This is a genomic window from Natrialba swarupiae (assembly GCF_008245225.1).
In the GTDB taxonomy this organism is placed as follows: Archaea; Halobacteriota; Halobacteria; order Halobacteriales; family Natrialbaceae; genus Natrarchaeobius; species Natrarchaeobius swarupiae.
Map to the genome: position 1 here is coordinate 112,465 of NZ_VTAW01000001.1, position 56,515 is coordinate 168,979.

Consider the following 56,515-nt stretch of genomic DNA (forward strand, 5'->3'; position numbering starts at 1 on the left):
TCCCGCAGGTGGCCGTCGTCTCCCAGCTGCGAGCACGCCCGTCGTATGACCCGTGGAACGACCACGGAGTCTCGACTGAATCCGGAAACAATTGCCACGACCTCGGTACCCAGGGGAGACGTGCCGGGAACAGTGGGTTATCGGTGCTCCGAGGCGTCGATACGACCGATGGACGAATCCGTCGTCGTCTCACCAGACTGGCTGGCATCGCGACTCGAGGAGCCGACCGTCCGCCCCGTCGACGTCCGCGACCCGTGGGAGTACGACGGGATCGGCCACATCCCTGGGGCGGTCAACGTCCCCTTCGACAGCTACCGCGACGAGTCGGACGTCGACCGCGGGACGCTTCCCGGCCCCGATGCGTTCGCCGATCTGCTCTCGGACGCCGGGATCGAACCGACGGACACGATCGTCGCCTACGACGACACCCACGGCGTCTTCGCCGCCCGGTTCGTGCTCACCGCTCTCGAGTACGGCCACGACGACGTTCGTCTCCTCGACGGCGACTACAGCGCCTGGAACCGCGAGTACGAGACGACGACCGCGGAACCGGAGTTCGAACCGACGAGCTACGAGACCGATCCGCTCTCTCGGGAGGAGAGCCCACTCGTCGGCCTCGAGGCCGTCGAAGACGCACTCGAGTGCGACGCGCTGTTCGTCGACACGCGCGAGGCTCACGAGTTCGAGGAGGCCCGCCTGCCCGGTGCCGTCCGCTTCGACTGGCGCGAGGTCGTCGACGACGAGACGCGACGGCTGCAATCTGAAGACGACCTCGAGGATCTGCTCGCGGAGTACGGGATCACGCCCGACCGCGAGATCGTCCTCTACTGTAACACGGCTCGCCGGATCAGTCACACCTACGTCGTACTCAGGGCGCTCGGCTACGAGGACGTCGCCTTCTACGAGGGAAGTCTGACGGAGTGGCTGGCGAACGACGGCGAGGTAGCGACGGGTGCTGTCGACTCCTGATACGGTTTACTGTCGATCAGTTCCGGTGAGACCGCGACCCGGACGGCGGTCTCACCGGTCCATCGCGACAGTAATCAGTATGACGAGCGCATCTCTTTCCACCAGTCGAGGAACCCGGTGAAACCTGCAATCTCGGGTAGGCGGGTCGCTCTCGAGTCGGTCCGAAAACCTGTCTGTGTCGCGACCGGAAGAACCATTCCAGAGTATCGACAAGGTCGGATTCATGCCTCGAGACTCGTTCCCTCGAATCGGCCTCGGGACGTACTCCGACGACGACCGCGAGCAGTGGACCGACAACGTCAGGACCGCCCTCGAGGTCGGCTACCGACATATCGACACGGCGCAGGTGTACGAAAACGAGGAGTACGTCGGCCAGGGACTACACTCGAGCGACGTCGACCGCGAGGACGTTTTCCTCTCGACGAAGACCGTCCACCACGACGTCCCGCCCGACCCGGAGCAGGTTCCCGAAGCGATCGACGGCTGCCTCGAGCGACTGGGCGTCGACGCCGTCGACCTCTGTTACGTCCACTGGCCGACGGGGATCTACGATCACGAGACGATTCTGTCGGCGTTCGACGACGCCTACGAGGCCGGCAAGATCCGCAACGTCGGCCTCTCGAATTTCACGCCTGAACTGCTCGAGGAGGCCCGCGAGATCCTCGATGCGCCGATCTTCGCTCACCAGGTCGAGATGCATCCGCTGCTCCCCCAGGAGGAGCTGGTCGCCTACGCCCGGAAGCACGATCACTGGCTCGTCGCCTACTCGCCGCTGGCCCGGGGAGAGGTGTTCGATATCCCCGAAATCCGGCAGGTCGCCGAGAAACACGACGCCTCGCCGGCACAGATCTCGCTCGCGTGGCTGCTCTCGCACGATCCCGTCGCCGTCATCCCGAAAGCCAGCAGCCGCGAGCACGCAGCACAGAACCTCGCGGCCCGCGAGATCGATCTCGACGACGACGATCTCGAGCTACTCGACTCGATCGATCGCCGCCGCCGGCTGATCGATCCCGACTACGGTCCGTGGAACCGGTAGCGATCCGACGACGCCGCGTCTCTGTCCGCTTCACGCACTCGAGGTGTCCGCGTCTCACTCGCCTTCGTCGACCACGACGACGAGCGTCGGCTCCGACCGGGTCACGTCGCAGTCGTCGACGGTGTCGTCGCGTTCGAGCGAAAGCGTCGTCTCGTCGACGTCGTCGTCGAGGAGAACGCGTGCCGTGAGTTCGGCGCTGTGTTCGGCGTTGCCGCCGATCGCGTCCGGATGTCGATAGCTCGAGGGCTCGTATCTAATGGGGACTTCGTCCCCGAGGACGTCGTCCGTTCCGGCCACGCAGCCGTAGATCGCTGGGTGCTCGAGCGGGCGCGTGAAGACGAACCCGTTGGTGGCGGTGGCCGTCCCGACGGAGACCTCCACAGGGGTTCCGTCCCGGTCCGTCGAGACGTCCTCGGGGGCAGTTACGGTGACGGACTCCTCGAGGCTGGTTTCGTAGGTGACGCCGCCGCCGAGGACGTCAGCGCCGACGAGGACGAGACTGAGACAGCACAACGCGATGACGACGATGCCGGCGGTGCGGAGGCTGATCGCGACCTCCCGTTCACGGACGGCGTAGCCCAGTCCGACGAACAGCGCCGCCGAGACGGCGAGTGCGAGGAAGATCCCGGTCTCGCCGAACTCGTACCGGCTTACAGTGTACCAGACGAACACCGCGTAGCTGATCGACGCGAGCGCGAAAGACACCACGCCGAGGCCACCCCGGTCGATGGCGACGCCGCCGACGAAGAAGCCGACGAACAGGGCAAATAGCAGGACGGTTCGTACCGTAATCGAGAGCCCGAACACCACGTCCTGGACGAAATACAGGAGCGCGACGAGCGCGAAGACGACGCCCAGGGCGTACAACAACTTACCGCCGTCGAGGTCGAAATTCATGGAGGGACATCTAGACGTCTAATAGATTCCAATTAAACATTTTGTACTGGTGAGTATCGATTGTATTCGACGTCACTCCCGTGGATCGGCGGCCTCTGAATCGGATTCGCTGTCCCGGACGTTCCAGTGCAGACCGATACTGACGGTGTCGTCGACGAACGGAATCACCGTCTTCCGTCGGTCGGTGTCGATCCGATCCGGCGGGGAGAGCCGCACGGACTCCCCATCGACGACGACTTCGACGTCGGTTGCCGTTGGGAGGCGCTCGCGAAGGTCGTCGATCGCCCGGATTGGATCGGCGGGTTCGCCGCTGGTCGTCGGTTCCGCACCGTCTTCCTCGAGCGGGATGCCGCCCAGGACGGGGCGGATCGAGACGTCCTCGCTTCGGTTCGAGAGCACGGCGTTGACGGCTGCGCCAACGAGGATGAGAAGTCCGCTGACGTACAACCACGTCATCAAGACGATGATCCCGGCGAGCAGGCTGTTCTGGGCGCTCGCCGAACTGTACTGGACGTACAGTTGAAACAGCGACTCCGCGGCGACGAGTCCGACGGCGGTGATGGCGACGCCCGGAAGCGCCTCGATGAGCGCCATATCCTCCTCGTCGGGAAACAGGTAGTACATCGGGACCAGCGCGACGCCGACGGCGACGACGAGGAAGAGTCGCTGTCCGAGCCAGCCCACGGGGCCACCGGAGCGGCCGAACCCACCGGGTGCGACGGATTCGATGGCGACGACGGCGGCGACGACCGCAGTCACCGAGACCAACACGACGACCGCATCGTGTACCTGATTGAGCAACGTGTTCCGCGCCTGAGACTCGTAGATGTCCGAGAAGGCCATGTCGAGACTTCTGAATATCCGCAACGCTCCCCAGACGAGAGCGACGATGCCCAGCGTCGAGGCGGCGGGCGGCGTCGTCTGGAGTTCCGCGACGAGTACGTCCGCCGCACCGGGAGTCAACGCCGCTCGAGTGATCGAGACCAGTCCATCCTCGAGACTCTGGTTCCCGACGGAGCCGATGACCGCGAGCAACAATAGGAGGAGCGGTAACAGCGAGAGAAAGGCGTTGTAGGCGATGCTCCCGGCCATGAAGGTGACTCGCTCGACTCTGAGTTCGTGGACGATCGCCCGCAACACGGTTTCGACGCGATCACGCTGGACAGTCATGGTTGCTGTGTGTCTCAAGGCGGTATAACCACTCTGGTGGCTGACTGATACGGTCTGCTGTACGTTTTTTCCGGCGCGACTGCTATCCGGGTCGCGGTTTCGCCGGGACATCGGGACAGCAAACCGTCCGAACGGACGGCAGATCGATCGAACCGGTTCGTTGCCAGAACGGCTCTTAGAGCCAGTCGTCGCCCGGATCGTCGTCGGTCGCTTCCAGGTAGGATTCGACTGCCGCGGCGAGATTCGAAAGCGCCTCTTCCGGCGTCTGGCCCTGGCTCGAGACGCCCGTCTCCTCGTCGTCGGCGATGTGGAGTCCGTGATCGTTCCGGCGCATCGTAACCTCGGCGTCGGCGAGCGCGTCGTACGCGTCGGGATCGGCGTCCGCGTTGGAGTCTGCGGTCATACGACTTCTTTCTCGTCGCCGGGATGAATATCCACCGACAGCGGCCCCGCCGGCGTGGGAGCCGACCGAACGCGAGCACCATCCGTCAGCGCCCCGCCCGAGAAAAAGCCTTTAACGACGTCGCCTCCTACGGGTAGCAAATGGTACTCGACGATCTCGGAAGCTCTCTGCGGGGCACCCTCGACAAACTCCGCGGGAAGTCACGACTGAGCGAGGAGGACATCGAGGAGATCGTCAAGGAGATCCAGCGCTCCTTGCTGTCGGCCGACGTCGACGTCTCGCTCGTGATGGAGCTCTCGGACAACATCGAAGCGCGGTCGCTCGAGGAGGAACCGCCCGCCGGAACGCCGGCGCGGGATTTCGTCCTGCGCATCGTCTACGAGGAACTGGTCGACCTCATCGGCGAGTCGACGGAGTTGCCACTCGAAGAGCAGACGATCCTCCTTGCAGGCCTCCAGGGATCCGGGAAGACGACCTCCGCCGCGAAGATGGCTTGGTGGTTCTCGACCAAGGGCCTTCGTCCGGCGGTCATCCAGACCGACACGTTCCGTCCCGGTGCCTACGAGCAGGCCCAAGAGATGGCTGGCCGCGCTGAGGTCGACTACTACGGCAACCCGGACAGCGAAGATCCCGTCGAAATCGCCCGGAAGGGACTCGAGGAGACCAGCGAGGCCGACGTCCACATCGTGGACACGGCCGGCCGTCACGCGCTGGAAGACGACTTGATCGACGAGATCGAACAGATCGAAGGCGTCGCCGACCCCGACACCTCCCTGCTCGTACTCGACGCCGCGATCGGACAGGGTGCAAAGGAGCAGGCCCAGCAGTTCGACGAGTCGATCGGCATCGACGGCGTCGTCATCACGAAGTTAGACGGGACGGCGAAAGGTGGTGGTGCGCTGACGGCCGTCGACCAGACCGACTCCTCGATCGCGTTCCTCGGGACCGGCGAGGAGGTCCAGGACGTCGAGCGCTTCGAACCTGACGGCTTCATCTCCCGGCTGCTCGGTATGGGCGACCTCGGTCAACTCGCCGAACGCGTCGAGCGTGCGATGGCCGAGACCGACATCGAAGAGGAAGACTGGGACCCCGAGGACATGCTCCAGGGCCAGTTCAGCTTAAACGACATGCAAAAACAGATGGAGGCGATGAACAACATGGGGCCGCTGGATCAGGTGATGGACATGATCCCCGGTTTCGGCGGCGGGATCAAAGACCAGCTTCCCGACGACGCGATGGACGTCACCCAGGAGCGGATGCACACGTTCAGCGTCATCATGGACTCGATGACCGACGCCGAAAAGGAGTACCCCAAGGCCATCGGTGCGAGCCAGATCGAACGCATCGCCCGCGGATCGGGCACCAGCGAGGACGAGGTCCGGGAACTCCTCCAGCAGTACAAGATGATGGAACGAACCATCAAGCAGTTCCAGGGGATGGGCTCGGACCAGGAGATGCAGCGGATGATGCAACAGATGCAACAGCAAGGCGGCGGTGGCGGCGGTATGGGCGGCATGGGCCCGTTCTGACCGTCGGGCCAGTTTTCTCTCGACGGTCACGTCTCGTTGTCCCGACCTGCCGGCGCACCCGCCCCAGGGTCGTGCGTGTGTCGGACCTGGCGGGCAGTGAACCGTCTCAGGTGGCTCCGGACGACGCCTCCTCGAGCCTGCGTTATCCGGCGATCGGTAACTCGACGACGAAAACCGAACCGTCGGGGTCGTTGTCTTCGATCCGAACCGTGCCACCGTAGCGGTCCACCAGCGTCTGCACGAGGTACAATCCGATTCCGCTCCCGGCGCTTGCAAGCCCTTTCTCGCCCCTCCCGAAAATCGCCGACTTCTGGGAGTCCGGTACCCCTGGTCCGTTGTCCGCGATCCGGACCGCCACTCGATCCTCGAGCGTTTCCGCACGCACGGTCACGTTCGGCGTGTCCGTATCGTTGTGCTGGATCGCATTCTGCAAGAGGTTCCGAAACACGGCCTCCAGCAACTCGTCGGCACTGACCTGTACCGCCGGAAGCTCTCCTTCGATCGTCACGTCCGCGTCCGGATATCCCGAACGAGTCTCCGCTACTTGCTGGACGACCGTTCGTGCGAGGGGGACGCGTTGATCGTCGACCTCGGTTTGGAGCATCACCCTTGCCAGATCACGCGCAGTCGTCGTGAGGTCGACCGCGTGTCCGGTCTTTTCCTGTATCGTCGTCAGATCCGGATTCGACTCGTCGCCGAGCTGTTCCCGAAGCGACTCCGCGGCACCGCTGATAACCGCGAGGTCGTTTCGAATGTCGTGACGGAGGACTTCGTTGAGCAGTTCGAGATCGTCCCGTTGTCGTTCCAACTCCTCCTCGTAGCGCTTGCGTTCGGTGATGTCTCGAGCGATACTCAAGATACGCGTCTCACCGTGGTAGGAGACGAGACTCGAGCTAATTTCGACGGGGATTTTCGTCCCGTCGTTGGCTTCGTGGACGGTCTCGAACACCTGGAGCCCGTCAGTGGGCATGTTCTCGATGAGTTCTGTGATCTCGTCTGGTTCCAGTCCGTCGTCGATCTCGTGAATCTGCATCGAGAGTAACGTCTCTCGTGAGTATCCGAGCGTCTGGACGGCCGACTCGTTTACGGCTTCGATTCGTCCATCGGGAGCGAGAACCCACGCCGTGTCGTTCATCGCGTCGATCAGGTCCTGATACTCGCCGTGGGCTCGCTGCCGATCAGAATCCCGCCCGTCGCCGCTCATATGTTTGGATCTCTCCCCGTCGAACAAAAGCTGTCGGCCGCTCTCCTCGGTACCGGACCGCGGTCATGGTACCGAATCACGACAGACCGTACGACACGGTGTAATCGACGAAACCGGTGCTTTCACCCTTCGAGCGGGCGTCCGTCCTCGGTCGGTGGCGCGACGTGGTCGACGTACTCCTCGAGTGTCGGCTCCTCGACGCGGACGCGAACGCTGATCTCGCCGAGTTCGTCGGGTTCGCCGACCGAGAAGTTGACGCGGTCCTCGAAGGCCGCCTGTTTTTTCAACGCGAACGAGAAGACGTTCCCATCGCGATTCGAGAAGAACTCACCGCGGGCGGTGTCGAGGATCTCCTGGCGGTGGAGCAGATCGGAGAAGTGATCCATCGAGTGGGTTTCTGCCCTGATCTCGCCGAAGCTCTCCTCGAGTTCGGCGTTCGGGAAGATATTCGTGATCGCGTCGGCGACGCGGCTGGTGACCTCCGTGTCGTAGACGGGCGCGGTGATCTCGACGTCGACGCGGTAGACGTCCGTCACGGCCGGCGCACCTCCGTGGGTTCCTCGGCGTCGCTCGTCTCCCCTTCGCGAATGATCGACCGAATCCGCTCGTGAAACGCCTCGAGCGTGTCGGTGTTCTCGACGACGACGTCCGCGCGATCCATCGCGTCGTCCATCCCGAAGCCACGCTCGCGCTCGTCGCGGGCGGCTAGTCCCTCGCCGCCGTCGGCTTCACCGGCGTCCCGCCCCCGTGTATCGATACGCTCTCGGCGAACGTCGAAGGGGGCCTCGATGCTGACGAGCGTGAAGGCCTCCTCGAAGCGCTCCTCGAAGGCGTCGACTTCGACGTCCGAGCGAATGCCGTCGACTAGGACGGTGTCGTGGCTCTCGAGACGGTCTTCGATCATCGGAAGCGACCGCTCGGCGATCGCCGCCGGGCCGTTCTCCTCGCGAAGCGCCTGTGCGACGGTGCCGTGGTCTTTCGCGGGATCGAGCCCGCGATCCGCGGTCTCCTGGCGGACGACGTCGCCCATCGTCACCACCGGGATTCCCTCCTCGCGTGCGACGGTGGCGGCCTCGCCCTTCCCGCTTCCGGGCAGACCCACCGTTCCGATGACGTGCATCGACTCCCAATAGCGGTGAGAACTGCTTAAGGACTGTGCCTCGCCGCGGCCGTCGCCACTGTGTTCTGGCGCGTCTACCGTAATTTCGATTCCCTCGAGTCGGCCGGAATCGAGTGTTCGATGGCGACTCGAGTCGTCGTCTGTCCCGACGGTCGCTCGCCCACCCCGCGGCGTTTTATCCGTGGGCGTGGAGAGACCGAGCGTGAGAACGTCCACGAAAGTCATCGCCGTCGGCATCCTCCTGATCGTCATTCCGATCCCGGTTCTGCCGCCGCTGGTCGGGTCGACGATCGGGGTGGTCATCGTCCTCGCCGGCCTCTTCCTCAGGTTTCTCGGGGTGTAGGGCGGTCGCCGTCGAGGGTTGGTTCTCGACGAACTCAGCGACTGGCCGGCGTGACGAGAGGCTACAACCGAGCTCCGTCGTCTGCCCGCTCCTGTGGAGCGGGCTCGGGGAGCAATCGCGTGTAGTAGGCGGCGTGGACGGTGTAGAGATACGCCTGTATCAGTCCGCCGACGACGACGGTGAGGCCGATCGCCGCCGCCCGGAGCATCGTCTCGCTCACCTCGAGTTGGAGTCCCGGTTGGGCCACCGCGAACTCGGTTACGTACACCGGCGTGAACATCGCGACGTTCACCGTTCCCCAGAGGAGAGTGTAGCCGACGACGCTCAGCAGGTTCGACCGGACGACGTGAATGCTCCGGCCGAACGCGTCGAACGCGCGCTCACCCTCGACGACGATCGCCGCGTCGAAAAACTGCAGGAACATGAAGACGACGAAGAACACGAGAAAGAACACGATTCCGATTATCGCGAAGATCCCGATTCCGACCGGGAGCCCCGCCCCGGCGTCGAACTCCATGGCGGCGAATCCGATCCCGAACGCGATCGTCGCGATAGCGGACACGAAGAACACGGCGATAAACAGGGCGATCATCAGCCCGATGAACAGGACCTGTGCCCCGAGCATCGAGACGTACCGTTGCTTTCCGACCTCGAGGAACCGATCGAGCGTCGTTGCTCCCTCGAGTCCCTCGAGGGCCATCCCGAGGATGCCGGCGAGGAAAAACGGCCAGACGACGATCGTGATTCCGAATCCGACCAGACTGAAGAGGGCGATCAGCGCGAACGATTCGGTGAACTCGCCGAGCGACGACACCTGCTGGATCGCCATTATCGCCACCCCGACGACGAGTATCACCGGATTTCGCTGGAGGACCGATACACCGTCGCGGAACGCGGAGAGTACTGCCATCGGAACTGATTCGGGGCCATAATGTAAATATGCTCAGAAGAATCAAAATCAGTTTTGAGTCACGACGGCAGAATAGAGGTATCGTCGGCAGCTGTCGGACGAGTGAGCCGGTGAATCAGCCCGTACGGCAGTGAAAACGGAGAATCGATGCTCGAGTAGTTACTCGAGATAGCCCAGCGCGTCTTCGATCCGACCCAGTTCCGGCCCGGTGGTGTCCTCGCCGACGACGTAGCCGGATTCGTTGGCGACCAGCCCCGATCCCACGAGGGGCGCGCCGTAGTTGACGGTGCCGACGTCCGCCCGGACGTCGAGTGCCTCCTCGAGGTAATCGAGTTCCTCGTCGGTCGCCTTCGGGTGACAGAGCACGCCCGAGTTCGTCGCGACGGCGGCGGTCCCGACCGTCCGTACGCCGGCGAGGTCGCCGCGTTCGACGGGTACCTCGAGGGTGTCCTTGACGATCTGGATCGTCTCTCGAGGGAGGTCGGGGTGGACGTACGCGCCGTAGTCGTTCGCGAGGACGACGTTACCAGCGGCGTTGATGTTGCCCGGCAGTTCGGCGACGGGCACGTCGAGTTCATCCGCTAACCGTTCGCGCTCGTACTCGAGAACGCGCGAACTGACGAGCAGGCCGTTCTCGTTACCCGTCGCTAGGGCACCGACGGTCGAGGAGCCGCCGATCGTCGTGCGGATCGTGGGCACCTCGAGTTCCTCGGAGAGGGTTTCGGCGATGTCGTCGTCGACGTCGTGTCGAACGAGTACGCACGAGTCGGTCGCGCGGGCGAAGACGCCGACGTACGCCGACCCGGCGAAGGCGAGACGCTGCAAGTTTACTCGGCGACCTCGGCCTCGACGACGGCCTCACCCGCCTCGTCGAAGCGAGCCGCGCGAACGCGGAGCTTCCGTGGCGGGTTCGACCGGCCCTGCGACCAGACTTCCTCGTTGATCGAGGGGTCGAGACGGATCGCGTCCTCGTCGACCGCGAAGTGCTTCGCGAGGTGTTCGCGGATCAGACGCATCGCGTAATCGGCGGCCTCGTGGTTCGGTCCCTTCTTGACGTCGCGCAGTGGAACGGTAACGACTCGTTCCTCGAAATCACTTGCACTCATCGTTACTCGTCAGTGTCGTTACGCCGCCAGTTGCGTCGTTTCGGGTTTCGGGTGACGTTCATGTCCGTTTTCATCATGACCCAGACCGGAACGCGGCTGTTCTGATTCTCGAGTTTGGCAAGACGCTTCTTCTTGCCCTTCGATTTCTTACCCATAGTAGCCACAGGTAGCCCACGCTGGCTTAAAATCTTGTCCATTGAACGCCACGCCCGGCGGCTTCCGAGTAGCCACCGTTACTCGAGCGGGAGCGACTCCACCGTCGAGTACACCGGGCCGTCGTTCGTGAGGGTGCTCTCGGTCAGTCGAACCTCCTCTACCCGCGTCTCGCCGACCGCGAACTCCTCGCCGTCCGCGTCCTCCGACGCTCGGACGAGGTCCTGGACCAACTCTTTCCCGCCGGCGTGTTCCATCCGCGCGAGCGTGACGTGGGGGGTAAACTCGTGGTCTTCCGGGTCGAAGCCCATTGCCGTCGTCCGATCCTCGATCGACTCGTGGAGCCTCGTGAACTCCTCGCCGCCGGAGTCGACGCCGAGCCAGACGACGCTGATGTACTCGAGACTCGGAAAGACGCCCAGCCCGCCGTAGCGGACGGTGAAGGGGTCGACGCCGCTGTCGTCGACGGCTGCCCCGAGTTCGTCGGTGAGTGCCGGAAGCCGCTCCTCGTCGACGTCGCCGAGGAATTTGAGCGTGACGTGGGCCTGTTCGGGCTCGACGAAATTCAGCCCCGACGCGTCCGCGAACTCGGCCTGGAGGTCGGCGACCGGTTCCGCGAGATCGTCCGGGAGGTCGACGCTGACGAACAGTCGCATACCGGTGCTCGAACGCGAACGGTATTCAACGCGGCGGTCGACGCCGTTGCCTATCGATACGGTCTCTCGTCCGTCAGTTTTGCTGGGACCGCGCCCCGCTCTACGGTCGCATCGGCAGATCGGTACAGCGTTCCGTACGAGGGACGGATTGGGACGCCGATCACGGAGTCTGTGCTTCGTCCTCGAGACCCTCGAGCCGTTCGGCGAACAGCATCTCGAGCAGTTCGGGGGTGATGTAGGCTTCGACGAACGCCGCGAGGACGAGCATGAGCCAGGCGAAGACGACCAACGCGGTCGTCCGAAGGAGGTACGGCTTCGTCAGGAAGGCGTCGCGATAGCCGATGATCCGTTCGGCGAACCGATAGAGCAGACGGAACCCGACGCCGGCCGCGATAAACAGCGCAGCGAGTTCGAAGACGCCGTGTGGGACGAGCCCCACGATGACGTAATCGAGACCGGTCTCGCCGACGAGCGCGCCGACGACGTTCCCGACGATGATTCCGTTGAACAGCATGATAGCTGCGGTGAGCACGCCCACCGAGAGCGCGCCGACGATCGATAACAAGAACGGCTGGCTGTTGTTCACGATGAAAAAGCTCGCCGTCAACTCGAACTCCTCGTCCTCGAGTTCCGGAAACAGTTCCTCTTCGAGCAGTTCGAGGACGAGTTCGAACAGATTGACCCCCGCGAGCAAGAGCAGGAAACCGAGGACGATTCCGAACGCGAACAGCCCCGTCGAGAACCAGACGTATCGGCGGTGTTCGATCCAGGCCGCGTCGAGCCCCTCGAGCAGCCAGGGGGCGCGCTGGACGGAGACGACCGCGATCGCCGCGAACGTGACGCCGACGACGGTCGCGCCGATCACCGGGAGAACGTCGTCGCCCGTCGAGACGGTCACCGCGGCCGTGACGAACGAGACGACAGCCAGTCCAAGCAGGAGCAGGGCCCAGTTTCTCACCGCGTTCGGCCCTGGGTCCGGCTCGCCGTCCGGATCGGGGTCGTCCGGGTCCGGCGTCGATGGCGGCGGACTCGAGGCGGGATCGGCATCTGTGTCGGCGTTCGAATCGGCGAGATCGACCGTGATCCGTCGTCTCTCGTCCCGTTCGCCGTCTCGAGTGGCGTGTTCCGTGTCCCATTCGGTTTCCGCCTCGGAGCGGTCGTCGTCGAGGCCGCCACGGCCGCCCGCTTCCCTCTCGTCGCCGTCAGTGTCGTCTCCGGCGCCGGTCATGTACGTCCGTTCGACGATCCGGAGGATAAATCCGCCGACTGTTCCTCGCCCCGGTCGGATGCGGTACTCGACGACGCCTCGAGCGCCCGCGATCGCCACCGGCGAAGGACGTTTCGACACTGCCGGGGCAGCTGCGACAGCCGCGTTCGTCGTCCGCGATCGCGGCGTCGACGATCCGTTCGACGGCTCGGGCAGTCATCACTCGAGGCCACGTCGACCGACGCCGTAGTCGTTGGCCCCGTTCTCGAGTGTCGCGGCGCGGCCGAACGTACAACTGCGGCCACGTCGTGGCGTGGAACGACCGTGACCGACGGCGTAATCGAGACGATTCGACGGGCGCGTACCGCCGTCGAGTGCCTCGGGAGGCGGGCGTACCACCGAATCGCGGCCGTGAACTACGAACGCCGGCTGATCTCGAGACGAAACCGGACGCCAGCCGGGAGCGTTCGCTGTCTCGAGCCGATCAACCGCCACGGAACGGACGAGATGCTCGCCGAGCTAGACGATGTCTGCGGCCCCGACGCGGTCGTCTTCGACGTCGGTGCACACGTCGGAATCTACGTGCTCGCGCTCGCGAGTGGAACGCCGGATCGACGGGTGGTCGCGTTCGAACCGTCCCCGCCCGTCGTCGCTCGCCTCCGGGCCAACGTCTGTCTGAACTCTCTCGAGGACCGGATCGACGTCCGCCCGATCGGGATCGGCGACGAGGACGGCGACCGCCCGTTCTATCGCTCGTCGAACCCCGAACTCTCGGCGTTCGACCGCGCGAGTGCGACCCGCTGGGGTGGATCAGTGATCGACGTGCGACGAGTCCCGATCCGGACGCTCGACACGCTGGTCCTCGGCTCCGGAACGGCCCCGGAGGAGCACGTCGGCCTCGAGGAGCCGAACTGTCCCGTGCCGGACGCGATCAAAATCGACGTCGAGGGAACGGCCCCTGCAGTCCTCCGCGGCGCTCGAGGCGTCCTCGAGCGCTTCCGTCCGGTCCTGTTCGTCGAGATCCACGACGCGGCGATCGATGGCGACGTTCCAGAGGAAACGAAGGGGGTACTCGAGGCGAACGGGTACGCCGTCGTCGAGCGATCCGGCTACTGGCGGTGCGAGCCGAGAGGGTGATAACGAACAGAAACCCGACCGTATCCGCCTGCGTGCTGGCCCCTGGGTGCGACCGATGTCGGACGAACCACTCGTCGGAACCGGCCGAAAGGCGTTCGAACGGAAGTTGGGCCGGCGATACTGCCACACCACCCGAGTCGGCGCTTATTCCGGATCCGATGGCTCCGACCTCGAGTCGGGGAGTTTGGGGGTGACGCGACAGCCACAGGGATCCGCGACGGCCTCGGTCGGGCCGACGATCGTTCGCCGGACGATGGGTGTTCCACAGACGGGACACGGAGAGAGCGACGTCTCCTCGGGATCGGGTCGATCTTCGATCACCGATCTCCTGACGCCGTCGCTCATCTGTTCCCCCGCGGACGGACGTGATCGTGACGCCGGCCGTCGTCGGTTGCGTGTCCAGCTGTCGCTACGGCGAGTTCCGGCGGCGTCGACGCTCGAGGGGTACGATGTGCCGGTCGTGCGGGACGTGTGTCTCCCGGTAGAATACACGAAATCATGCGTGCAAATCCCGCGATGGGGATTGGGTGCCGCATCTCGGGTTCGCTTTCACCGGGGGCATTTCGGTGCGTGCCCCTCGCGACGCGTAGTGATGGCTTTCGTCCTAATTTCTGTCCTGTACTAACTTATATCTACTGCCAACAACCCAGAATAAGGCGTCGTGAGCGCGCTTTGGACGCTCCGTTCCAGTATCGGTCCTCGAGAACGACGTCGAGTCTGTGTGATACGGATTGCTGTAACTGTCTCCCGCCGACCCCGGAAGACGGGTCCCGGTTCGGCGGCACTGACGTCCAGCAGACCGTATGAGGGTCCGACTGCGATGGAATCGGGGTTACTCGTCTTCGAGCGCGATGATCCGACGTCTGTTGACCGCGTAGAGGGTCCCGTCGCCGACGATCGGAGGCGACAGTGGAACCTGTGAGGGCTCGAAGCGAACGCGCTCTTCGCCCGTCGTCGCGTCGAAGCCGACCAGCGTGCGATCCATCTCGACGGCGTACACCATTCCGTCGGCGACGACGGGTTCGGTTTCTCGTTCGAACGGCGCCGACCACAGTTCCTCGCCCGTCTCGAGAGACAGCGCGTAGAACGTCTCGCGGCCGTCGCTTGCGTAGATCGTTCCGTCGGCGACGGCCGCCGTCCCCTCGACCGCGTTCCCCTCGAGGTCGCGGTACCAGATCGTCTCTCCGTCCTCGAGGTCGAGGAGCGCAACACCGTTGCGGGAGGTGACGACGACGCCCTCGTCGGTCGGGACCGAGCACAGTTGCATCTGGTCGTCGCGCTCGCGTTGCCAGCGCACCGTCCCGTCCTCGCGGTCGTACGCGGTCACCTGGTGGGGCCAGTTGGCGACGTAGAGAGTATCGCCGCGGATCGCGGGGCGGCTGTAGGAGACGCTGTAGGCGGTGTCCTCGTGGTGGGTGACCCGCCAGCGCTCCGTCCCGTCGTTGGCGTTCAGCGCGACCAGATCGTTCGTGCCGGCTACCGGCGCGTAGATCGTTCCGTCGACTGTGACGGGATCGACCGAGGGTCTGTGCTCGATCGACGCCGGCCGGGTGCCGTGGTTGGGCCCGTCCCACCGCCTGCCGTCGAGCCAGCGTCCGAGTCCTGGAATCTGGATGCCCCCGGTTCCGAGGCCGAAGATGCCGGCCGTCGACGTCACGGCGAGCGTGGGCGTCCGGTAGACCGACGCGTCGACGCGCGCCGGACTCGAGGTGTAGGGACCCCGATGGGCGAACCGGCGCTCGCCGGTGTCGGCCTCGAGGGCGACCAGTCCCTCGCCGACGGCGTAGACGGTGTTCCCGAGTCGGATCGGCGGTGCGGCCCCGCGGAACCACTCCGTCGACTCGTGGCTCCAGGCGACGCTGACGCCGTCGGTCGGCCCCGACCCGGCGGGATTGTAGCCGGTTCCCGCGGGGTCGTACTGGTACATCGGCCACTCGAGGGCGGCCGTGGCAGATTCCGTCTCCGCGGCGGAGGGCTCGCCGCCGGTGGTCTCCACGGTGGCGCCCGCGACTCCGACGCCGCCGACGAGGGCGACTCCCGCGCCAGCGAGAAGCTGTCGTCTGGTGGAGGGCATCGGCTCTCCGTTGAACGTGTCGCTCACGCATACGTTAGTCTACCGATCGGTTCCGCCGCGTCGGGGGGAACGATTCACGTTCGTCGGACGATCGGTCTCGAGGTCGGCCCAGACCCGGTTCGTGTCTCCCAGCCGGAACGAATGTGCTTTTATCGGTGACCGACCAATCGGTCGTATGGTCTCCCGCCGTCTCGCCGTCCTCCTGAGCGCCGTCGCCCTCGCTGCAGTGGTGGTCGGTATCGGTGCCGCGACGGGGACGCCCGAACCGATCCTGACGATCGAGAACGAAAACGACGTCGAGTACCACGTCACCGCCTACACCGTCGAGGACATGGACGAGGCGGGCTATCTCAACTTCGAGGTGACGACCGAAGACGGCGACCAACGGATACTGAGTTTCGCCGATCTCGTCTGGCCGAACTACGAGCGAAACGTGACGCTGGTCGACGACGGCGTCGAGAGCCACGAGGTCACCGTCGAACCCGGCGAGAACGTCACGACCACCGTCGACGGCTGGGAGCACGGTGAGCAGACGATCTACATCGTCGAGGAGGGCGAGAACAGGACCCACGTCGCGACGTTGACGAAGTCCTGTACGAGCCGCGGGCAGGATCACGGAATCAGCTTTTCGAACGGTTCCGGACCCAGTAGCTCGACGGTGTGTACGGGCGAGTTCGTCTCCTGGATGTTCCGGTAGCTCCACGCTTTCGACGAGATCCGACTCGAGCAGACGGGACCGGCTGATTCGCTCCGAAACTCACACCGCCTGCGGCGACGGCCGCTCGTCGATCCGTCGCCAGCCGAACTCGAGCCAGAGGACGCTCGCCAGAAACAGCGCCATCCCGAAGACGTCGGCGAGCCCGCCCCCGTGTGCGACGGCCGTGATGGGGACGCCGACGAGACCGAGCAGGGGAACGAGCGGCGCGCCGGAACGCCGGTAACAGATGCCGATCGCGACGACCGCGACGAGCGAGCCGGCGGTGCCAATCAGGGCCGCGCCGCCGACGATCGGATCGGTGACCATCGCGTCGACGGCCGTCGCGACGCCTTCTTGTTGTTCGGCCGGGAGCGTCTGCGTCTCTCTGATCAGGATCCCCGTTGCGATTCCGGCGATCGCCTCGAACCCGAGGTAGAATACGAGATAGATCGCGGTTCCGATCCGGCCGATCGTCGCAACTGGCCCGCTGTATCCGTTCAGCAGGACGTAGAGGCTGATACCGAGCAGTCCGAACAGGGGCAACAACACGACGTGGATGTAATACCAGGTGTCGGCCACCGGCGCGAGCGACTCGTACATGTTTTCGCCGCCGTGGGGGTGGATCCACAACACGGCGCCGAGGGCCACCGGCGTCGCCACCAGGACGAGCCACCGACCGAGCAGTCTCGAGGTGGCGAACTCCCCGCCGCTTCCCGCCGTTTCGTCCGAGTATTCACTCACCGTCAACCACCTCCCGTGATCGCCGCCGGTCCTGGTTACAGATCCGAGCACCCTCCCAGGCGTCGACTGCAGGGCCGAACCCGGTGGCACAAGTCGGTTCGGCCCTGCAGTGCAGGCCCGGGACGCCACCAGCGGCCGCCAGTTGTCCGCCTCTCGATACATTCGGTCGACGTTCGGTCGTCACCGGCATGTGCAATCGTGGCGACCTCCTCCGGACGAGCACGTAAGTGTTATCAAAGAATAGACACGTGTTCGATCGCGTTCAAAACGATCGTTGAGTAGTTTCGGCGGAGTTCGACGGCGAGGTCCGATCCATCGACCGATCCACCGGTTATCGCTCAACGATCGTTGAGTCGGGAACGTGACACGATCAGGCGTCGGGCACCGAATCGCGTCGGACGCGTTCGGCCCGGAGCACCGACAGGTCGTCGTCGGCCGTGAGTCGGAGCTCCGCCTCGTCGACGCGGTACGTTATCTCGTACTCGCCTTCCCCAACGCGCTCGCTCTGCCAGTCGCCGGACTCGAGGCGTTCTATCAGGTCGCGAAAGCCGAGCGTGCGGATGTCGATCCCGTTGTCCCAGTGAAAGCCCATCGACGCGGGGTGGGTCGCGAGCCAGATCGAGGGCGGCCCGTGGACGACGCGCCAGCACTGCCGGCAGCGCCCGCGAACGGACCACTCGAGGACGCTGCCGGCGTCCCTGTCGTGAAACTCGAGGTCGATGGCGCCGCCACATTCGTCACAGACGTTCTCGCGAAACTGCCAGAACAGCGCCATCCTGCCGGCTTTCGCACTCGCCAGCAGCGACTCCGGATCGCGGTCTCGGATCTGTGCCGGCGTCACCTGTATTCCGTCCATCCGCCGGCCACAGTCGTCACACTCCCGAAGCAAGGCGAGATCGTCGACGACCACCTGAAGTGCCTCGGCGTCACAGAAGGGACACTGTCCGTCGACGTCGACTGGCTCGAACTCGACGTCCCCGGCGTAGGCACCCGACAGGAAGAGACGAACGATGGACTCGCCCGCGAACGTGAACTGCCACCCCTCCTCGGTGTGACGAAGGTACGTCCCGTCGAGTTTCTCTAAGTGGTAGGACAGCTGTGAGGTCGAGTCGATCTCGACTCGCTCGTAGACGTCGGAAAACGAGAGCACTGGCATCGGTTCGTCGGTGCCGAGTTCGACGCGATCGAGCGCCTCCGCGAACGCCCGGAGGATCGCGATGCGCGTCGGGTCCGCGAGGACGCCGAAGGCGTCGGCGGCTTCTTCCTCGTTCGGCATATAGCCGTGTTCCGCGGGAGGACCTATTATACCGTCGGACAGCAGTATTTGTACACCGGTCACTCTACTGGGGCCGTCATCTTCGGGGACGCCCGCGAGTTCGCGACCGACTTCTCACTGACTTCTGTCCGACAGTATCGTGTTCGTCCGTGCGGGACCCGTTACAGCCGGCCGTCACTGCCCACTCCAACGATCCGTCGCCAGTCGACCGACAGTATAAGGCGTCCCGCTCGAGAACGGCTACGCGATGACGACGCTCTCGATCACCGGCGGACGGGTGTTGGGCCCGGACGCGACAGTAACGCGTGCCGACGTGCTTGTCGACCAGGATACCGGCGAGATCGTCGCGATCGGGGACGACCTCTCCGGCGAGGAGACCCTCGACGCGTCGAACGCGCTCGTGACGCCCGGATTCGTCAACGGTCACTCACACGTCGCGATGACGCTCCTGCGAGGACACGCCGACGACAAACCCCTCGATTCCTGGCTCCGCGAGGACATCTGGCCCGTCGAGGCCGAACTCACCGCCGAGGATATCCGTATCGGAGCCGAACTCGGCGTCCTCGAGATGATCAAGTCGGGGACGACGGCCTTCTCGGACATGTACTTCGAGGTCGAGGAGATCGCCGACGTCGTCGACCAAGCGGGCGTTCGAGCGCTGCTCGGCTTTACCGCGATCACCGTCGGGAAAGACGACGAGGGGGCACGCGCCGACATGGAAGAGAGCCTCGAGATCGCTCGGAAACTCGACGGGAGGGCGGACGGCCGGATCAACACGACGTTCCAGCCCCACTCGCTGACGACCGTAAGCGAGGCGTACCTCGACGAGTTCGTCCCCAAGGCCCGCGAGGCCGGCGTCCCGATCCACTTTCACGCGAACGAGACGGTAAACGAGGTCGAGCCGATCGTCGACGAACACGGCGTCCGCCCGCTCGAGTATGCCACAGAGAGGGGGCTGCTCGAGCCCGAGGACTTCATCGCCCACGGCGTCCACGTCGACGAGCGCGAGATCGAGTTGCTCGCCGAGACCGACGCGAGCGTGATCCACTGCCCGGCCTCGAACATGAAACTGGCGAGCGGGATGGCCCCCGTCCAGAAATTACTGGATGCGGGCGTGACGGTTGGGCTGGGGACCGACGGCGCGGCGTCGAACAACGACCTCTCGATGTTAGACGAGGCTCGTGACGCGGCGATGCTCGGCAAACTCGCCGCGGACGACGCGACCGCGGTCACCGCCGAGACCGTCGTTCGGATGATGACGCAGGGAAGCGCCGACGCGCTCGGACTCGACTCCGGCCAACTCGAGGAAGGCGCACCCGCCGACCTCGCCGTGATCGACCTCGAGTCGCCACACCTGACGCCACGTCACGATCTCGTGAGCCACCTCGTCTACGCGGCCGCGGCGTCGGACGTCAGACACACCGTCTGCGACGGGCAGGTGCTCATGCGCGACCGTGAAGTTCTCACACTCGAGGAGTCGGCGGTACTCGAGCGAGCACAGGAGGCGGCGGTGGCGCTGGTGGGTCGGGCCGACGGCTGAGACGGATTGCTGTCTCGATCTTCCGGCACACCCGCCCTACGGCTCGTGGTTGTGTCGGCGCTGACGGGCAGGAAACCGTACGAGGGTAAACCGCCTCGAGTGAGAACCTCGATCGTCCGATCCGATCGGCTACAGCTGTACTTCGTCGACGGCGTGAATCTCGTCGATATCTAGCAGGTCCTCGTACGTTTCCGGTGTGGGCTCCGTGTCGATTACGATCACCATGATCGCTTGACCACCGATCGTCTCCCGGCTGTTGTACATGCCGGCGATGTTGATACTGTGCCGGCTGAGGATCGATCCGACGTGGCCGATAACGCCTGGCTCGTCGCTCCCTTTAAACAGGAGCATGTGTGACTCGAGGGGAACGTCGACGCGATGCTGTCCGATCCGAACGAGCGTCGGCGTCGAGTCTCCGAAGACGGTCCCGGCGACGACCTGCTCGTCGCCGTTTCCGGTCCGGCCCGTGATTTTTATCAGGGAAGTGAAATCGTAGTCGACGTTCGTCGACTGTTCGACGACCTGGACGTTCCGTTTCTCCATGAGCCGCGAGGCGTTGACGATGTTTACCTGTCTGCCGAGGATCGGCGACAGATAGCCGGTCTGAACGGCCCTGGTGATCGGCTCAGTGTCTGCATCGGCGACCTCCCCGCTGTACGCGATCTCGAGTTCCTCGACGCGTTCGTCGACGATCTGGGTGAGCACCTGCCCCAGTTTCTCCGAGAGATCGACGTACGGGCGGATATGCTCGGATTCGAGTGACGGGGCGTTCAGTGCGGTCGACGCCATCTCGCCGTTCAACACGGCGAGCACCTGATCTGCGATCGTCGTCGCGACCCCCCGCTGGGCTTCCGTCGTCGACGCACCGAGATGGGGTGTCGTGAGTACGTCGTCTGACTGCACGAGGGGATTATCCGGATCGGGGGGCTCTCGTTCGAAGACGTCGATCGCTGCCCCGCCGATTTCGCCCGATTCGACGGCTGCCGCCAGTGCGTCTTCGTCGATAACGCCACCGCGAGAGGCGTTTACGACGTGTGTCGTCTCTTTCATCGCTTCGAACTCCGACGCACCGAGCAGATGGTGCGTTTCGTCGGTGTGTGGCGTGTGAACCGTTATGAAGTCCGCTCGTTCGACGACGTCGTCGAACGAACAGAGCTCACCACCGACGCTTTCGACGGGTTCCGGGCCGACGAACGGATCGTACGCGACGATGTCCATGCCGAGTGCGTTCGCGCGTCTCGCGACTTCGCTGCCGATTCGACCGAACCCGACGACACCGAGCGTCTTTCCTCGGATCTCCGTTCCGACGTACTCCGATTTGTTCCAGTCTCCCTCTGAGAGGTCGCTATCCGCTTGCGAGACGTTTCGTGCACTCGCCAGCAAGAGCGTAAGCGCGTGCTCTGCCGCTGCGACCGTGTTCGCTTCGGGTGCGTTCGCGACGATGACGCCCGCGTCGGTTGCCGCCTCGATATCGATGTTGTCGACGCCGACACCTGCTCGTCCGACGATCTTGAGGTTCCCCGCCGCATCGATAAGCGATGCCGAGACGTCGGTTCCGCTACGGACGACCATCGCATCGTACTGGTCGATTACCTGGTGCAGTTCGTCCGACGATGCGTCGGTCCGAACGGTGACGGCACACGACTCTCTGAGTTGTTCGAGCCCTGCTTCTGCGATCGGATCGCAGATCAGAACCTGCGGTTGCTCCTGTGATCCCGCGAACTGATCGGTGACTGTGGGGTTTTCTCCCCCTGCCGGTTGATCAGATTGCATAACTGAATTATGCCAGATACTCGTTGGCGATCTTTTCGACGTCTTTGTCGCCTCGTCCGCTCAGGTTCACGAGGAGGACGTCGTCCTCGTCCATATCCTCGGCCACCTGCTTTGCAAGAGCGACGGCGTGACTCGACTCGAGGGCGGGGACGATACCCTCGTACTCACAGAGGTCCTGGAAGGCCTCGAGTGCGTCTTCGTCGACGACACCGTGGTACGAACATCGGTCGGTTTCGCTGTAGTTTGCGTGTTCCGGTCCGACACCGGGGTAGTCGAGTCCGGCAGCGACGGAGTGGACTTCGACGTCGTCGTCGATTACCCGGGTCCGCATTCCCTGATACACCTCTTCTTTTCCGCTCGAAAGCGGTGCGGCGTGCTGGCCGCTGTCGAGACCTTTCCCGGCCGCCTCTGCGCCGTGGAAATCGACCTCTTCGTCGTCGTAGAACGGGTGGAACAGTCCCATCGCGTTCGATCCGCCACCGACACAGGCAACGGCAGCATCCGGTAGCGCCCCCTCTTGCTCGAGGATCTGTTCCCGTGCTTCCTCGCCTATGACCGACTGGAAGTCACGGACCATCCGTGGCCACGGGTCCGGACCGACGACCGATCCGACCAGATAATGGGTGTTGTCGAAGTTCTCGATTAAGTCTTCCAGGGCCGCATCGACCGCGTCCGCGAGTCCGGCACCGCCACGCGTGACCTCGTTGAGGGTTGCCCCCATCTGCTCCATCCGGAAGGCGTTCATCTGCTGGCGCTCGACGTCCTTTTTCCCCTGGTAGATCTCGGTTTCGAGGCCCGTGAGCGCACCGACGATCGCCGTCGCCGTTCCGTGTTGGCCGGCACCGGTCTCGGCGATCAGCCGTTCTTTCCCCGCGTGTTTCGCCATCAGCGCCTGGCCGAGCGCGTTGTTGAGTTTGTGTGCACCACCGTGCATCAGATCCTCTCGTTTGAGGTAGATTTTCGCCCCGTACTTTTCGGAGAGGCGTGATGCGTGGTAAAGCGGCGTTGGCCGTCCGGCGAAATCGCGAAGTAGTTCGTCTAGCTCCGCTTGAAATTCGTCATCGTCTTTGACACGGTCGTACTCGTCGGCGAGATCCGCGAGCACATCCTCTAGCGGTTCTGGAACGTATCGTCCACCGAACTGCCCGAACGTCTGCTGGGAGTTATCAAGGGCCATAATATGACTCCATGTGCATATCATATATAAATCTGCGTCAACATTGGTGGATCTTTACTTTCAACAGGGGCCAGAACTGTTCGTTGTTTACCGGAGTCCGGCAAAAGTTGACAACGATCCTATATACTGCAGTGTCGGTACGTCAGGTGGGACGCTGCCACGTCGGACTCGTCGACGGGGGCCGCTTGAACGATCGGGCGCTCGCGAGAAGCCCACGCTGGCGGATCAGCAACGATCTCGTCGAATACTGCGCTTTGGGACGTACTCAACGGCGGAGTCGTTGCGGTCTTCACGCCCCTCGCCTGCACTGATGTATGAAACCGACGCCTACTGTGTGGGTTCGCTCACCAGACGACGATCGAGTTGTCACTGAGTAGTGGGTGCCTACTCGAGGGTAGTATTTCATCGTTCTGAGAAATATAGGAAAGATTCCATATTACCCTGGGATATATTACGAATGCTAAGTTATAGCGGGACGCATGTCACGGATCGAAAAATACATGGCTGTCGGCCTTTCGCCGACTGTCTGGGGCGCTGAAGAACGAAGCGACATTCAAAAGAATCTAGATCATATCCATGAAACTCTCTCGGCGGCGACGTGGTTGAGCGGTGTCGATCTCCCGGTCAAACTCGCGGTAATCCCCGAGGGGGGGCTCCAGGGGTTTACCGACGAAATAATGGATATGGATCACACCGAGTATCGCGAGAATATCGCGATCGACATCCCCGGCGAAGAGACGGATACCCTCGGTGAGTACGCAAAGGAGTTCGATATCTACATCGTCGCCTCGGCCAAGGAGAAATCACCGGAGTACGAGGACAAGTTCGTCAACACTGCGTTCGTCATCGATCCGAACGGGGACGTCATCCTCAAACACCGGAAGAACACGCCCCTGCTCCCGGTCGAACGATCGGTAGCGCCCCACGACGTCTGGGACGACTGGGTCGAAGAAAACGGGAAGGATCTCGATTCGTTTTTCCCGGTCGTCGATACCGACATCGGGCGGATCGGCATCTCGCTCGCTATCGAGGGAGCGTACCCCGAATACGCCCGCGGCCTCGCTATGAACGGTGCCGAGGTCGTCTGTCGAATCGCGTGCCCCGAACCGCTCGTCGCGAACGAAGCCTGGGAGATCCAGAACAAGGCCCGGGCTCTCGACAACAGTATGTACGTCGTGGCTCCGAACCTCGGGACCTACTATCTGACGCCCGACACGGAGACGCCGGTCGACACGTTCGGCGGCGGATCGATGATCCTCAACCACAAAGGAAAGACGATCTCCGAACACGATTACGGCGGCGGCTCGTCGTACTGTGCCGGCGTCATCGACATCGAGGGACTTCGCGAGTTCCGGTACCGATCGCCGCTGATGAACTGGATGAAAGATCTCCGGACCGAACTCTGTGAGGTCGTGTACGATCGCGAACTGTACCCCAAGAACCTCTGGCTCGATCGAACGCCGGTCAAACACGACGAATACGAGGAAGAAGTGACTGAAAAGCGAATCGAGGATATGGTCGAGAAAGACATCTGGGTGCCACCCTACTGGGAGCGGTCCGACGAATAGCTGGGACAGTGTCGCGGGAACGATCGGTAATGACAATATACCGATAAAATCTCCATTTTAGCTGAATGTAGGCGCTAAGCCCCCGTCCTCAAGGAGCCGCCACCAGCGGCGAGTAGGTAGGGGTAGTTCACACGAGGATCACGGCGCGACAGATCCGCTCGGTGGATCAGCAGACTATCAATGTAAGTGACGTATTCGATACCCGTGGCTGACGACGTGACCACGGGTGACGAAATCAAGTCCTGTGTGCCAGGAGTTTTCACAGGCGTACATTTGTGTCGGTCAATGAGTCCATGGATTCGGTGAAGCTTTATTGATGATGGTGAGACTGTACCAATACAATGGTTAACAGGAGGCATGTAATCCAGGCGACAGCACTCGCCGGCGTCGGTACCATCGCCGGCTGTATGGGTGGGTTCGACGACGAATACCAGCGGACGATCGGAATGCCGACCCCACAGTCGGGTCCACTCGCCACCGACGGCGAGGCCGGACTCCGGGCATCGGACGTCGCAATCGCGGAGATCAACGAAGAACTGGACGAGGAAATAACACTCGAGCAACAGGACGGTGAAGCGAACCCGGAGATCGCACTCGGCGTCGCACGTGATCTGAACGACGAGGGGGTGCCAGCCATTACGGGAACGTTCTCGAGTGACGTCTCGATGGCGCTCAGCGACTTCGCCGAGAACGAAGAGATACCGTTCATGACGGCCATCTCCGTCGATCCGGAAATCGTCGAGCCGGGCGACGACTACACGTTCCGGATGACCGGAAACACGACACAGAAGCTACGAGGAATGTCGGAGTTTCTCGAGCAAGAGGACGTATCGGGGATCGGTGTCATCGCGGCTGACTACGCGATGGGGCGATCCGCAGTCGAATTCATGGAACAAGAGGCTGGCGACTACGGGATGGATCTGGTGTCCGACGCCGTCGTTCCGATGGCGACCGACGATTTCACCCCGGAGCTACAGGGAATCGACACCGACGAGATAGACGCACTCTTTTGTCCGTTCCCCGGCGGGAACGGCCCGACGCTCGTCCGACAGATGCGCGAGCAGGATATCTTCGAGGAGGTCGATATCGTGATCGGACACGACTCGTACGGAATGGAAGCCTACCGGGACGCGCTCGGCGATAATCTCGTCGATATGTACAACTGGGGGGTTGACCTCGAAAACGAGCGTGCCAGACAGGCATCCGAACGAATGCAAGAGGAGTTCGGCGTTCGCATGGACGCGCTTAGCCTCCCCAACTACGACGCGGTTCACATGTTGGCTCAGGTAATCGACGAGCAGGATTCGCTCGACCCACAGAGCGTCCGGGACGGTCTCGCGGAGATCGAGTACGAATCGGCGTCGGGCTGGGACGTCAGCTTCGACGAGAACGGGGACAACGAGGCCTTCCAGATGATCGTTAGCAGATGGGAGCAAGATGGTGACGAGATGAGAAACGTCGTCCAGTATACGAGCGACGTCGTCGAGCCGTAACTACGAGACTTCCATGAAGCAGGTACTAACGTTGGAAAATGTAACGAAGACGTTCGGTGGCATCGTCGCGCTCAGTGAGTTCGAGGGGTCCGTCGAGGAGGGCGAGATCACCGGACTTATCGGGCCAAACGGGGCGGGGAAGACGACACTGTTCAACGTGATTACCGGGGTTCTCAGTCCCGATTCGGGCACGGTCCGCTTTCGAGGCGAGGACGTGACACAGGACAGTCCACATCGGATCTGCCGGAAAGGAATTGCACGAACGTTTCAGACACCCAAACCCATTGGTTCTCTGACAGTTGAAAAGAACCTGCGAGCAGCGTACCGGTTCGGCGAACCCGATCCAGCCGTCAGCGAAGAGGAACGGTACCAGCAGACGCTCGATCTCTTCGACCTCCGGGAGAACGAGGACGTCCGCGCCGAGAACCTACAGCTGATCGAACAGAAACACGTTGACGTGGGCCGAGCGTTGATGTCCGACCCCGCGTTGTTGTTGCTCGACGAGATAATGGCAGGCCTCACGCCGACGGAGAAAGTCAACATGTGTGAGACGATCGAACGGATCAACAGCGAGTTCGACATTTCAGTACTGCTCATCGAACACGATCTGAAACGGATCCGGTCGATTTCGGACACGATCATCGCGATGAACGACGGATCGCACCTGCTGACCGGCACCCCAACGGAGGTGTTAGCAAACGATGGACTCCGAGAAGCATACATCGGAACGTAACGCCCTCGAGGCGAACGAGATCTCGGCCGGATACGGTGAAGCACAGGTGCTTCGAGATCTCTCTTTCGAGTTACAAGAGGGGGAAATACTGTCGATCGTCGGTCCGAACGGCGCTGGCAAGACGACGCTGATGCGCGTTCTCATGGGATTGATCGGACCGACGAACGGATCCGTTCGGCTTTACGGCGATCAGATAACCGATTTACCGGCGCACGAACGTCTCGGTCACGGGTTGGCACTCGTTTCTGAGGAGCGAAACTTGTTCCGAGAGATGTCTGTGAAAGAAAATCTAGTGATGGGTTCGTACTCCGAACGTGGAAAGAATCGAGGCGAACGACTCGAGCGCGTTTTCGATCTGTTCCCGCGCCTCGAGGAACGCCAGGACCAGCATGCGGGTACTCTCAGTGGTGGCGAGGCACAGATGCTCGCCATCGGGCGAAGTCTGATGACCGACATCCGAATTCTCATGCTCGACGAACCGTCGCTCGGACTCGCACCGAAGCTAGTGCCGGAACTGTTCGATAAGATACGGGAGATCAACGACGACGGAATATCGATCGTTCTCGTCGAACAACGCGCACAGGAGGCGTTACAGCTCGCGGATTCGGGCTGTCTTCTCGAGAACGGGGCGATCGTTCACCGTGGTGCGGCGGCGGAGATGCTCGACGACGAGGACGTGATAGAAAAGTATCTCGGAGGTGCGTGAGATGGTCGTCTCGATCGAACAGCTCGTGTTTATCGTCGGAAACGGGCTGATCTTCGGAAGTATCCTCGCTCTGGTTGCAGTCGGCCTCTCGCTGATCTTCGGCGTTCTCGACGTTCCGAACTTCGCCCAGGGTGAGTTTGCCAGCGTAACCGGGTTCGTGATCGTCGGACTGGTCGGGTTGGGTATCGGGCTGGTTCCGAGTATTATCGCGGGAATCGTCTTTGCCTTCGTCGCGGGCGTCGCAGTCGAGAGATTGGTGATCTCGAAGTTCTACGGCCGTGATGAGTTCCTCCTGTTGACGTTCTTCGCGACGTTCGGTATCACGATAATCTCGGAGAACGTCTTACGTCAGATGTTCGGCGGCTTTCGACAGATACCGGGCCCGGACATTGGAAGCATTGTCGTCGCGGGCACGTCGGTGAACTTGCTTCGTCCCGCTGCCGGCGCAATCGCAGTGGGGATGCTCATCGGACTCTACATCTTCACCCGTTACACGTACATGGGGTTGGCGATGCGTGCGGTCGCTGACGACCGCCGCGGTGCCGAGATGATCGGCGTAAACTACGAGCGCATCTACATGCTTACGTTCGGTATCGGAGCCGTCCTCACCGGCATATCGGGCGTTCTCTACGGAATGTTGTTCACCCTCTCGCCGACGTCGGGCGTCGCCCTGACGGCGTTCGCGTTTACGATCGTCGTCGTCGGTGGCGTCGGTAGTTTCTTCGGAACGATTCTCGCGAGTCTGTTGATCGGTCTCGTGGATAGCTTCACCGCGACGATGGTCGGCAGCAGGTGGCGATTCTTCGCGATCTTTGCCGTTCTGTTCATCGTACTGGTTCTCCGACCCGAGGGACTGCGAGGTGGTAGCACATGAGTCGCTTCGAAATGCTCGAGCGAATGGTTGACAATCGGTTGTTCGACACGATCAAGGCACACCAGACGACGATCGGTGCCGTCGTCGTTGCGATCGCAGTGTTGATCCCGTTTTTGGTCCCCTCGGCGCTCCTATTCGACCTGACGCTGGTTTTCATCTACGGGATGCTCGCTTTCTCTGCGATCCTCCCGATCGGGTACGCGGGTCAGTTGATCCTCGCACAGGGCGCGTTCTTCGGCGTCGGTGCGTACTCGTTCGTCAAGCTGACCGAGGCCGGTCTTCCGCCCGTCGTAGCGATTCTCGTCGCGACGGTGTTCACTGGGGTGGTGGCGTATCTCTTGGGGAAGCCCGCCACGCGGGCGAGTGGCATCTACCTCGGCATCATCACCCTGGCGTTCAACGAGCTGTTCGTCAACTTCCTCGAGCTGTTCCCCGACTTCACGGGTGGTAGTACGGGACTCTCCGCGCCCTCGCTGTTCCCCTCGGTTATGACCGGTATGATCCCGGGTGACGTCCTGTACTACTACCTCCTGTTGCTCGTCTACATCGGGACGGTCGTTTTCTTTTACCGGTTACTTCACTCCGAGTTCGGCTGGGCGCTACTGACGATCAAGGAAGATCCCGTCCTGGCCGAGTCGATCGGGATCGACGCACAGCGGTACCGCTTGCTCTCGTTTACGTCGGCTGGACTCATCTGTGGGCTTGCCGGAGGTCTCTTCGCACCGTTCAACGGCTACCTCTCTCCGCCGATGTTCGACTTACACCGCACGATCGACATCATTCTCGCCGGGGTCGCCGGCGGGTTGACCACGCCGATCGGTAGCATCTTCGGTGGGTTGATCGTCGTGCTCGTGCCGGAGGTCCTCCGCTTTATAGCCGAAATTAGACTAATTATCTACGGGGTATTGCTCATCCTGTTGTTGATGTACCTTCCCGAAGGGATCGGCGGCTGGCTCAGAGAGAAGTGGGAACAGTAGCCGCTCGTTCCGCTTTCGGGCGTATTTCCGAGTTCGCTCTTCCTATCGGCTCTGTGCAACCACCGCTTTCGGTGGAATGCTTCGACAGCCTCTCTCATCTGGTATTTTGGCGTTTCGCTGGCGTACCACTCGATGGGTTTGTCGACCGATTCCCCGTCGATGGGTTTTGCCAGTCTGCCTAACGCGTCACAGAGACGTCTTCGAGTCGTCGCCGCATCCGCTTCGGTACCGTTTTGGCTCCGGTCTCCGTCTGTCGAGGCATGACCGACACGTACCCGCCGATCAGCGATCAGCTGGACGACCTCGAGTCCGCACAGGAGGAGGGCCGGCGCAAGATGGAGTGGGCCGCCCAACACATGCCGATCCTCGAGGTCGTCCGCGAGGAGTTCGTCGACGACCAGCCCTTCGAGGGCGAACGCATCGCGATGGCGATGCACGTCGAGGCGAAGACTGCCATCCTCGTCGAGACGCTCGCCGACGGCGGCGCGGAGGTGGCCGTCACCGGCTGTAACCCGCTGTCGACCCACGACGACGTGAGCGCGGCACTCGACACCCACGAGAACATCACCTGCTACGCGAAACGCGGCGTCGACGACGAGGAGTACTACGCCGCCATCGAGGCCGTCATCGCCCACGAGCCGACGATCACGGTCGACGACGGGATGGACCTCGTCGCCGCGATCCACGAGGACTACCCCGAACTGATCGACGGCATCGTCGGTGGGGCCGAGGAGACCACCACCGGCGTCCACCGTCTGCGCGCGATGGACGACGACGGCGCACTCGAGTACCCGGTCTTCGCGGTCAACGACACGCCGATGAAACGGCTGTTCGACAACGTCCACGGCACCGGTGAGTCTTCGCTGGCCTCCATCGCCATGACCACGAACCTCTCGTGGGCCGGCAAGAACGTCGTCGTCGCCGGCTTCGGCTACTGCGGCAAGGGCGTCGCCCGCAAGGCCACCGGCCAGAACGCGAACGTCATCGTCACCGAAGTCGAGCCCCGCCGGGCGCTCGAGGCCCACATGGAGGGCTACGACGTGATGCCCATGTCGGAAGCCGCCGAGGTCGGAGACGTCTTTCTCACCACGACGGGCAACCGCGACGTCATCGTCGAGGAACACTTCGAGCGGATGCAAGACGGCGTCTTGCTCGCCAACGCGGGCCACTTCGATATCGAGATCGATCTCGAGGCACTCGACGGTCTCGCGGTCGACCGCTACGAGGCCCGCGACGGCGTCGAGGCCTACGAAATGGCGGACGGCCGCCGACTGAACGTCATCGCCGAGGGGCGACTCGTCAACCTCGCCGCGCCCGTCTCGCTGGGCCATCCAGTCGAAGTGATGGACCAGAGCTTCGGCATCCAGGCGGTCTGCGTGCGCGAACTGGTCGAGAGCGCGGAGCCACGCTCCGCGAACGCAAGCGGCGATGAGCCGCGAGCAAGCGACGAGTACGGCCCGGGCGTCCACGACGTCCCCGACGACCTCGACAAGGAGATCGCGGAGATCAAACTCGCAGCCGAGGGCGTCGAGTTCGACTCACTGACCGACACCCAGCGCGAGTACATGGGTAGCTGGGACCACGGAACGTAGCTCCGACTCCACTGCGAACACACCGAGCGCTCGAGGGCGACGAGCACGTGATTTACGCTCGAGACGGCCGAAGCGCTGAATTTGGTTCGCCGGAATGGATCGTCAATGGCCGATTCGTCTCCGCCCCGGTCCGACGCCGCAACCGGTTTTCCGATCGCCCCGCTGCTCGAGCGATCCCGGATCGAGTCGGGTGGGCACCTCGAGATCGGCGTCTCGGTCTCGGGAACTGCCGCAATCGAGGAGAACGAACTCGATGTCCTCCTTCGAGACGACCGTCTCGCACCCGGTGAGGCGATCGATCTCGGCATCTTCGTCTCGGGGACCGGGACGGTCAGGGAGAACGAACTCAGCGTCTTCTACGACGGAACCGACCTGATCGATCTCGACGATCCGGGCGTCGTCCGGCGGAGTCTGGCCGCCAGTTCGTCGGGTTCGAACGACGCCACCGCCGATGGGGGTGATGGCGGTAGCTGGCCCCGATCGGTCACGGACGCACGTCGAGATCACGCGGCTTCTCTCGAGTGGAAACCGCTCGGCGGTAACGGACGCGACGAACCGGTGTACCTCCTCGAGATCAACACGCGAACGAACGCGCCACCGGGACGCTATGCGATTCCGGTGGTCTGTACGTACCGATCCGAGTCGGGCATCAGGCAAGTTGAGCGAGTGCCGACGATCCGCGTCGTCGGGTGGCGGGAACGGTGGGGATCGTGGATCGCCCGTGGTGCGATCGGACTCGTGCTGGTCGTCGCGGTTGCGGTGCTTTTCGTGCATCTATCACCGGTTTAATACAAATCCCCGCTTCAGGACGCACCCGTTGGACACGACCTCCTGCCCTCAGATACCCGGGGCGCTTCTCGGCCGAACCGGTTCGAGGCAGAACCGAGTTTCGCTACCGGTGAAGGTGACAGGCCGCCCGGTGTACCCCGGTTCCGTATTGCGGTTCGATCTCGTAGTCGGGTCGTTCCTGGGAACAGATGCTCTCCTCGGCGAACGACTCGAGCAACCGCTCGGTTGCGCCGGCCCAGTTCACGCCGTCCTCGAGTTCGGCGTCGTCGCCGTTGTCCCGATCGGTCGCCACGAGATCGATCGCGTCGGCGACGATTTCGCCGGCTTCGCCGCGCGGGAGGTCGCCGCCGAAGAACTCGGCCCGGGTCTCGGCGGCAGTCATCGGTTCGAACGTCCGTCGTTTGACCGCCCGCATGAACGTTCGCGCGTGCTCCCACTCCTCGTCGGTCCACTCGTAGCCCTCGGGCGCGATCAGGCGTGGACAGCGCGTCCGGAACCGACAGCCCGACGGCGGATCGAGCGGGCTCGGTACCTCGCCTTCGAGGACGCCGCGGGCACCCCGTTCGCGCGGATCCGGCACCGGAATCGAGTCGAGCAACGCCTTCGTGTAGGGGTGTTGGGGGTTCTCGAACAGCTCCTCTTTCTCGGCGAGTTCGACGACGTTGCCAAGGTACATCACCGCGACGCGATCCGAGAAGTGACGGATCACGGAGAGGTCGTGAGCGATAAAGAGGTAGGTCAGGCCGAACTCTTCCTGGAGTTCCTCCATCGTGTTCAGCACCTGTGCCTGGATGGAGACGTCGAGTGCGCTTACCGGCTCGTCACAGACGATAAAGTCTGGGTTGACCGACAGCGCACGGGCGAGGTTGACCCGCTGGCGCTGGCCCCCCGAGAACGCGTGTGGATGGCGGTTGTAGTGGTGTGGGTCGAGTCCGACCTTCTCGAGGAGCATCTTCGCCCGCTGTTCGCGGCCGTCGTCGTCTAACATGTCGTGGGCGCGCATCGGCTCCTCGACGATCTGGCCGATCTTCATCCGCGGATCGAGCGAGGACTGGGGATCCTGAAAGATCATCTGGATCTCCGAGCGTTTCTGCCGGAGCGCCTCGCCGTCGAGCTCCGCCAGGTCGTCGCCCTTGAAGGAGATCCGCCCCTCCGTCGGCTCGAGCAATCGAAGGATCGTCCGGCCGAGCGTACTCTTTCCACAGCCCGACTCGCCGACGAGACCGAGCGTCTCGCCGCGTCGAATCTCGAAGCTGACGTCGTCGACGGCTTTGACGTGCTGGCGGCCGACGCTGATCGGCGGGAACTCGTCGGTATCGATCGAGAGTCCGGAGAGCAGTCCCGACTCCTGGGTAAAGTACTTTTTGAGCCCGTCGACTTCGACGAGCGTGTCGCCGAAGGCGACGTCCTCGCCGGTCATCTCCGAGCCGAGTTCGCTCGCTCGACTCATCGGTCCTCACCTCCACCGGGCGTGCCGGCAGTGACCTGTGGCTCTGCCTCGAGCGGGACGCTCTCGTCGTAGCCGGCGTCGAAGACGTCGTGTTTGACGCAGGCCGCTCGATGGGAGTGGCCGTCCGCCTGGTCGACCACCTTCGCCTCGGGGTGGACGCGCTGACAGACCTCCCTGGCGTCGGGACAGCGTGGGTGGAACCGACAGCCCGACGGCGGGGAGATCGCTTCGGGCATCACACCCTCGATCGGATCGAGTTCCTCGACCGTTCGGTCGGGTCGGGGCATGGAGTTCAACAGCGCGTTGGTGTAGGGGTGTTTGGTGGCGTGAAAGAGGTCGTCGACGGGCGCTTGCTCGACGATCTCTCCGAGATACATCACGTTCACGCGATCGCAGATCTCGGCGACGACGCCCATGTCGTGGGTGACCCAGATGAAACTCGTCCCGTACTTCTCCTGGAGGTCGTCGACGAGTTCGATGATCTGTCCCTCGACGGTGACGTCTAAGGCTGTCGTCGGCTCGTCGGCGATGATGAGGCTGGGTTCACAGGCGAGTGCCATCGCGATGAGCACGCGCTGGCGCATCCCGCCGGAGAACTGGTGGGGGTACTCCTCGTAGCGCTGTTCGGGGTCGGGGATGCCGACCTCCCGGAGCATGCGAATTGCCTCCCGTTTCGCTTCGCGTTTCGCCAGATCGCGATTTAGCTCGATGAACTCGCGCAGCTGGCCGCCGACCGTGAAGACGGGGTTCAACGACTCCATCGGATCCTGGAAGATGACGGCGATCTCGTTGCCCCGAATCCGGGTGCGCATCTCCTCGTTCGAGAGCATGTCGTCGCGTCTCTGGAGGTCGCCGTCCGGTCCCTCCTCGAGCCCGAAGATCGTCTCGCCCTTGTAGGTGATCTCGCCGCCGACGATCTCGCCGGGGCTCTCGATCAGCCGGAGGAGACTCATCGACGCGACGCTTTTGCCCGCGCCGCTTTCTCCGACGAGGCCGACGATTTCGCCCTCGTGGACCTCGAAGGAGATGCCGTCGACCGCGCGCACTGTACCGGCGTCCGTAAAGAACTGCGTCTTCAGATTCTCGACGCGAAGTAGTGGTTCAGCCATGGTTAATCGTTAGTTCGTGGATCGAGCGCATCCTGGAGTCCGTCGCCGAAGAGGTTGAAGCCCATAATCGTCACGAGGATGGCCATTCCCGGCCAGATCGACAGCCAGACGTTCGAGTGCATGTAGCCGTGTGAGACGTTGAGCATCTGTCCCCAGTCGGGCGTCGGCGGCTGTGCGCCAAAGCCGAGAAACGACAGTCCCGCGACGATGAGGATCGTCACGCCGATCTGGAGGGTCGCGTAGACGAGTACGGGCGCGAAGCTGTTCGGAATGACGTGTCTGCGGATGATGTTTCTGTTCTTCACCCCGGAGGCTTTCGCCGCTTCGATGTAGTCCATCTCCCGGACCGACAGCACCTCGCTCCGGATAATCCGAGCAAACACGGGGATGAACGTGATGCCGACGCCGATGATGGCGTAGGTGATGTCCGGGGTTCCCCCGCTGATGAAGACCGTAAAGACGATGATGAGGATCAGCGGTGGGATCGCGTAGACGGTTTCGACCAGCCGCATCAGGACGTCGTCGACGCGGCCGCCGTAGAAGCCGGAAACCGCGCCGACGATCGTCCCGCCAACGAAACCGATCAGCGTCGAGACGATCCCGACGCTCACCGACACCTGGGCGCCGTAGACGATTCTAGTGAAGTAGTCTCGACCGTCGGGATCGGTCCCGAGCGGGTGCGAGAGCGTTCCGTCTACGTGAAACGCCGGCGGAACGTTCCCTTCGATCTCTCCCGGCGGCGGGATGCGTTCGGGGTGATCGAAGATCGGTAACGCCTCCGCCATCGCGAAGTCAGAGACCGCACCGAAGGTGAGCCGCGAGAGGTTGCTGTCGACCATCGTGTACGCCGAGACGAACAGGACGAACGCAACGACGTACAGCCCCCACCGGGCGGTCGTGTCCTGCATGACCTTGCCGAACGTGTACCGCCAGCCAAACTGCGCCTCGACGTCCTCGCTCGGTCCTCCGTCGCCGTCGAGTTGTGATTCTCCAATTGCCATCGTTACTCACGATCTCCGTAGGTGACGCGGGGATCGATGTACGCATACGAGATATCGGTGATGATCACGCCGATGACGAACATCGTACCGATGACGACGGTGATCCCCATGATCAGTTGGTAGTCGAGTCCGATGATCGCCTCGAGCAGCAGTCTCCCGAGTCCGTTGATGTTGAAGACGTACTCGATGAGGACGGCGCCGCCAAGCGCCGTCGAGAGGTTGAGGCCGACGATCGTGATGATCGGTAGCTGGGCGACCTGGAAGGCGTGTTTTCGCAGGATCGTTCGTTCCGGGACGCCGTAGGCGCGGGCGAGTTTCACGTACTCCCCCTGGAGCGATTCGATCATCTGTGTGCGTTCGACGCGCATCAGCGTCGCCATCTGTAACGTTCCGAGTGCGACCATCGGTAACAGTAGGTGTCTGATCGTCTGATAGAGCAACTCGGGATAGCCGCTGTAGCCGTAGTGGTCTGGCCCCCACCAGGGGTAGACCAGTCCGCTCGAGGGGAGGACGCCGAGTTGAATCGCGAAGACGAGGATCAACATGATCCCGATCCAGAACGACGGTGTGCTGACGCCGAGTAAGGCGACGATCCGGGAGATGTGGTCGGCGGGCTCGTTGCGCCGCGTCGCGGCCAGGATACCGAGTGGGATCGCCGTGATGAGGGCGAACGCGTACGCCGAGACGACGAGCATGAGCGTCGGTCCGGCGCGTTGGACGACCAGATCCGTCACCGGTCGGTCGCGCTGAATGCTGTGGCCCAGATCTCCCTGGAGGAGATTCGCCATGTACGTAACGTATCGTTCGTGTATCGGCCTGTCGAGGCCGTACTGCTGTTCGACCCGCTCGATGACCTCCTGGTCGACCTGCTGACCCTGCAACATGAGCCGAACCGGATCACCGGGGGCTAGGTTCGCGAGGATAAACGTAATCACCGTGATCCCGATCAGAACCGGAATCGCCTGAATCAGGCGGGCGACTGTATATCGAAGTAGTCCCATTAGCTATCGTCCGTATCTGGTGTTCGAAACGTGTGTTCGTTCGTCCGTCGGTTGTGTACGATAAAGATACCCTCGTCGGCTCTCGATTACTCGATGGAGACGTTCGAGTAACTCGAGACGAGACGCGGGTTGTACTGGACCTGCGGGTGTGGCACGAGGTCCTGGACGTAGTCACGAGAGGCCATCGTGTTGTGGAACGAGTAGGCCGGGAGCGACGGCAGCTCCTCGAGCATCTCGATCATGACGTCCTCGTAGAGGTCGTAGCGCTCGTCCTGGTCGGCCGACTGGCGGGCCGCGACGATGTTGTCGTGGAAGTCCGCGCTTCCCTCGTAGAAGTGTGCCTGGTTGATGCCCACCTGACTCTCGTGGTAGAGGTTGTAGAGGTAGGCGTCCGGGTCGGGGCCGCCGGTCCAGCCCAGCAGGTATGCCTGGAAGTCGTCCGGGCTCGGGTCCTCGTTGTAGACCGTCTGCTCGAGCAGCGGGCCGAACTCGAGCGTGACGGCCTCTGCGCCGTCGTAGCCGAGTTCGTGGAGCCGGGTGACGATCCGCTCTGCGAGGTCGCCGCGGTGGTCACCGGGCGCGAGGATTCGTGGACTCCAGTCGTCGTCGACGGCGCCGTCGAGCAGCTCCTGGGCCTGGTCGGGGTCGTAGCTCGGATAGTACTCCTCGTGCCACTCGTCGAGCGGGAAGCCCCACTGTTCGTTCGTGATCGGCGGAATCGGCGCCGACAGCGGCTCCGCGACGTTCTCGAGACGGGACTCGACGAAGTCCGTCATCGAGAACGCGTGACAGATCCCTCTGCGAACGTCGGCGTCGCCCGTCGGTGCGTCGTCCCGACAGTTGAACGTCAGGTGCATGTACGACGGGCTCTCGGTGAGGTGGACGTCGACGCCGTCCTCGCCTTCCAGCTCGTCCCAGTCGTCGTTTGGCACGTCGGCGATGGCGTCCGTGTCCCCCGCACGGATCTCGGCGACGCGGCTCGCGGCGTCGACGTTGTCGACGAACGTGATCTCCTCGATCTCTGGTAACTCGCCCCAGTAATCGTCGTTGCGCTCGAGTGTGACGTACTCGTTGTGCTGGAAGTCACTCCAGACGAACGGTCCGGAGCCGACGGGGCTCGTGTTGAACGCGTCGCGTTCGTCCTCGGACTCGCGTTCGCCCTCGGGAACCACGTAGATACCCATCGTATCCAGTTCCCACGGCCCGTACGGATGCTCGAGGTCGACTTGCACCTGATAGTCGTCGACGACCTCGGCCGACTCGATCATGTCGAACTGGGCTTCGTTGACGCTGTCTTCTTCCTGGTAGGCCATAAAGGAGTGAGCGACGTCGCTCGCCGTCACCTCCTCGCCGTTGTGGAACTCGATCCCGTCCTGAATCTCGTAGAGGTATCGCGTCCCGTCGCGTTCGACGTCCGGGAAGTCGACGGCGAGCTGTGGCTCGAGGCCGAGCCCCTCGTCCCAGGTGTAGAGGCTGTCGAAGACCAGCTTGGCGACCTGCATACTGTAGGCGTCGTTGGAGTGGATCGGGTCGAAGTCCTCGTCCCGTTCTAACTCCTGGGTGAACTCCATCGTACCCGGATCGCCGGAGGCCTGCCCGTTGCCGTTTCCGTCGCCGTTCCCGGCACCGTTTCCGTCGGTACCGTTGCCGTTGCCGTTTCCACCGATGCACCCTGCGATTGCGATTGCGGAGACCGTCGCACCCGAGGCGAGCAGCCCTCGCCGGGTGGGGTCATGGTCATTAGTTCCCATGATACCGCATATTGCCGTGGGGGTAACTCTTATTAGTTTTGGTCTATGTTTGCCTGATCTGGATATTTCCTTAATCAGGATATGGTAATAAAATCTCTTCCGTACAACTAATATCATATGTGTAGAAATGTGTTCACTGGGATGTGGGAATCATAGCCAATCTGAGAGTATCTCACGAGTCGACTGATCAGCACTCTCACTGATGTACCGACTCGTGGATCGTTCTCGAACGGGCCATCGCTTCCGTCTCGTCTCGCTGGCGGTGACCGGGCATCTTTTTCTCCCCCGCGAACACAGTGTCGTCGTATGAACTATCGAGCCGTCGAAACCACAGGCGAGTACGTCGCCCGCCTCGAGACGGGGGCGGACTGGCGCGCCGAGATCGAGTCACTGGCCGAGGAGGTCGACGCCGACGCCGCGTGGTTCAGCGCGCTCGGTGCGGTCCAGGACGCCGAGTGTTGGTTCTACGACCAGGAGGACTGCGAGTACTACCCGATCGAGTTCGACGAACCGCTCGAGGTCGCCAGTTGCGTCGGCAACGTCGCGCTTCTCGACGGGGATCGGTTCGCCCACACCCACGCCGTCCTCTCGGATGCCGACGGGAACGCCGTCGCCGGCCACCTGAACGCGGCGACCGTCTGGGCCGGCGAGGTCCACATGCGCGTCTTCGAAGAGTCCCTCGAGCGCGAGTACGACGAGACGACCGAACTCGACCTCTGGCTCTGAGATGCGCACGGAAGACGAACGCTACTTCGAGCGGATCGAATCGCAACTCGACGAGGCGTTAGACGTCGCCGAGCGGGCCAAAGAACGCGGTGGGGACCCCGAACCCGAGGTCGAGATTCCGGTCGCACAGGACATGGCTGACCGGGTCGAGAACATCCTCGGCATCGACGGCGTCGCCGAGCGCGTCCGCGAACTCGAGGGTGAGATGAGCCGCGAAGAGGCGGCGCTCGAACTCGCGAAGGACTTCGCGGAGGGTCGCGTCGGCGACTACGAGACGAAAGCGGGGAAAGTCGAGGGCGCGGTCCGGACGGCGGTCGCCTTGCTCACCGAAGGTGTCGTCGCCGCGCCGATCGAGGGGATCGACAAGGTCGAGATCTTAGAAAACGGCGACGGGACGGAGTTCGTCAACGTCTACTACGCCGGTCCGATCCGTTCTGCGGGCGGGACCGCACAGGCGCTGTCGGTACTCGTCGCCGACTACACACGCGCGCTCGTGGGCATCGACCAATACAAGGCTCGGGACGAGGAGATCGAACGCTACGCCGAGGAGATCGCCCTCTACGACAAGGAGACCGGCCTCCAGTACACCCCGAAGGACAAGGAGACGAAGTTCATCGCGAAACACCTCCCGATCATGTTAGACGGGGAGGCGACCGGTGACGAGGAGGTCTCGGGCTTTCGGGACTTAGAACGGGTCGACACGAACAGCGCCCGCGGCGGCATGTGTCTCGTCGCGGCCGAGGGGATCGCGCTCAAGGCACCGAAGATTCAGCGCTACACCTCCCAACTCGACGAGATCGACTGGCCGTGGCTCCAGGATCTGATCGACGGCAACTACGGCGACGAGACAGCGGACGCGGACGCGGACGAAGACGGTGAACCCGACACGGCGGACGACGACGATGGCGAGGAGGACGAAGTGGCCGACGATGACGACGCCGAGGAGTCGACCGGCCCGCCGCGGCCGGAGCCCTCGAAGAAGTTCCTCCGGGATCTGATCGCCGGCCGACCGGTGTTCTCACACCCCAGCGCCGAGGGCGGCTTTCGCCTTCGGTACGGCCGTGCCCGAAACCACGGCTTCGCGACCGGCGGAATCCATCCCGCGACGATGCATCTCGTCGACGACTTTCTCGCGACGGGAACCCAGATCAAGACCGAGCGTCCGGGGAAAGCCCACGGAATCATTCCGGTCGACAGCATCGACGGCCCCACCGTCAAACTCGCGAACGGCGACGTGCGTCGCATCGACGACCCCGAGGAAGCTCTCGAGATCAGAAACGGTGTCGAGAAAATCTTGGATACCGGGGAGTATCTGGTCAACTACGGCGAGTTCGTCGAGAACAACCACCCGCTCTCGCCGGCGTCGTACGTCTACGAGTGGTGGATCCAGGATCTCGACGCCGCAGGTGCAGACGTCCAGGCCCTGAAGGACGATCCACGGATCGACCTCGAGTTCCCCGACCCGGCGGAAGCGCTCGAGTGGGCCCTCGAGTACGACGCGCCGTTGCATCCCCAGTACACCTATCTCTGGCACGACCTCTCAGTCGACGCGTTTTGTGCCCTCTCGGATGCGGTTTCCGACGGCTGGGTCGAGGGCGACCCCGACGAGGGGACGCTCGTCCTCGAGTACGCCGAGGCGACCCTGGAGGCCCTCGAGACGATCATCGTCGAGCATCGCCAGCGTCCCGACGAGGGGCGGATCGAACTCGACGAGTGGCGGCCGTTCGTCCGGACCGTCGGCTGCGAGCCCCGCCGAACGGTCGCCGACGGCGCCGCGGTCGATCACGACAGCCGCGAACGCCAACCCAGTATCGAACTCGAGCGCACGTGGACCGTCGATGGCCTCTCCGAGCGCGCCCGAACCTGGGGTCACGAGACCGACGGGGACAACGCCATCGAGGCGGTCAACGAGGTCGCACCCTTCGCGGTTCGCGAACGGTCGCCGACGCGAGTCGGAAACCGGATGGGGAGGCCGGAGAAATCGGAGCGCCGCGACCTGAGTCCGCCCGTTCACACGCTGTTTCCGATCGGCGAAGCCGGCGGCGCACAGCGAAACGTCGCCGACGCTGCCTCGCATACGGAGACGATGTCCGACACGCCCGGCGTCGTCGAACTACAGATCGGCCGCCAGCGCTGTGAGAGCTGTGGCACGGAGACGTTCGAGAACCGTTGTCCGGACTGTGGCGACCGGACGGTCCCGGACTACCGCTGTCCCGACTGTGAGCAGGTCATCGAACCCGACGAGGCCGGTCGCGTCGAGTGTGGCCACTGCGGGGTCGAGGCCACCTGTGTCGAGACCCGTGAGGTCGACGTCCACGGTGAGTACCGCGATGCCCTCGAGTCCGTCGGCGAACGCGAGAACGCCTTCGAGATCCTCAAAGGCGTCAAGGGACTCACCTCGGCGAACAAGATCCCCGAGCCGATGGAGAAGGGAATTCTCAGGGCGAAACACGACGTCTCGGCGTTCAAAGACGGGACCGTTCGCTACGACATGACCGACCTCCCCGTCACGTCCGTCCGCGCGAGCGAACTCGACGTCGACGTCGGCCAGCTGCAGGCGCTCGGTTACGAGGAAGACATCCACGGCGAAGCGCTCGTCCACGAGGATCAACTGGTCGAACTCAACGTTCAGGACGTCGTCCTCTCCGATGGCGCGGCCGAGCACATGATGCAGACGGCCGACTTCATCGACGACCTCTTAGCGCAGTACTACGGGCTCGACCCCTTCTACGAACTCGAGGATCGCCAGGACCTCGTGGGGGAGCTGGTGTTCGGGATGGCACCGCACACGAGTGCGGCAACTGTCGGGAGGGTGATTGGTTTCACGAGCGCGGCGGTTGGATATGCGCATCCGTACTTTCACGCCGCCAAGCGGCGGAACTGTTTCCATCCCGAAACCACGATTCGGTACGCAGACGAGTCCGGAACCGAACACGAAGCGTCTATCGAGACGTTCGTCGAGTCGCAGCTGACCGATCCGCGCGAAGACGACTTCGGGGTGCTCGTCCAGGATCTCGAGGGATTCGTCACTGTCCCATCGATCGACGACGACGGACGACACGTAACTCGTCAGGTCGAAGCCGTTTCTAAGCACCCCGCGCCTGACCATCTGATCCGAGTTGAAACCCGTAGCGGTCGGTCACTGACGGTTACTCCGGATCATACGATGGTCGTTTGGAACGATGGCCTGGAGCGGGTCGTAGCAAGCGAACTCGAGGCTGGTGACGAGATACCGACACCAGCCCGAGCCGATTCAGCCAGTGACTCTGGTGTACGGGCGGAGGGTGTTACCGACGGCGGCCGTCCGGAGGTTGATATAGTAGAACGAACCGAAATCGTCCCATCCGATGTTGAATACACCTACTGTCTCACGGTTTCGGACACGCATACGCTCGTCGCGAACGGACTCCACACCGCTCAATGCGATGGTGACGAGGACTGCGTGATGTTACTCATGGACGGGCTCCTGAACTTCTCGCGGTCGTACCTCCCGGACCAGCGTGGCGGAAGCGTCGCCGAGGACTCGCGACTGATCGCGTTCGATCCTGACGGAAATCTGCGGTTCATGACCTTCGACGAGTTCTGGGAGGAACTCGACGTACCGATCGAGATCGACGGTAAGTTCCGGAAGAAGACCGCTGCACTCGAGGGCTGGACGACCTACGCGTTCGACGACGACCACGAAGCGGCACCGAAGCCGATCGAGAAAGCAATCCGGTACGAGGCCGACGACGATGAAGAACTACTACGGATCTCTACGCAGTTCGGGCGCGAACTCGAGATCACGACCGATCACAGCCTCTTCCGATACGACGACGGAATCGAGGAAGTCGCTGGATCCGACCTCGAGGAGGGTGATCTGATTGTCGCACCTCGCAACCTCGACGTCGAACCCGTCGACACGACGATCGATGCGCTCGACTGCATCGAGGAACCGTACGTTCTGCTCGACGATGAGCACGAGGAGTGGTTGACCACTGTCTGGGACGCTGCGGAACGCGGCGGTGACACTCGAGTTGCGTTCGACGGCGGACTCTCTTATCGACTCTCAAAGAAGAAGGTCTGTCGGTCAACACTCGAAGAAATCAAATCCGAACACGGTGAAACCACCCTTCCAGACACGTGTTTGGTCGGCTGGAAGGGATCGTCGGACTGTATTGATCGACACATCGACATCGACGAGGACTTGGCATGGCTACTCGGAATGTTCGTCGCTGAAGGGTCGCTCTCCGGAACTCGACCAGCAATCCACAATGCCGACGAAGAACTCGTCGATCGCGTCGTCGACGCCACGAAGGCTTCAATCGGCTGTGAGCCGAGCGTCCGCTGGTCGAACAAGGCTTACGAGGTCGCCTTCCCAACCGTCTTCTTCGACGTATTGCACGAACTCGGATTCGAAGACCACGACTCGTACAACTCGAGCGAGAAGATCGTCCCCGAGTGCATTCTCCGCGCGGAACGAAACATAGTTCTCGCGTTCTTGCGCGGGTTCATTGCCGGTGACGGCTCGGAATCCAGCGACGACAATCACACCTCGATCAGCTTCCACACGACGAGCGAAGACGTCAAGGACGGGATCGTCTTCCTCTGTCATCGGCTTGGTCTCGTCGCAAACGTCTCGCGGCGCGAACGCGACGCGTCGCGACAGCCGATATATACGGTCTCCGTCTCCGGCGGTGCATCGGACAATCCGCTCAAGCGAATCCTCGACGGCGAGGATTCGTACCGTCCGAAGAGCCTCGTTGTCACGATTCCAGCGGAACTGATGGAGATCCGTGAAATGGCCATTGACGGGGTCAAACAACTCGTCCCGAAGTATCTGAAACGACGCGACAACATCTCGCTCGAGAAACTCGAGGAAATCGTCGACGAACTCGACGGGCGCGACCTTCCCGAGGAAGCCGAAGCAAAACTCGAGGAGATCCGTCCGCTGGTCGACGGTGATCTGTCCTATCTTCGGATTACGTCCATCGAGCGCGTCGACTACGACGGCTACCTCTACGACCTACAGGTCGGTGGCGATCCGATCTTCACGGCCAACTGGCTCTACGCACACAACTCGATGGACGCACCTCTCGTCATGTCCTCGAGGATCGACCCCTCCGAAATCGACGACGAGGCCCACAACATGGACATCGTCTCGGAGTACCCCCGTGAGTTCTACCTCGCGACCTTAGAGCAGGCCGACCCCGGCGAGGTCGACGTCCAGATCGCCGAGGACACGCTCGGCACCGACGAGGAGTACGCCGGTTTCGAGCACACCCACGACACGACCGACATCGCGATGGGACCGGACCTCTCGGCGTACAAGACGCTTGGGTCGATGATGGACAAGATGGACGCCCAGCTCGAACTCGCGCGAAAACTCGAGGCAGTCGACGAGACCGACGTCGCAGAACGTGTGATCGAGTACCACTTCCTCCCCGACCTCATCGGCAACCTTCGTGCGTTCTCCCGCCAGGAAACCCGGTGTCTCGACTGCGGGGAAAAGTTTAGGCGGATGCCCCTGACCGGCGACTGTCGTGAGTGTGGCGGGCGGGTCAATCTCACCGTCCACAAGGGCTCGGTGAACAAGTACATGCAGACGGCGATCAACGTCGCCGAGGAGTACGACTGTCGCGACTACACGAAACAGCGCCTCGAGGTGCTGGAGAAATCCCTCGAGAGTATCTTCGAGAACGACAAGAACAAGCAAAGCGGGATCGAGGACTTCATGTAGTCGATCGCGTTCGGTCTCGTGGTCCCAAAAGTCCCCGTTTCAGCACCAGCAGCGACCGGTCGGACAATGCGCGCTGTGTCTTTATTCGCGGCGGCGTCTGAGTTCGGGTATGGTACAAACTGGTGAGACTCCGGCGGAACACGGTGAGGAGACGGCCGTAGAAACGGTCGAATCGCTCAACTCCGGACAGACGGTGTATGACGAGGACGGCAACGAACTCGGCCGCGTTCGGAGCTTCGAGCGAAGCGGGTTTTTCGTCACGACGCGCGAGGGTGCCGAAGCGATGAGCATTGAGCACGCCCGATCGGGCCACGAGTTCGGCGAGGCCCACCTGATGTGGCGGTGTATGGAGTGTGGCGAGATGGGCGCGATTACCGACGGGTTCCCCGACGAGTGTCCGAACTGCGATACTGGACGCGAAGATCTGATGTACTGGACCGAAGACTGAGGCGGGTTACTGTCAGTCAGTTCCGGCGCGACCGTAATCGCAGGACGGGTCACGCTGGTAAATCGTTGCACACGTTCAGTCTTCCTCCCAGTAGTACAGATCTTCTTTCGGACTCGCACACGCGGGACACTCCGCTGGAAGCGTGTCCTGTTGTTGAAGACGCCCCATCTCGCCGCAGTTGCCACACCGCCACATGCGATACTCCTGCTGTGCGGGTTCATTGGGCTCGCCGATCGGGATCTCGGTTTCCTCCTTGTTCGTAAGTTCGCCGGATGGTCGGTCGTTGAAGCTCATTACGTCTCCCTCTACGCGCCATGGTATGTTAACACATGGTGTTCCTATACTCGTCGCTGATTCGCCCGAAGCGTACCATCTGAACGATACTCGAAACCGAATTTACTCGGACGCGGTCTCGAAACGATTCGCCACTTCGATATCGATCTCCGTGTTAATCCCACATTCGATATAGCGCTATATAATTTATCGAAAACTGTTTCACCTCGACCGCTGTCGATGACCTGGTTTCGGAATCCGGCCGGGATGACGCCTCACGCCCGGGAGGCGAACCGTTTTTATCGCGCTCGTGCCATCTCGAGCCATGGAGACTGTCGTGTTCGGCGCTGGCAGTCTTGGCAGCCTCATCGGCGGGATACTCGCTCGCAGCCACGACGTAACGCTCGTCGCTCGAGAAGATCACGTCCGCACCGTTCGGGAATCGGGACTTCGGGTAACGGGCGAACTCGAGACGACGGTGTGGCCGAGCGCAACGACCGACGGACGGGACCTCGAGGCGGAACTCGCAGTCATCACCGTCAAAGCCGCCGACACTACGTCGGCCGCCGAAACACTCGCGACCGGGTCGTTCGACGCCGTCCTCTCGCTTCAAAACGGGATGGGAAACGAGGAAACGCTCGTGGATCGGCTCGAGGCACCGGTGCTCGCCGGTACGGCGACGTACGGTGCGGTCCTCCGGGAATCGGGCGTCGTGGCGTGTACCGGACTCGGAGACGTCGTCCTCGGCCCGCGAGACGGCGGTTCGTCCGAACTCGCGGAACGAGTTGGTGAGGCGTTCGCCGCGGCCGGCCTCGAGACGACTGTCGCCGACGACATGCCCCGACGACTGTGGGAGAAACTGGCGGTCAACGCCGGTATCAACCCGGTGACGGCGCTTTCGGATGTCGCCAACGGGGCCGTTCTCGAGGGGCCCGCAAGCGACCTCGCCAGCGCGGCGACCCGCGAGACGGCGCGCGTCGCTCGAGCGTGTGACGTCTCCATCTCGAGTCGAGAGGCGATCACGGCGATGGAACGCGTCGCCGCGGACACCGCGGCGAACACCTCCTCGATGCGCCAGGACGTCCGCGCGGGACGGCGGACCGAGATCGACGCGATCAACGGCTACGTGGTCGAGCGGGCGAACGAACTGGGGCTCGAGGCCCCGACGAATCGGACGGTCACGTCGTTGATTCGGACGTGGGAACGAGGTTCGGGTCTGCGGTAGCCGTCGACGAGAACCCTCGGTCCTAGGCCGACGATGTCGGTTCCGACGACTCGAGTTCGGGATACCGTTCGACGCCCGCGTACTCGAAGACGGTCTCCCCGAGGAGGTCGACGCGCTCTGTGACGTCGTCCTCGACGAGTTCACCGTCCTCGAACGCCGCGTGGGAGTTCGGGATCCCGACCTGGTGGGGTATCGTCCAGGCGTTGAGCGTCCGCGAGACCGAGCGTAGATGCTCGAGCGAATCCCGTCGACCGAGTCCGATACGGACACCGACGGGTGAACTCGATTTCACCCGCGGGAGCGTGGTGCTGCAGTGGCTCTGTACGGCTGGCTCCCTTCGAGTAAAATACCACAAAACGGAGTCGAACCACCTCGAGCAACGGCGTCAGAACGGTGCTTCCGGCCCTTCGTCGGCGTCGCCGTCGTCGACGGTTTCACCGGGGAACGAGGGACTCATCCCGCTATCACCCATGTCGCCACCGCCGTCCATCCCGGTGTGGGCGTTTACCTGCTCGATTTCGGGGATCTCCTTGACCATTCGGCTCTTGATCGCCTGGATCGTCATCGGCGAGATACCACAGCCGCTACAGGCACCGCCGAGGGCGATGGTGACCTCTCCACTCTCGCGGTCGAGATCCTGAATCGCCGCGCTGCCGCCGTGCATCTGGATCTGCGGGAAGTTCCGACGGAGGAAGTTCGTGATGCGTTCCTCGAGGTCGTCTCCGTCGTTCTGGGTTTCAGTACTCATGAACGATCGTTGGGCGTCGGAGCCCCTAAACCTTCCGTCCCTGGTGTTCGGTCGTGATCAGGCGAAGCCGAAGACGCGCTGGAGCTCGGTCTCGATCTCGTCGACGTGGCGCTCGAGGACTTCCTCGAAGCGCTCCTCCTCGACGAGTACCCCCGAGAGCCGTTCGTACGGCTCTTCGGGGAGTTCGACTCGGAACTCGCCGTCACCCTCGTAGAAGGGTTCGCTCTCGTTTAGCACCTGCTGGTCGATCGCGTGAACGAGTTCCGAGTCGTATCGGTCGTTCATCCGGTTGAACGCGTTCTTGTACGCCTGCTGGAGTTCCGGAAAGTAGTTTGCGTACTTGTCCTGGAACTGCTCTGGATCGAAGTCGGCCATATCCGAGCAGTGGGTGAGCATCGACAAAAGTCGGACGATCGCCCGCGATACGGGTCGTTTCGCCCTCGAGTCGCCACGCCGGACAGTTCACCCCCACCGAACCGGTAGGGCCTCCTATATACGGACGGCGCATACGCAAGCGGAACTGCCACTTGGGTCAGCGGCGGTAGCCCAACCATGCCGACGAATCGCCATCCCATCCCGAGGACGGAACTGCCGCCGGGGTGGGGGCTAACGGAACTCGGTGACGATCGATTCGCCTACCGTCACAGTCGCCCGCCGATCGTACTCGTCGCCGACGTTTCCGCCGACCAATCACACCCTCGACTCGGGATCTGTCGGTGCTGGGAACTCTGCTATCAGTACTCACTCGGCGACCGAATCTCCTCCGAGACGATCGGTCGCGTGTCGACCCGCCAGGCGGCGGTCGATGGACTGCTCGAGTGCATGCGGTCCGTTCACGACGTCGTCAGCGACGTGGAGGATCCGGTCGCGGTCGACCGTGTTCTCGATCGTGTTTCACTCTCGTGTTTCGTTCCCGAATCGACGGAAACGACGCTCCCAGAAACCGATTCGTGAGACTGCCATCGGCCGCACTCACGGGTCAGACGATCACGGGAATCAGCGAGTGTTGCCGTTTGGTGTATCGGAATGGAATTTATAGCATCCTGATGGGACCCTTCTGGCCCACTCGGAGGAACTGTACCGACACCGACCTGGCATCTTCCAACATCGCCGTCGATTCTGCACGGTCGACGCGGGAGAGGTATCGGAGGCTCTTCCGACGACTCCGTGAGACCGGTCGTCGTCCGGACCGGCTCGAAAATAAATTCTATACTGCTATACACAATCACAACTCGCGGCGTTCGCGCGCCATCGAGAGTCTCGTCTGCGAGACGGCCGGCGATATCAGGAATCGAGGGACGAGAATCGAAATCGATGATCACGACTCGGAGAGACACTTCTCGAGGACCTCATCCGGACCCGCAGCAAGCGTCCTCTGTCCACAGGAGTTCCGTCCAGACGCGACGGCGGCGGTCAGAAAATCGGTGCTTCCCCACCTCCTGCGCCGCTCGTTCGGCGGTCCATGGCTCGATGGACCGCTCGTACGGACGTGTTGTACCGGTGTGAATCTCGGGACGGTCGCGGTCGAACGGGGACTGACGGACGACAGACTTCCTCAGGATAGCTGCTCGCCGACGATCTCGTCGGCGAGTTCGACGAACTTTTCCTCCCGTCCGCGGGGAACCGTTGCCCCGGCCGCGACGTCGTGACCACCGCCGTCGCCGTCGACGGCTCGAGACGCCTCGCCCACGACGACCGAGAGGTCGAGACCGCGGCGAACTAGATTGTGCGTACCGCGCGCGGAGACCTTGATTTCGACCCCGTCGGTGTCGCTGCCGTCGGTCTTCTCGGCGAATGCGATGATCGGTTTCGATCGACTGATGCCGTCGTTGCCCATCGCCATCCCCGCGACGATGCCAACGATGGTCTCGCGGATTCGGTCACCGGCGTGGAACCACTGAATGTTGTCCTCGTGGGTGACGCCCTCGCGGGTCACGAGATCGATCCCCGACGAGAGGTTCCGCCGGTGGTCACGAAGGAGCGTTCGGGCGCGCTCGAGTGCGTCGTCGCGATCACCGAGGCAGACGCCGAGGCCGACGTCTGCCCGCTCGTAGCGGGCGGTCGCGTTGAGCAGCGTCGAGAACTCGCTTGCGTCTCGCAGCTCCGATCCCACGGGCTCGTTCGATAAGACGTACGCCGTCCCGACGAGTTGGTCGATCTTCCCGGCCGGCACGCCGGACTCGACGGCTCGCCTGACGAGCGCGCTCGCGACGGTCTGTTTCTCGCCGTTCGTGAGTCCCGCCCACCGTCGCCACTCCCCGTCTCGTTTCAACTCGAGGTCGAGACCGTCGAGAAACCGGAGCGCGCCGCCCTCGTCGTTCGAGATGCCCGGAATGTGGACGTCCGTGGCGTACTCGAGTAACTTCGGGAGCGGGCGGGTCTGTTTGCCGTACAGCGCGAGGTCCGTCCCGGTCTCGAGAACGCCGGCGTCGACGCCCTCCTCGACGATCTTCGCGTTCGCGCCGTGGAGTTCACCGCCCGAGGCCTGCATGTCGCCGACGGCGCCGACGACGGCGAGCGCGGCGAGATCACGGTTGTCGGCTCGAGAAGCGAGAGCGGTCGTCTCCGCGTCGGCGACCGTCCCACCGTCGGTCGTCGCCGCACGATTCGGATCGTCCACTCGGTCTCTGTCCGATTCGCCCCCGGCGACCGTCGCCAGCGCTCGCGCGAGGACGTAGCTCGCGCCAGCACCCGAAAGCTCCGAGGCCCCGTTGATCCCGAACAGCAGGGGGTTGAGGTGGTACTCGGTGTCCCGATCAGCCGGCTGGTGGTGGTCTGCGATCACCGGCGTGAACGCTCCATCGTCCTCGTACTCGCCGACGACGTCCAGCTGGCCGCTGCCGAAGTCCGTAAAGAGGACGGTCTCGTACTCCGTCGCCGCGATATCGGCGACGGCGTCTTCGTCCAGTTGCTTCTCGAAGACGACTTCGAACGGAATCTCCGCGCGCTCGAGTGCCTGTGTGGCGATCGCCGCACTCGTCAGCCCGTCGGCGTCGATGTGCGAGGCGAGGAGGACCCGTTCGGCTTCGTGAAGACGTTCGGCGCACGCGGTCGCTCGATCCGCGAGTTCGGGAACCGGCCCGGTCATCGGTGCATCGGTCGATGGTGGGTCGTCATGGGGGATAAACCTCCGGTCTACTGACTGTCCGGATCCGCGGGTTGGCAGTACCGTTATGTCGTTGTGCCGGAACAATCCGGTATGAACGTCTTCGTCGCGGGCGGTTCGGGGTTCGTCGGCCGATCGGTGTGTCGAGTCTTGGTCGACCGTGGCCACGGCGTGACCGCGGCCTCGAGAACGCCCGACCCGTCGGAACTACCCGCCGACGTCGAGGCGGTGTCGGTGGACGTCACCGACCCCGACCTGGACGACGCCGTCGCGGGCCACGACGCCGTCGTCAATCTCGTTGCACTCCCCTCGCACGTCCAGGCGCGCGGGCGCAGTCACGAGTCGGTCCACGCGGACGGGACGCGTCACCTCGTGGCCGCGAGCGAACGAACGGGCGTCGATCGGTTCGTCCAGCTGAGCGGGCTGGGCGTCGACTCGGGCGTCGAGACGGCGTACTTCAAGGCGAAACGACGGGCCGAGCGGATCGTCCGCGAGTCGTCTCTCGAGTGGGTGATCTTCCGTCCATCGGTAATCTTCGGCGACGGCTGTGCGTTCGTCCCGTTTCTCGAGCGACTGGCGCCGCCGCTCGTAATCCCGCTTCCGGGTGGCGGACGGACGCCGCTCCAGCCCATCTGGGTCGAGGACCTGACGCCGCTGATCGCGGACGGACTCGCCGAGGACCGTCACGTCGGAAACGCCTACGAGATTGGTGGTCCCGAGCGGCTCACCCTGGCGGAGATCGTGACGCGCGTCCGCGACGGCGTCGTCGTCCCGATTCCGATGGCGCTGACCGCCGTCCTCGCGACGCTCGTCGATCCGCTTCCCTGGATTCCGGTCGGCAGAGACCAGTATCGCGCTCTGACACTCGAGAACACGACGCGCAACGACGCCCTGGCGGCGTTCGACGTCGACCCCGATTCGCTTCGGCCGTTTTCGGCCGACGTGCCGAGCGAAGGGGAGATTTCCGCCGCCGCCTCGAGCGAGCCCGTGAGACGGGAACGGCGTACGGACGGCAAACGGCATACGAGCGCTGAACCGCATACGGACGGCGAACCGCATACGAGGAGCGAACGGCCCGAGCGAGATTCGGGGGTACGTCCGTGACGGGATTATTTGAGCGTGCGATCGGCGAGGAGTGGTCGACGCTTCACCCACAGGTTCGAGAGCGCTACGGAGTCGAGTCCTCCGACGGCCGCGAGGCGGTCGGCGTCGGCCAGATGGACGAACTCACCCGAAGCCCGTTCGCGGTGCCGGCGCTGTGGCTCGCAACGTTCGACGACTTCCTCTTTCCCGAGGGCGGAACCGACGTTCGCTTCTCGATCGTCACGGAGCCGTTCGTCGACGGAAACGGCAACGAGGCGCTTCGCCTCGAGCGGCGGTTCGACACCTCGCCGCCGCGGACGTTCGTCGACACGCTCCGGTGGAATCCGGCTCGAGGCTGCATCGTCGATCTCTTCGGCACGCGCGGCCTCGTCGGTGCCGACCTCCACGCCGCAGCCGACGACGGCGCGCTCGCGCTCTCGATCGGGACGCAGTATCTCCGCGTCGGCGGGCGCTCGCTCGCGCTCCCGGCTCTCCTCTCGGCTCGAGGCCGCCTCACCGACTGGTACGACGAGGACGACGAGTGTTTCCGGGTCGAGGCCGACATCGAGAACCCGCTCGTCGGCTCCGTCTTCGGCTACGAGGGCGGGTTCGAGAGCGAGTTTCGATCCGCCGACGGCGACCCCGCGGACCGACCGCCGCTGGCCGACGTGACGCTGCCCGGTGAACGCCCGTGACCGACCTCGAGCGAGTGTCTCGAGTTCGCCCTTCCGATTCGAAGGTGGGTTCCCCGAGGCCGCGTCTCGCCGGATGGCGGGTAACCGACCTGACCGCCGCGTTCGGCGCGGTGGTCTGGTCTGTCCTCTCTCTCACGACGACGTTCGGACTCGCCCCGATTTCGCTGTCGCCCGTCGAACTGTACGTCGTGTTCGGGACGTTCGTGCTCGTCCCGCTCGGAACCGGCCTCGTTCCGCTCGAGCATCGGGGACCGGCCGGTACCACGGCTGGGACCCCTTCGCGTCTCTACGCGGTCGCCGTCTACGGCCAGTTCCCGGCCGCGGCGGCCGCCGTCGTCGCGCTCGGGCTACCGCGAGAATCGCTCGCGGCGGTCGCACTCGTACTCCCGTGGCTCGGCGTCACCGCGGTTCTGGCCGCTCTCGCGTTTCAAAATATCCGCTCTCGCGGTATCGGACCGTTACCGGCGCTCGCCGTGGACGCGGCGTTGTTGTACGTCCCCGTCGCCTCGATCGCACTCCTCTTCTCCGTCGCCGGGATCGACCTCGGTTTTGCGCCGATCATCGTCCTCCTGACCGCCGTCCACTTCCACTACGCAGGGTTCGTTTTGCCGCTCGTCGTCGGCCTGGCTGGCCGCGTGATCGCGGACGGAGGAGCGTTCGACTCGACGCTCACGGGGCACATCGCGGCCGCATCGACGGTCGCCGTCGTCGTCGGCATCCTCGCCGTCGCGGTCGGCATCACCGTCTCGCCGATCCTCGAGTTCGTCGCCGTCGTCCCGTTCGTCGCAGGTGTGGCCGGTTTCGCGTTCGTCGTAACCGGCGGCGTCGTCCCGGTCGTTCCCCGCCTTCCGGGTGCGCTCTTGGTGGCCGCCTCGCTCTCGGTGTGTGTCGGGATGGCGTTCGCGCTCGCGTTCGCGTACTCCTCGCTTCCGGGCACTACCGTTCTCGTCACGATTCCCGAGATGGTCCGGTGGCACGGCGCGGTCAACGCGTTCGGCTTCGCCCTGCCGGCGCTGGTGGCGTTCCGACTGCTCGAGTGAGTCGACAGGGGCTCCCGTTCCGAGCGCGTCGAGCTACGACCGCCCGTCGACCTGCTCGAGGACGGCTCTCGCCAGCGCGTCGAACGTCGCTTCTTCCGGGACGACGTCGACCTCGATGCCGCGTTCGGCGGCCGTCTCCCGGGTCGGCTCCCCGATGACTCCCACGACGGCGTCGGACAGCCCGTCGAGCGCCCCCTCGCGGACGCCGCGGTCGGCGGCGGCCTCGAGGAAGTGGTCGACGGTCAGCGACGAAGTGAAACAGACGGCGTCGAGGTCCCCTACCGCGGCGCGTTCCGCGGAGTCGCCGCTTCCCTCGGGCCGAACCAGCCGGTAGAGGACGGACTCGTGGACGTACGCGCCGGCTGCTTCGAACCCCTCGGGCAGGACGTCGCTGCCGTGATCGCTCCTCGCGACCTCGACGCGGCCCCCGTCTACGTCGGATTCGAGCCGTTCGACCAGTCCGCTCGAGGTGTACTCCTCCGGGACGACGTCGACTGGGTAGCCTTCCGCGCGGAGGGCGTCGGCCGTCGCCGGGCCGATCGCGCAGACGGTCGCCTCGCCCGGACGCCAGTCGGCCGCCGAGACGAGTTCCGCGCCGGTCTTACTGGTGAGTACGGCGAAGTCGGCGTCGGTTCGCGGGCTCGCACCCGTCGGTTCGACCGCGAGCATCGGGTCCGGGACGGGGTCGGCGCCGAGGTCGGAGAGGACGGCGACCGCGTCGTCGATTCGCTCGTCGTCGGGACGGAAGACGGCGACGGCGGGGGGCGTCGATTCGCTCATCGGATCTCACCCTCTTCTGGCTGCTCGTAGTCGTTTTGCAGAAAGTCGACGACCGACTCGCGGGTGCCGGCGACGTCGCCGATCACCGTCACTGCCGGCGGTTCGATCCCGACGTCGTCGCAGACGTCGACGATCGTCTCGAGGGTGCCAGTCGCCACTTGCTGTCCGGGCCACGTGCCGCGTTCGATCAACGCGACCGGCGTCTCGGGGTTCAGTCCGGCTTCCCGCAGGGCGGCGGTGTAGTCGGGGAGTCGGCTGACGCCCATGAGGACGACGATCGTCCCACCGGTCGCCGCCAGAACCTCCCAGTCGACGGCTGACTCCTCTTTCGTGGGGTCCTCGTGGCCAGTGACGAACGAAACCGAGGAGGCGTGGTCCCGGTGTGTGACGGGGATTCCGGCGACGGCCGGGGCCGCGATCGCCGAGGTGACCGCGGGAACGACCTCGAACGGCACTCCGTGGGCCGCGAGATACTCCGCCTCTTCGCCGCCACGACCGAAGACGAACGAGTCACCACCCTTGAGCCGGACCACGGAGTTCCCCTCGCGGGCGAGTTCCACCAGTCGCTCGTTGATCTCCGACTGGGGCGTGCGATCGCCGACGGCGCGCTTGCCGACGTCCTCGCGTCGCCCCTCCGGGAGCGCGTCGATGATCTTTCGCCCCGGTAGCCTGTCGTGGAGGACGACGTCGGCGTGCTCGAGCAGTTGCGTCGCCCTGACGGTCAGTAACTCCGGATCGCCGGGACCGCTCCCGACGAGGTAGACGGTACCCGGCTCGACGACTGCATTCGTTTCGGGAGTCGGATTGCCGTCTGGTCCCGTCTCGTTCGCCGACATCGCTTACTTCCCCTCCGGCTGATCGTCTTCGGAGACGGACGTGCCCGCTCCGGCGTCGTCGCGTGCCTCTTCGATCAGTTCCGCCGCACCGCGGTCGGCGAGGTCCGTGGCGAACTCGCGGGCCGCCTCGGCGTGGTGGTCGACGGGCAGATCACGGGTGGCAGTCACCGACTCCTCGCCGTCGCGGTCGAAGACGCTCACCCGCGTGTGGACGTACTCGCCTTGCAGGATCGCGTAGATGCCGATCGGCGCGATACAGCCGCCGCCGAGTTCCGCGAGCAGCGTCCGTTCGACGGTCGTCTCGACGCGACTGCGCGGGTGGTCGATCGCGTTCTGGATCTCGCCTGCCGTCTCGCCGTCGACCCCCGTCACGGCGAGTGCACCTTGTCCCGGTGCGGGAACGAACGACTGGGTGGGAAGCGACTGATAGTCGACGGCGTAGCGAAGCCCACTTCGCTCGAGGCCGGCCTCGGCGAGCACGAGCGCGTCGTAGTTCGTCTCAATCTCGCGACCGAGCGCCTGTTTCTCGAGTTCCGAGAGATCGTCGAACCACTCGTCGACGGTCCGATCGTACGCCGGTTCGAACTCCTCGTCGCCGACGTTCGCCTTCCGCTCTTTATCAGCCTCGCTTCGCGTCTCGTGTTCTTCCTGTAGCGCGGGCGCGAGCAGCTTCTCGAGGCGGGTATCGACGTTCCCTCGGACGGGTTCGACCGTCAGGTCGGGTCGCTCCGCGAGCAGTTGAGCCCGCCGGCGCAGACTCGAGGTACCGACGGTCGCACCGTCGGGAAGCTCCTCGAGCGTCGATCCGTCGGGCGTGACGAGGACGTCGCCTGGCGATCCGCGTTCGGGAACCGCGGCCGTGACGAGCTCGTCGGGCTGTTCGGTCGGCATATCCTTCATCGAGTGGATCGCGCCGTCGAGATCCCCCTCGAGTACGCGCTCGTCGAGTTCGCGGACGAACGCGCCCGTCTTCCCGAGTCGGTGGATGAGTTCGTCCTGAATGTCGTCGCCCGTCGTCTCGACGGTCACGAGTTCGACCTCGTACCGGTGCTCCTCGAGGGCTTCCTTGACGAGGGCGGCCTGTCGCCGGGCCAGTGTGGACCCCCGCGTCGCCAGTCGTAACGTCCCGCGCGTTCTCATAGGCGTCAGTCGTCGCCTGAGGTATGAAAAGCGCACGCTTGTCCCGCGTCACTGCTGGCCGACGAACTCGACCGGTCTCGAGTGCGAATTGGGGATCTCTCCACCACGATTGCCGCATGATTTATCCATACAGCTGGTGAACCGATTTGACGAATGAGGACACTGTACGACCGACTCGGCGGTGAAGACGCGATTGCGGCCGTCGTCGACGACTTCTACGATCGGATACTGGACGACGAGCAAGTCGCTCACTTTTTCGATAGCGTCGACATGCGAAAGCAACGTGCCCACCAGACCCAGTTTCTGAGTGCCGTCGCCGGCGGCCCGGTCGAGTACGACGGCCGCGACATGCGGGCGGCCCACGACCACCTCGAGACCGGCCCGGCGGAGTTCGACGCGATCGCGACGCACCTGGCGGCAACGCTCGAGTCGTTCGACGTTCCGGAAGACGACCGGGAGGCGGTCCTCGAGGCGGTCGCGAGCTACGAGGATGCGATCGTGTCGGCGGCGGACTGAGACGGTTTATATCGCACA

The 56,515-nt window shown here is 63.5% G+C and carries 55 protein-coding genes; 24 read left to right on the top strand and 31 right to left on the bottom strand.

What is annotated here, in order from left to right; genetic code table 11:
- Window positions 1–168 precede the first annotated feature (168 nt).
- Together FYC77_RS00550 and FYC77_RS00555 are read left to right on the top strand one after the other, a co-directional pair.
- Complete coding sequence (locus FYC77_RS00550) at window positions 169–969, top strand: sulfurtransferase (RefSeq protein WP_149079558.1); 801 nt, start codon at window positions 169–171, stop codon at window positions 967–969.
- 223 nt (window positions 970–1,192) lie between these two features.
- On the top strand, window positions 1,193–2,005 hold the full coding sequence (locus FYC77_RS00555) for an aldo/keto reductase (protein WP_149079559.1): 813 nt from the start codon (window positions 1,193–1,195) through the stop codon (window positions 2,003–2,005).
- A gap of 54 nt (window positions 2,006–2,059) precedes the next feature.
- Here FYC77_RS00555 and FYC77_RS00560 read toward each other — a convergent pair whose 3' ends face one another.
- The 3 genes from FYC77_RS00560 to FYC77_RS00570 form a co-directional block, all read right to left on the bottom strand.
- Window positions 2,060–2,902, bottom strand: coding sequence for a hypothetical protein (locus FYC77_RS00560; RefSeq protein WP_149079560.1), 843 nt, complete (start codon window positions 2,900–2,902; stop codon window positions 2,060–2,062).
- A 72-nt stretch (window positions 2,903–2,974) separates the two neighbouring features.
- Complete coding sequence (locus FYC77_RS00565; protein ID WP_149079561.1) at window positions 2,975–4,072, bottom strand: YihY/virulence factor BrkB family protein; 1,098 nt, start codon at window positions 4,070–4,072, stop codon at window positions 2,975–2,977.
- Window positions 4,073–4,247: 175 nt separating this feature from the next.
- Window positions 4,248–4,475, bottom strand: a complete 228-nt coding sequence (locus tag FYC77_RS00570; protein ID WP_149079562.1) for a type II toxin-antitoxin system HicB family antitoxin — start codon at window positions 4,473–4,475, stop codon at window positions 4,248–4,250.
- Between the two features lie 140 nt (window positions 4,476–4,615).
- Here FYC77_RS00570 and FYC77_RS00575 point away from each other — a divergent pair, with 140 nt between their 5' ends.
- Window positions 4,616–6,004, top strand: coding sequence for a signal recognition particle protein Srp54 (locus FYC77_RS00575; RefSeq protein WP_149079563.1), 1,389 nt, complete (start codon window positions 4,616–4,618; stop codon window positions 6,002–6,004).
- 142 nt (window positions 6,005–6,146) lie between these two features.
- Here the strand turns inward: FYC77_RS00575 and FYC77_RS00580 are convergent, their stop codons facing one another.
- The 3 genes from FYC77_RS00580 to FYC77_RS00590 form a co-directional block, all read right to left on the bottom strand.
- Entirely contained in the window at window positions 6,147–7,208 is a 1,062-nt protein-coding gene (locus tag FYC77_RS00580; RefSeq protein ID WP_149079564.1) for a two-component system sensor histidine kinase NtrB, read from the bottom strand.
- Window positions 7,209–7,330: 122 nt separating this feature from the next.
- A complete protein-coding gene (locus tag FYC77_RS00585; RefSeq protein WP_149079565.1) occupies window positions 7,331–7,744 on the bottom strand; it encodes an RNA-binding domain-containing protein in 414 nt (137 codons plus the stop codon).
- A complete protein-coding gene (locus FYC77_RS00590) occupies window positions 7,741–8,328 on the bottom strand; it encodes an AAA family ATPase (RefSeq protein ID WP_149079821.1) in 588 nt (195 codons plus the stop codon). The genes FYC77_RS00585 and FYC77_RS00590 overlap by 4 nt, the downstream gene beginning before the upstream one ends.
- 202 nt (window positions 8,329–8,530) lie before the next feature.
- Between FYC77_RS00590 and FYC77_RS20275 the strand changes: the two genes are divergently transcribed.
- The gene (locus tag FYC77_RS20275) at window positions 8,531–8,671 is read left to right on the top strand and encodes a hypothetical protein (protein ID WP_202911741.1); all 141 of its coding nucleotides are present in this window, start codon (window positions 8,531–8,533) and stop codon (window positions 8,669–8,671) included.
- Between the two features lie 61 nt (window positions 8,672–8,732).
- Here FYC77_RS20275 and FYC77_RS00595 read toward each other — a convergent pair whose 3' ends face one another.
- The 6 genes from FYC77_RS00595 to FYC77_RS00620 all read right to left on the bottom strand — a co-directional run bounded on the left by FYC77_RS00595 (window position 8,733) and on the right by FYC77_RS00620 (window position 12,724).
- Window positions 8,733–9,581 carry a DUF7847 domain-containing protein gene (locus FYC77_RS00595; RefSeq protein WP_149079566.1) on the bottom strand — a complete coding sequence of 283 codons (849 nt, stop codon included), beginning with the start codon at window positions 9,579–9,581 and terminating at the stop codon, window positions 8,733–8,735.
- A 159-nt stretch (window positions 9,582–9,740) separates the two neighbouring features.
- The gene (locus tag FYC77_RS00600; protein WP_149079567.1) at window positions 9,741–10,406 is read right to left on the bottom strand and encodes a translation initiation factor IF-6; all 666 of its coding nucleotides are present in this window, start codon (window positions 10,404–10,406) and stop codon (window positions 9,741–9,743) included.
- Window positions 10,407–10,408: 2 nt separating this feature from the next.
- A complete protein-coding gene (locus tag FYC77_RS00605) occupies window positions 10,409–10,687 on the bottom strand; it encodes a 50S ribosomal protein L31e (RefSeq protein ID WP_149079568.1) in 279 nt (92 codons plus the stop codon).
- A gap of 2 nt (window positions 10,688–10,689) precedes the next feature.
- Window positions 10,690–10,842: a 50S ribosomal protein L39e gene (locus FYC77_RS00610; protein WP_149079569.1), complete on the bottom strand. Its 153-nt coding sequence runs from the start codon at window positions 10,840–10,842 to the stop codon at window positions 10,690–10,692.
- A gap of 78 nt (window positions 10,843–10,920) precedes the next feature.
- Window positions 10,921–11,496, bottom strand: coding sequence for an RNA 2',3'-cyclic phosphodiesterase (gene thpR / locus FYC77_RS00615; RefSeq protein ID WP_149079570.1), 576 nt, complete (start codon window positions 11,494–11,496; stop codon window positions 10,921–10,923).
- A 160-nt stretch (window positions 11,497–11,656) separates the two neighbouring features.
- Window positions 11,657–12,724 carry a stage II sporulation protein M gene (locus FYC77_RS00620; RefSeq protein WP_149079822.1) on the bottom strand — a complete coding sequence of 356 codons (1,068 nt, stop codon included), beginning with the start codon at window positions 12,722–12,724 and terminating at the stop codon, window positions 11,657–11,659.
- Between the two features lie 303 nt (window positions 12,725–13,027).
- Between FYC77_RS00620 and FYC77_RS00625 the strand changes: the two genes are divergently transcribed.
- Entirely contained in the window at window positions 13,028–13,840 is an 813-nt protein-coding gene (locus FYC77_RS00625; protein ID WP_238386763.1) for an FkbM family methyltransferase, read from the top strand.
- 144 nt (window positions 13,841–13,984) lie between these two features.
- On the opposite strand, the gene FYC77_RS00630 is transcribed toward FYC77_RS00625, so the two are convergent.
- Both FYC77_RS00630 and FYC77_RS00635 read right to left on the bottom strand, forming a co-directional pair.
- Entirely contained in the window at window positions 13,985–14,185 is a 201-nt protein-coding gene (locus tag FYC77_RS00630) for a hypothetical protein (protein ID WP_149079571.1), read from the bottom strand.
- A gap of 487 nt (window positions 14,186–14,672) precedes the next feature.
- Window positions 14,673–15,914, bottom strand: a complete 1,242-nt coding sequence (locus FYC77_RS00635) for a PQQ-binding-like beta-propeller repeat protein (protein WP_202911742.1) — start codon at window positions 15,912–15,914, stop codon at window positions 14,673–14,675.
- Between the two features lie 175 nt (window positions 15,915–16,089).
- On the opposite strand from FYC77_RS00635, the gene FYC77_RS00640 reads away from it, so the two are divergent.
- Window positions 16,090–16,611 carry a hypothetical protein gene (locus tag FYC77_RS00640; protein ID WP_149079572.1) on the top strand — a complete coding sequence of 174 codons (522 nt, stop codon included), beginning with the start codon at window positions 16,090–16,092 and terminating at the stop codon, window positions 16,609–16,611.
- 60 nt (window positions 16,612–16,671) lie between these two features.
- Here the strand turns inward: FYC77_RS00640 and FYC77_RS00645 are convergent, their stop codons facing one another.
- Both FYC77_RS00645 and FYC77_RS00650 read right to left on the bottom strand, forming a co-directional pair.
- Window positions 16,672–17,352: a hypothetical protein gene (locus FYC77_RS00645; protein ID WP_238386764.1), complete on the bottom strand. Its 681-nt coding sequence runs from the start codon at window positions 17,350–17,352 to the stop codon at window positions 16,672–16,674.
- 370 nt (window positions 17,353–17,722) lie between these two features.
- Window positions 17,723–18,628, bottom strand: a complete 906-nt coding sequence (locus FYC77_RS00650) for a winged helix-turn-helix domain-containing protein (protein WP_149079573.1) — start codon at window positions 18,626–18,628, stop codon at window positions 17,723–17,725.
- A 247-nt stretch (window positions 18,629–18,875) separates the two neighbouring features.
- Here FYC77_RS00650 and FYC77_RS00655 point away from each other — a divergent pair, with 247 nt between their 5' ends.
- The gene (locus FYC77_RS00655; RefSeq protein ID WP_149079574.1) at window positions 18,876–20,168 is read left to right on the top strand and encodes an amidohydrolase; all 1,293 of its coding nucleotides are present in this window, start codon (window positions 18,876–18,878) and stop codon (window positions 20,166–20,168) included.
- A 129-nt stretch (window positions 20,169–20,297) separates the two neighbouring features.
- Here FYC77_RS00655 and serA read toward each other — a convergent pair whose 3' ends face one another.
- The gene (serA, locus tag FYC77_RS00660) at window positions 20,298–21,941 is read right to left on the bottom strand and encodes a phosphoglycerate dehydrogenase (RefSeq protein ID WP_149079575.1); all 1,644 of its coding nucleotides are present in this window, start codon (window positions 21,939–21,941) and stop codon (window positions 20,298–20,300) included.
- 7 nt (window positions 21,942–21,948) lie between these two features.
- Window positions 21,949–23,118, bottom strand: a complete 1,170-nt coding sequence (gene trpB, locus FYC77_RS00665) for a tryptophan synthase subunit beta (protein ID WP_149079576.1) — start codon at window positions 23,116–23,118, stop codon at window positions 21,949–21,951.
- 479 nt (window positions 23,119–23,597) lie between these two features.
- On the opposite strand from trpB, the gene FYC77_RS00670 reads away from it, so the two are divergent.
- From FYC77_RS00670 to FYC77_RS00705, 8 genes are all read left to right on the top strand, one after another.
- Window positions 23,598–24,686: a nitrilase-related carbon-nitrogen hydrolase gene (locus FYC77_RS00670; RefSeq protein WP_149079577.1), complete on the top strand. Its 1,089-nt coding sequence runs from the start codon at window positions 23,598–23,600 to the stop codon at window positions 24,684–24,686.
- A gap of 341 nt (window positions 24,687–25,027) precedes the next feature.
- Window positions 25,028–26,179 (top strand): ABC transporter substrate-binding protein, encoded by a 1,152-nt coding sequence (locus FYC77_RS00675; RefSeq protein ID WP_149079578.1) that lies wholly within the window; start codon window positions 25,028–25,030, stop codon window positions 26,177–26,179.
- A gap of 13 nt (window positions 26,180–26,192) precedes the next feature.
- Window positions 26,193–26,912, top strand: a complete 720-nt coding sequence (locus FYC77_RS00680; protein ID WP_149079579.1) for an ABC transporter ATP-binding protein — start codon at window positions 26,193–26,195, stop codon at window positions 26,910–26,912.
- The gene (locus tag FYC77_RS00685; RefSeq protein ID WP_149079580.1) at window positions 26,881–27,618 is read left to right on the top strand and encodes an ABC transporter ATP-binding protein; all 738 of its coding nucleotides are present in this window, start codon (window positions 26,881–26,883) and stop codon (window positions 27,616–27,618) included. The genes FYC77_RS00680 and FYC77_RS00685 overlap by 32 nt, the downstream gene beginning before the upstream one ends.
- A gap of 1 nt (window position 27,619) precedes the next feature.
- Complete coding sequence (locus FYC77_RS00690; protein ID WP_149079581.1) at window positions 27,620–28,492, top strand: branched-chain amino acid ABC transporter permease; 873 nt, start codon at window positions 27,620–27,622, stop codon at window positions 28,490–28,492.
- Window positions 28,489–29,469 carry a branched-chain amino acid ABC transporter permease gene (locus FYC77_RS00695; RefSeq protein ID WP_149079582.1) on the top strand — a complete coding sequence of 327 codons (981 nt, stop codon included), beginning with the start codon at window positions 28,489–28,491 and terminating at the stop codon, window positions 29,467–29,469. Before FYC77_RS00690 ends, FYC77_RS00695 begins: the two co-directional genes overlap by 4 nt.
- Window positions 29,470–29,729: 260 nt before the next feature.
- Window positions 29,730–31,061 carry an adenosylhomocysteinase gene (locus FYC77_RS00700; RefSeq protein ID WP_149079583.1) on the top strand — a complete coding sequence of 444 codons (1,332 nt, stop codon included), beginning with the start codon at window positions 29,730–29,732 and terminating at the stop codon, window positions 31,059–31,061.
- A 105-nt stretch (window positions 31,062–31,166) separates the two neighbouring features.
- Window positions 31,167–31,850 carry a hypothetical protein gene (locus tag FYC77_RS00705; protein ID WP_149079584.1) on the top strand — a complete coding sequence of 228 codons (684 nt, stop codon included), beginning with the start codon at window positions 31,167–31,169 and terminating at the stop codon, window positions 31,848–31,850.
- 103 nt (window positions 31,851–31,953) lie between these two features.
- Here the strand turns inward: FYC77_RS00705 and FYC77_RS00710 are convergent, their stop codons facing one another.
- The 5 genes from FYC77_RS00710 to FYC77_RS00730 all read right to left on the bottom strand — a co-directional run bounded on the left by FYC77_RS00710 (window position 31,954) and on the right by FYC77_RS00730 (window position 38,162).
- Entirely contained in the window at window positions 31,954–33,300 is a 1,347-nt protein-coding gene (locus tag FYC77_RS00710) for an ABC transporter ATP-binding protein (protein WP_149079585.1), read from the bottom strand.
- On the bottom strand, window positions 33,297–34,409 hold the full coding sequence (locus FYC77_RS00715) for an ABC transporter ATP-binding protein (protein ID WP_149079586.1): 1,113 nt from the start codon (window positions 34,407–34,409) through the stop codon (window positions 33,297–33,299). Before FYC77_RS00715 ends, FYC77_RS00710 begins: the two co-directional genes overlap by 4 nt.
- A gap of 2 nt (window positions 34,410–34,411) precedes the next feature.
- Window positions 34,412–35,410: an ABC transporter permease gene (locus tag FYC77_RS00720; protein ID WP_149079587.1), complete on the bottom strand. Its 999-nt coding sequence runs from the start codon at window positions 35,408–35,410 to the stop codon at window positions 34,412–34,414.
- A gap of 2 nt (window positions 35,411–35,412) precedes the next feature.
- Window positions 35,413–36,411, bottom strand: coding sequence for an ABC transporter permease (locus tag FYC77_RS00725; RefSeq protein ID WP_149079588.1), 999 nt, complete (start codon window positions 36,409–36,411; stop codon window positions 35,413–35,415).
- Window positions 36,412–36,497: 86 nt separating this feature from the next.
- On the bottom strand, window positions 36,498–38,162 hold the full coding sequence (locus tag FYC77_RS00730) for an ABC transporter substrate-binding protein (protein WP_202911743.1): 1,665 nt from the start codon (window positions 38,160–38,162) through the stop codon (window positions 36,498–36,500).
- Window positions 38,163–38,468: 306 nt separating this feature from the next.
- On the opposite strand from FYC77_RS00730, the gene FYC77_RS00735 reads away from it, so the two are divergent.
- From FYC77_RS00735 to FYC77_RS00745, 3 genes are all read left to right on the top strand, one after another.
- Window positions 38,469–38,888 carry a PPC domain-containing DNA-binding protein gene (locus tag FYC77_RS00735; RefSeq protein ID WP_149079589.1) on the top strand — a complete coding sequence of 140 codons (420 nt, stop codon included), beginning with the start codon at window positions 38,469–38,471 and terminating at the stop codon, window positions 38,886–38,888.
- A 1-nt stretch (window position 38,889) separates the two neighbouring features.
- Window positions 38,890–44,607: a DNA polymerase II large subunit gene (gene polC, locus FYC77_RS00740; protein ID WP_149079590.1), complete on the top strand. Its 5,718-nt coding sequence runs from the start codon at window positions 38,890–38,892 to the stop codon at window positions 44,605–44,607.
- 109 nt (window positions 44,608–44,716) lie between these two features.
- Window positions 44,717–45,055: a DUF7130 family rubredoxin-like protein gene (locus FYC77_RS00745; protein WP_149079591.1), complete on the top strand. Its 339-nt coding sequence runs from the start codon at window positions 44,717–44,719 to the stop codon at window positions 45,053–45,055.
- A gap of 75 nt (window positions 45,056–45,130) precedes the next feature.
- Here FYC77_RS00745 and FYC77_RS00750 read toward each other — a convergent pair whose 3' ends face one another.
- On the bottom strand, window positions 45,131–45,349 hold the full coding sequence (locus tag FYC77_RS00750; RefSeq protein WP_149079592.1) for a DUF7130 family rubredoxin-like protein: 219 nt from the start codon (window positions 45,347–45,349) through the stop codon (window positions 45,131–45,133).
- Window positions 45,350–45,653: 304 nt separating this feature from the next.
- Here FYC77_RS00750 and FYC77_RS00755 point away from each other — a divergent pair, with 304 nt between their 5' ends.
- On the top strand, window positions 45,654–46,553 hold the full coding sequence (locus FYC77_RS00755; RefSeq protein WP_149079593.1) for a ketopantoate reductase family protein: 900 nt from the start codon (window positions 45,654–45,656) through the stop codon (window positions 46,551–46,553).
- Window positions 46,554–46,575: 22 nt separating this feature from the next.
- Here FYC77_RS00755 and FYC77_RS00760 read toward each other — a convergent pair whose 3' ends face one another.
- The 3 genes from FYC77_RS00760 to FYC77_RS00770 all read right to left on the bottom strand — a co-directional run bounded on the left by FYC77_RS00760 (window position 46,576) and on the right by FYC77_RS00770 (window position 47,676).
- A complete protein-coding gene (locus FYC77_RS00760) occupies window positions 46,576–46,845 on the bottom strand; it encodes an NADPH-dependent FMN reductase (RefSeq protein WP_149079594.1) in 270 nt (89 codons plus the stop codon).
- Between the two features lie 93 nt (window positions 46,846–46,938).
- Window positions 46,939–47,301 (bottom strand): NifU family protein, encoded by a 363-nt coding sequence (locus tag FYC77_RS00765; RefSeq protein WP_149079595.1) that lies wholly within the window; start codon window positions 47,299–47,301, stop codon window positions 46,939–46,941.
- 57 nt (window positions 47,302–47,358) lie between these two features.
- A complete protein-coding gene (locus tag FYC77_RS00770; protein ID WP_149079596.1) occupies window positions 47,359–47,676 on the bottom strand; it encodes a DUF5783 family protein in 318 nt (105 codons plus the stop codon).
- A 177-nt stretch (window positions 47,677–47,853) separates the two neighbouring features.
- Here FYC77_RS00770 and FYC77_RS00775 point away from each other — a divergent pair, with 177 nt between their 5' ends.
- Window positions 47,854–48,255 carry a hypothetical protein gene (locus tag FYC77_RS00775; protein WP_149079597.1) on the top strand — a complete coding sequence of 134 codons (402 nt, stop codon included), beginning with the start codon at window positions 47,854–47,856 and terminating at the stop codon, window positions 48,253–48,255.
- 601 nt (window positions 48,256–48,856) lie between these two features.
- Here the strand turns inward: FYC77_RS00775 and FYC77_RS00780 are convergent.
- On the bottom strand, window positions 48,857–50,389 hold the full coding sequence (locus tag FYC77_RS00780) for a single-stranded-DNA-specific exonuclease RecJ (RefSeq protein ID WP_149079598.1): 1,533 nt from the start codon (window positions 50,387–50,389) through the stop codon (window positions 48,857–48,859).
- Between the two features lie 111 nt (window positions 50,390–50,500).
- Between FYC77_RS00780 and FYC77_RS00785 the strand changes: the two genes are divergently transcribed.
- Genes FYC77_RS00785 through FYC77_RS00795 form a run of 3 tightly spaced genes read left to right on the top strand, consistent with a single transcriptional unit; the run spans window position 50,501 to window position 53,225 of the window.
- Complete coding sequence (locus tag FYC77_RS00785) at window positions 50,501–51,511, top strand: NAD(P)H-binding protein (protein WP_149079599.1); 1,011 nt, start codon at window positions 50,501–50,503, stop codon at window positions 51,509–51,511.
- Window positions 51,508–52,185: a DUF4166 domain-containing protein gene (locus tag FYC77_RS00790; RefSeq protein WP_149079600.1), complete on the top strand. Its 678-nt coding sequence runs from the start codon at window positions 51,508–51,510 to the stop codon at window positions 52,183–52,185. The genes FYC77_RS00785 and FYC77_RS00790 overlap by 4 nt, the downstream gene beginning before the upstream one ends.
- A 44-nt stretch (window positions 52,186–52,229) precedes the next feature.
- Window positions 52,230–53,225 carry a YndJ family transporter gene (locus FYC77_RS00795; protein ID WP_238386765.1) on the top strand — a complete coding sequence of 332 codons (996 nt, stop codon included), beginning with the start codon at window positions 52,230–52,232 and terminating at the stop codon, window positions 53,223–53,225.
- Between the two features lie 33 nt (window positions 53,226–53,258).
- Here FYC77_RS00795 and FYC77_RS00800 read toward each other — a convergent pair whose 3' ends face one another.
- The 3 genes from FYC77_RS00800 to hemC are packed head-to-tail and all read right to left on the bottom strand — an operon-like array spanning window position 53,259 to window position 55,981.
- Entirely contained in the window at window positions 53,259–54,005 is a 747-nt protein-coding gene (locus FYC77_RS00800) for a uroporphyrinogen-III synthase (protein ID WP_149079601.1), read from the bottom strand.
- Complete coding sequence (cobA, locus tag FYC77_RS00805) at window positions 54,002–54,841, bottom strand: uroporphyrinogen-III C-methyltransferase (protein ID WP_149079602.1); 840 nt, start codon at window positions 54,839–54,841, stop codon at window positions 54,002–54,004. The genes FYC77_RS00800 and cobA overlap by 4 nt, the downstream gene beginning before the upstream one ends.
- A 3-nt stretch (window positions 54,842–54,844) precedes the next feature.
- Window positions 54,845–55,981 carry a hydroxymethylbilane synthase gene (gene hemC, locus FYC77_RS00810; RefSeq protein WP_149079603.1) on the bottom strand — a complete coding sequence of 379 codons (1,137 nt, stop codon included), beginning with the start codon at window positions 55,979–55,981 and terminating at the stop codon, window positions 54,845–54,847.
- Between the two features lie 153 nt (window positions 55,982–56,134).
- Between hemC and FYC77_RS00815 the strand changes: the two genes are divergently transcribed.
- Window positions 56,135–56,497: a group I truncated hemoglobin gene (locus FYC77_RS00815; RefSeq protein WP_149079604.1), complete on the top strand. Its 363-nt coding sequence runs from the start codon at window positions 56,135–56,137 to the stop codon at window positions 56,495–56,497.
- Window positions 56,498–56,515 lie beyond the last annotated feature (18 nt).

Coding starts and splice junctions, on each gene's coding strand:
- FYC77_RS00640 (WP_149079572.1), top strand. CDS start 16,090: ATGGTCTCCCGCCGTCTCGCCGTCCTCCTGAGCGCCGTCGCCCTCGCT.
- FYC77_RS00550 (WP_149079558.1), top strand. CDS start 169: ATGGACGAATCCGTCGTCGTCTCACCAGACTGGCTGGCATCGCGACTC.
- FYC77_RS00700 (WP_149079583.1), top strand. CDS start 29,730: ATGACCGACACGTACCCGCCGATCAGCGATCAGCTGGACGACCTCGAG.
- FYC77_RS00695 (WP_149079582.1), top strand. CDS start 28,489: ATGAGTCGCTTCGAAATGCTCGAGCGAATGGTTGACAATCGGTTGTTC.
- FYC77_RS00620 (WP_149079822.1), bottom strand. CDS start 12,724: ATGACCGGCGCCGGAGACGACACTGACGGCGACGAGAGGGAAGCGGGC.
- FYC77_RS00770 (WP_149079596.1), bottom strand. CDS start 47,676: ATGGCCGACTTCGATCCAGAGCAGTTCCAGGACAAGTACGCAAACTAC.
- FYC77_RS00755 (WP_149079593.1), top strand. CDS start 45,654: ATGGAGACTGTCGTGTTCGGCGCTGGCAGTCTTGGCAGCCTCATCGGC.
- FYC77_RS00780 (WP_149079598.1), bottom strand. CDS start 50,389: ATGACCGGGCCGGTTCCCGAACTCGCGGATCGAGCGACCGCGTGCGCC.
- FYC77_RS00690 (WP_149079581.1), top strand. CDS start 27,620: ATGGTCGTCTCGATCGAACAGCTCGTGTTTATCGTCGGAAACGGGCTG.
- FYC77_RS00745 (WP_149079591.1), top strand. CDS start 44,717: ATGGTACAAACTGGTGAGACTCCGGCGGAACACGGTGAGGAGACGGCC.
- FYC77_RS00670 (WP_149079577.1), top strand. CDS start 23,598: ATGTCACGGATCGAAAAATACATGGCTGTCGGCCTTTCGCCGACTGTC.
- FYC77_RS00815 (WP_149079604.1), top strand. CDS start 56,135: ATGAGGACACTGTACGACCGACTCGGCGGTGAAGACGCGATTGCGGCC.
- FYC77_RS00650 (WP_149079573.1), bottom strand. CDS start 18,628: ATGCCGAACGAGGAAGAAGCCGCCGACGCCTTCGGCGTCCTCGCGGAC.
- cobA (WP_149079602.1), bottom strand. CDS start 54,841: ATGTCGGCGAACGAGACGGGACCAGACGGCAATCCGACTCCCGAAACG.
- FYC77_RS00775 (WP_149079597.1), top strand. CDS start 47,854: ATGCCGACGAATCGCCATCCCATCCCGAGGACGGAACTGCCGCCGGGG.
- FYC77_RS00710 (WP_149079585.1), bottom strand. CDS start 33,300: ATGAGTCGAGCGAGCGAACTCGGCTCGGAGATGACCGGCGAGGACGTC.
- FYC77_RS00750 (WP_149079592.1), bottom strand. CDS start 45,349: ATGAGCTTCAACGACCGACCATCCGGCGAACTTACGAACAAGGAGGAA.
- FYC77_RS00765 (WP_149079595.1), bottom strand. CDS start 47,301: ATGAGTACTGAAACCCAGAACGACGGAGACGACCTCGAGGAACGCATC.
- FYC77_RS00730 (WP_202911743.1), bottom strand. CDS start 38,162: ATGGGAACTAATGACCATGACCCCACCCGGCGAGGGCTGCTCGCCTCG.
- FYC77_RS00785 (WP_149079599.1), top strand. CDS start 50,501: ATGAACGTCTTCGTCGCGGGCGGTTCGGGGTTCGTCGGCCGATCGGTG.
- FYC77_RS00705 (WP_149079584.1), top strand. CDS start 31,167: ATGGCCGATTCGTCTCCGCCCCGGTCCGACGCCGCAACCGGTTTTCCG.
- polC (WP_149079590.1), top strand. CDS start 38,890: ATGCGCACGGAAGACGAACGCTACTTCGAGCGGATCGAATCGCAACTC.
- FYC77_RS00610 (WP_149079569.1), bottom strand. CDS start 10,842: ATGGGTAAGAAATCGAAGGGCAAGAAGAAGCGTCTTGCCAAACTCGAG.
- FYC77_RS00800 (WP_149079601.1), bottom strand. CDS start 54,005: ATGAGCGAATCGACGCCCCCCGCCGTCGCCGTCTTCCGTCCCGACGAC.
- hemC (WP_149079603.1), bottom strand. CDS start 55,981: ATGAGAACGCGCGGGACGTTACGACTGGCGACGCGGGGGTCCACACTG.
- FYC77_RS00725 (WP_149079588.1), bottom strand. CDS start 36,411: ATGGGACTACTTCGATATACAGTCGCCCGCCTGATTCAGGCGATTCCG.
- FYC77_RS00575 (WP_149079563.1), top strand. CDS start 4,616: ATGGTACTCGACGATCTCGGAAGCTCTCTGCGGGGCACCCTCGACAAA.
- FYC77_RS00680 (WP_149079579.1), top strand. CDS start 26,193: ATGAAGCAGGTACTAACGTTGGAAAATGTAACGAAGACGTTCGGTGGC.
- FYC77_RS00630 (WP_149079571.1), bottom strand. CDS start 14,185: ATGAGCGACGGCGTCAGGAGATCGGTGATCGAAGATCGACCCGATCCC.
- trpB (WP_149079576.1), bottom strand. CDS start 23,118: ATGGCCCTTGATAACTCCCAGCAGACGTTCGGGCAGTTCGGTGGACGA.
- FYC77_RS00555 (WP_149079559.1), top strand. CDS start 1,193: ATGCCTCGAGACTCGTTCCCTCGAATCGGCCTCGGGACGTACTCCGAC.
- FYC77_RS00735 (WP_149079589.1), top strand. CDS start 38,469: ATGAACTATCGAGCCGTCGAAACCACAGGCGAGTACGTCGCCCGCCTC.
- FYC77_RS00605 (WP_149079568.1), bottom strand. CDS start 10,687: ATGAGTGCAAGTGATTTCGAGGAACGAGTCGTTACCGTTCCACTGCGC.
- FYC77_RS00565 (WP_149079561.1), bottom strand. CDS start 4,072: ATGACTGTCCAGCGTGATCGCGTCGAAACCGTGTTGCGGGCGATCGTC.
- FYC77_RS00590 (WP_149079821.1), bottom strand. CDS start 8,328: ATGCACGTCATCGGAACGGTGGGTCTGCCCGGAAGCGGGAAGGGCGAG.
- FYC77_RS00715 (WP_149079586.1), bottom strand. CDS start 34,409: ATGGCTGAACCACTACTTCGCGTCGAGAATCTGAAGACGCAGTTCTTT.
- serA (WP_149079575.1), bottom strand. CDS start 21,941: ATGCAATCTGATCAACCGGCAGGGGGAGAAAACCCCACAGTCACCGAT.
- FYC77_RS00570 (WP_149079562.1), bottom strand. CDS start 4,475: ATGACCGCAGACTCCAACGCGGACGCCGATCCCGACGCGTACGACGCG.
- FYC77_RS00675 (WP_149079578.1), top strand. CDS start 25,028: ATGGTTAACAGGAGGCATGTAATCCAGGCGACAGCACTCGCCGGCGTC.
- FYC77_RS00655 (WP_149079574.1), top strand. CDS start 18,876: ATGACGACGCTCTCGATCACCGGCGGACGGGTGTTGGGCCCGGACGCG.
- FYC77_RS00595 (WP_149079566.1), bottom strand. CDS start 9,581: ATGGCAGTACTCTCCGCGTTCCGCGACGGTGTATCGGTCCTCCAGCGA.
- FYC77_RS00580 (WP_149079564.1), bottom strand. CDS start 7,208: ATGAGCGGCGACGGGCGGGATTCTGATCGGCAGCGAGCCCACGGCGAG.
- FYC77_RS00635 (WP_202911742.1), bottom strand. CDS start 15,914: ATGCCCTCCACCAGACGACAGCTTCTCGCTGGCGCGGGAGTCGCCCTC.
- FYC77_RS00720 (WP_149079587.1), bottom strand. CDS start 35,410: ATGGCAATTGGAGAATCACAACTCGACGGCGACGGAGGACCGAGCGAG.
- FYC77_RS00560 (WP_149079560.1), bottom strand. CDS start 2,902: ATGAATTTCGACCTCGACGGCGGTAAGTTGTTGTACGCCCTGGGCGTC.
- thpR (WP_149079570.1), bottom strand. CDS start 11,496: ATGCGACTGTTCGTCAGCGTCGACCTCCCGGACGATCTCGCGGAACCG.
- FYC77_RS00685 (WP_149079580.1), top strand. CDS start 26,881: ATGGACTCCGAGAAGCATACATCGGAACGTAACGCCCTCGAGGCGAAC.